The organism is Cognatundibacterium aquatile, assembly GCF_014699135.1.
GTDB classification, from domain to species: Bacteria; Pseudomonadota; Gammaproteobacteria; order Burkholderiales; family Burkholderiaceae_D; genus Undibacterium; species Undibacterium aquatile.
The window spans coordinates 288-57,958 of the sequence record NZ_JACOFT010000005.1 but is presented as its reverse complement, the minus strand read 5'-3'; the positions used below and the strand labels follow the sequence as shown (position 1 = coordinate 57,958).

Here is a 57,671-nt window from a genome sequence, read left to right as displayed (position 1 = left end):
AGCGGCGGCAACAAGGTTTGCTCATTGAGCTCTTCCAGAATCGCCGGTATGCCTGCCGACAAATCGTTATTCAGAACGATGGTGCACGGATCAAAATTTTTCAGCACCAGACGGCGCCCATTTTCAGAGCGCTCCAGCGGCTCGAGTATCAGCTGGCTGCCATCCGGCAGATCAATCGGCGTCGGCTCGGTAATATCTGCAGATAAAGAACCGAGGCGCACGTTCAGACCAGTCTGACGGAATATCTGCATCAGGCGGGCGATGTTTTGCAGATAAAAGGTATTGCGTGTATGACTTTCCGGGATCAGCAACAGGTTTTTGGCATCGGGACAATATTTTTCTATCGCCGCCATTGCTGCCTGCACTGACAATGGCAGCATTTCTGTTGCCAGATTATTAAATCCACCCGGAAATAAATTGGTATCGACAGGGGCTAATTTGAATCCCGCATTGCGTAAATCGACGGAACAGTAAAATGGCGGCGTATGTTCCTGCCACTCCAGACGGAACCAACGTTCGATGGCGGGCGTTGCCTCCAGAATTTTCTTTTCGAGATCGTGCAGTGGCCCGTTGAGAGCCGTGACAAGATGCGGAACCATAGTGACCTTTTTGATAAGCTGCCTGAGTCGCCGGCAGCTTTCGCAAATATCTGGGGAGCGTGCCGGCTTTTTAAGACTCTCTTAGCTTGGGGTGAAACGCAGAGAATCAAGTCAAGCCAGGGAATATCCCTACGGAATTCAGGATGATTTTGTCAGCAGGCTGAAATGCTCGACGGTTGGTGGTGCCGCAAAAAACGGACCAACGATAGAGCGCCATTGCAAAAAGGCCGGAGATTCGCGGAAATCTATCGTGTGATTTTCCAGTGTTTCCCAAAAAATCATCAGGACATAGCGTTCAGGGGACTCTATCCCCTTATTCACTTTAAAACCGCTGAACCCTTTGGCCTGGGAAATGACTTCATCCAGCCCACGCTGAATAGCAGCATCAAATTGTTCTTGTTGTCCTGGGTGAATGCGGATGTCGGCAAGTTCGAGAATCATGTTTAGCTCTTTATTTACAATGAAATGTCTGAAGTGTCTGTTGCAGAATCCTATTATGGCACCAAACGGGGCAAAATCAGACTAAGCCGCGATCACTCAATTCCTTCTTCAGATACGCATAAAACACTGGCGCGGCGACAACACCCGGCACACCGAACAGGGTTTCCATTACCAAGATGGCAGTCAATAGCTCCCAGGCCCGCGCATTGACTTGCTCTCCTATGATGCGCGCATTCAGGAAATATTCCGCTTTGTGAATTACGATCATGAAGACCAATGAAGCCATAGCCATATTCAATGAGTGCGATAACGCAACAATCACGATCACGGAGTTAGAAATGATATTGCCAGCGACAGGAATCAGGCCAGCCAGAAAGGTAATTGCAATCATAGTTTTGGTCAGCGGCAGATGCACGCCGGCCAAAGGAAGAATGACGAGCAGATAAATCGCGGTTAATACCGTATTAATCAGCGAAATTTTGAATTGTGCGAAGACAATTTTATGAAATATCTGTGCAAAGGCGGCAATCCGTTGATGTAACGCGGCGGCAAACGGTTTGTGATTGCTGTCACCACTGGCATCGCGCAAGGCCACCATGCTGCCGATGATCATTCCGAGTAATAAATGCACGATCAGATGACCAGCTTCCGGCACCAGCAATTTTGCCTCCCCCGCGTGCTCACGCAACCAATGTGTAATCATCGTCTGCAGCGCATCAACGTCTTCGGGAATATTGGCGCTCATCCACAGCGGTACCTGACTGCGTGACGACTCCAGAATATCTGCCAGTCTTTGCAGCAAATTATGCAAATTCCCGGCATCACTGCGCAAAAACACATGACACCCCCAGGTTGCCAACAGCAAACTGACGATTAATATCGCGGACAATAATGCGACCGCAATCATGCGCGGCTGGCGATGACTGAACCTCTGCGCAATCATCGGCGTCAGCATGTGTACCAGTGAATACACCAGCAACCCGGAAAATAAAGCCAGTAACAAGCCCGCTTTCAACACTAAAAATAAACTGACTGCCACAACGATATACGATGCATAAACCGAAGCACTGAGTTTTGGCGTTACCATCATGCGAATTCCTTTTTATAAGAGATGACCCACTGCCGTCATCAAAACCACCAACCAATAAATGACGTCACTGCCACAATACGCGCATTAAAACATAGTGCAGGCGAACCCAGCGACGGTAAAAACAAGAATATTTAATCGACATTCCGGCAATATTTTTGCGGCCAGTATCGTTATGCGCGATCTGACAACCTGCGTTGGAATCTGTACGCAATGTTCAGAAACATGGCTGAAACATAGATTTACATCTTTCTTGTCGTCCTTATCGGAACCTGATGCGTTAAAAGAGGACTAAACTGAACTGATGATCACTTGCATCGAGGTATATATGACATTCACACTGAAACAACTCTCCACTGCCGCTGCTTTGCTGGCAATCACCAGCGCTGGTTCCATTGCGCAGGCAGCTGATTTTGAGGATTATGCACGCGTCGTTAACGTCACACCGCAAGTTGAACAAATCAACATGCCACGTCAGGATTGCCGGACTGAATACGAAACTTATCAACGTCCACAAGAACGCAGCAACTCTGGCGGCATTATCGGCGGTATTGCCGGCGGTCTGCTCGGTAGTCAGGTTGGTGGCGGCAACGGTAAGATCGCTGCTGCTGCAGCGGGGGCAATTACTGGCGCTCTGGTTGGCGACCGTATGGACAATGGCAACAATGGTCAGCAAGGTTACGAGAGCCGCCCGGTTCGTCAATGCAGAACCGTCGATAGCTGGCAAACTCGCACGAATGGTTATGCCGTCACTTATGAGTACAACGGTCGGACTTACACCTCAGTCATGCCATATGATCCTGGTTCACGTCTGCGCTTGCACGTTTCCCTGACACCTCGTCCTTAAATCGTCTGACAATCAGCAAAAATCGCTAAATACCGTTGCTTGAATACAAAATGCCGCTAAATGCGGCATTTTTTTCGTCAACATTTCCACATGGAAAGTAATTTCCGACGCATATCCGACCGAAATAGCATGGGTTTATAGTATGATCTCGCCCAAACTTAATGCATTCGCTCCGTCTACAGTCCATGAAAAACATGTTAAAAAAATACGGTCTGCTGGTATGGCTATCTCTATTTCTGATTGCCGGTTTTGTCTTCACCACCGTTGCCGGATATATCGTCTCGCGCGATACGATACAACAAGGAATTTCGGAACAAACACTGCCTATCACCGGAGACAATGTTTATTCTGAGATACAAAAAGACATACTGCGACCGGTTTTCGTTTCTTCGCAAATCGCACATGACACTTTTGTCCGCGACTGGATCATCAACGGTGAAGAAGAGCAGGAAAGAATCACGAAATATCTGAAAGAAATCAAACTCAAGAATAAAGCGATATCCAGTTTTCTGATTTCAGATAAATCCCGCAATTACTACCATGCTGACGGCTTATTAAAGCAAATCAAAGAAGGCGAACCGCGTGACACCTGGTTTTTTCGTGTAAAAAATCTCAAATCCGCCTACGAAACCAATGTCGATCTGGATCTCGCCAATCACGACGCAGTCACGATCTTCGTCAATTACCGGATTCTTGACTATCAAGGTCAATTCATCGGCGCTACCGGTATAGGGCTGACGCTGAATACACTGAAACATCTGATTGACAGCTATCAAAAACGCTTTGATCGCCAGATTTACTTCGCTGATCAGAAAGGTAAAGTCACTCTGACCGGAAGTAATTTCAGTAAACGAGGCGACAACATCCAGACGATCAGCGGTATCCAGAGTATCTCCGAGAAAATTCTGGCGAATCGCCAAAGTGAATCCATGCATCTGGAATATCAGGGAGACAATGGAACCGTACTGGTCAACTCGCGTTATATCCCGGAACTCGGCTGGCATTTGCTGGTGGAACAAGAGGCGAATTCTGGTATCAGGCCGATTCAGAATGTGTTCCTGCTGAATCTTGGTATCAGCGCCACCATCACCATTCTGATCATGGTCATGGTTCTGCTCACAGTGCGTCGCTACCAGAAACGTCTGGAAAAATCGGCGTCAACGGACTCTCTGACGAATCTGCTGAACCGTCATGCATTTGATTTCGTTTTTCAGCAAAGCCTGCTCGACGCCGAGCGCACACGCCAACCTATGTGTGCGATTTTGCTGGATATTGATTTTTTCAAAAAGGTGAATGATAAACACGGGCATCTGGTCGGTGATCACGTGCTCAAAGAAATCGCCGCGATCGCGAAACGTTCCTTACGCGAGAGCGATGTGCTCTGTCGCTGGGGCGGCGAGGAATTTCTTATTCTGCTGAAAAACTGCACACTCGAAAAAGCAACCTCAATCGCAGAAAACCTGCGCAGTACCATTGAGAACAATGATTTTTCACGCACCACCGACCTTACCCGCACACGACTCGGCGTCACTGTCAGTATGGGCGTTGCAGAATGCCGTAGCAATGAAACCGAGGATAGTGTATTTGAGCGTGCGGATCAGGCTTTGTATCAGGCAAAAGCCAACGGGCGTAACAGCGTCTATTTCTCTGAATGATGTTTGCGAGCCGCTAATTCGACAGTGGGAGTAACGAATGCCTGATATAAATCTCCCGCAGCCGGATCCCACTGCGCCACGATCGCCTGCTGCCTGCTGACCGTTGTCATATCACCGCGCGCGATCGGCCCGGTCAGTGCTGCGGCTGATCCCAGCGTGAAGACATTCTCCAGCGATTGTCTCGCCAACGGTGCAGCCATTGCCAGCGCCAGTTCAGATGGAATCCCCGCCGACTGATAAGCGCGCAAGGCAACGTCCATCAGACTCACCAGATAATTGCTGGCAAACACAGAACCTGCGTGATACAACAATTTGGATTCAGCGCTGATCTCAACCGTCTGCGCACCGATGGCCTGCATCGCTGGCAGCAACACAGCAAGCGCCCGGCGATCGCCTTCAAGACTGCATATGGTTCCAGAAAATTGCTCCGCCACTGCTTGCGGGTCTGCAAAACTACGCACCGGATGCACACTGGCAACCGCAGCACCTGATGCCGCCGCCGCTGCGAGTTCTGTGGATGCCTTCGAGCCGCTGCAATGAAACACGATGGTATGTTCATTGATCAGTCCTTGTTCGCACAAGGCAGTACAGACCTCAGAAATATGATCATCAACAACCGCCAGCATCCACACATCTGCTGCGATTAACTCCTGCCAGTTGGCAAGTGCAGCACCGGCACCGATAAACTCTCTGGCAGACTGGGCGCTGGCAGATGTCCGGTTCAATATCTGCGTGATGGAAAATACAGCGTGCTGCTGAAAGCAACGACCGAACACCTGACCGACTTTACCCGCACCAACTATCGCCAAGGTCTTCATGCGACCACCGGTTCAGGATAACGCCGCAAACCTTCCAGATTCAAAATCGTGATACCGCCATAATCAACGGACAGCAATTGCTTCTTTTCGAGCAGTTGCAAAGCCTGATTCGCTCGTTGCCGCGACACGCTGGAAATATAGCCAATCTCCTCCTGCGATATCTGCAATTGCATACTGCTACCGGGATTCAGATAGGGATTGAACATCGCTGCGAGACAACGTGCGACGCGGGTGTCCGGATCAAGCATGCGATCATATTCCACCAAAGAAATAAACAAGCCCAGCCGTTCGTTCAACTGATGCAAGAGAAAGCGATTGAATGGAATACTGTTATCCAGCAAAAAAGTGAAGGTGCTGCGCGGCATATACGCGACGCGAGTATCACGCAGTGCAACGACATCGTAACGGCGCGGTTCAGTTTTTAATAAGGAACCCTCGCCGAACCAGCCACCCGCCAGCATACAACTGAAGGTGACCGTTTTTCCTTCTGGCGAAATACTGCTCATTTTCAGAAAACCATCTAGCACTCCCATCCAATGATCGACAGGATCGCCTTTGCGGCAAACATAACCACCGGCCGGGATAAAGCGCTCAATGATCTCATCCTCGACTTTTTGCATGTGATCCGGCGCCAGCATGTGCGCCCACATTGTCTTTGCCAGGCCTTGTTTCAGTTCACTTTTTATATTCGCCATATTTGTGCAACGCACCACCGAAAGTTGGTTCATTCCGTCAGATTGTCAGTTAAACGACAGCCGCAGCGGGTACAAGTAACTAGTATCTGATCAACAAAAAAATTATTCAGAACTGACGCAGAATCGTCCAGCGCGTTGCCACACTGCACACTGACTTGCTGGAATAAATGACGTCAGTCCTGATGGAGACATTGTAAGCGAGCTGACATGCAATCGAGCCACTTAAACACCGTTGATTGCTATACGCAGACCGGTATCGACAATGCCAGACAGTTTCAATAGCCGCAGATAACACCTGCAGTAAGTCTGATGTAGGACGTAGTGCAGAAACTCATAAAAAAAGTAGCAATCATACTGGCTGCTTAAACGATCAAAGTATCGTACAGCTGACCAGACAGGCCAATACAAATAAGGCTGGTGGTGGAGACATGACAAAGACAGAGAACACAACGTTCCCGAGATTATTGCTGGAACATGGAAAAATGCGCCCGGAGCATCCGGCGTTCCGTGAAAAAGATCTGGGCATCTGGCAAACCTGGAACTGGCAACAGGTCAACGACGAAGTGCGCGCGCTCGCCTGCGGTCTGGCGGCACAAGGGTTTCAGCGCGGCATGAACCTCGCGATTATCGGTGATAACCGCCCGCGTCTTTACTGGGCGATGATGGCAGCACAGTGCCTCGGTGGTATTCCGGTGCCTTTGTATCAGGATGCGCCGGCAGCCGACATGGCGTATGTGCTGGAAAACGCAGAAATTGCTTTTGCCGTTGTCGAAGATCAGGAGCAGGTCGATAAATTACTCGACATCAAACAACAATATGCCGGCATACAGCACATCTGCTTTGAAGATGAACGCGGTATGCGGCATTACCACCAGCCCGAACTGAGTTCTTACGCCGCCTTGCAGGAAGCCGGGCGCATGTATGACCGTACCCACCCTGAATTTTTCATGCATCAGATCGAACTCGGTCAGCCAGAAGACACTGCCGTCATGCTGTACACCTCAGGCACCACCGGTAAGCCGAAAGGCGTATGCCAGAGTCATCGCTCATTCATGACCGCTGCTGTCGGCGGTGCAGGCTTTGATCACCTGAGTGCCGACGAAGATATACTTTCCTATCTGCCGATGGCATGGGTCGGCGATCACTTGTTTTCATTTGCGCAAGCGCTGGTCACCGGCTTTACTGTGAACTGCCCGGAATCCAGCGAAACCGTGCTGACCGATCTGCGTGAAGTCGGCCCTACGTATTATTTTGCACCGCCACGCGTGTTTGAAAACATGCTGACCACCGTCATGATACGCATGGAAGATGCGGGCGCTGTCAAACAACATCTGTTTCAGTATTACATGGAAATCGCCCGCCAATATGGCTCCGACATTCTCGACGGAAAACCGGTTTCTGCGTTAGCCAGACTCAATTACCGCATCGGCGAATTTCTGATTTACGGGCCGCTGAAAAATGTACTCGGCTTATCCCGCGTCAGGGTCGCTTATACCGCTGGTGCCGCCATTGGCCCTGATCTGTTCCGTTTCTATCGCTCTATCGGTGTCAATCTGAAGCAGTTGTATGGCTCCACCGAAACCTGCGCTTACGTTTGCCTGCAACCGGATGGCAACATCAAATTTGACAGCGTCGGTCAGGCTGCACCCGGCGTGGAAGTGACGCTGGCAGACAATGGGGAAGTGCTGGTGAAATCGAGTGCCATGCTGACCGGTTACTACAAACGGCCGGATGCCACCGCCGAAGTCATCGATGAACAGGGCTATTTCCATACCGGTGATGCCGGTATTTTTGACGCCGAAGGACATCTGAAAATCATCGACCGCGCAGCAGATGTCGGCAAGCTCACCAACGGCGATATCTTTGCGCCTAACTACATCGAAAATAAACTCAAGTTTTTCCCGTTCATCAAAGAAGTCGTTGCTTTCGGCCATGACAGGGACCATGTGTGCGCCTTCATTAACATTGATATGGAAGCCGTAGGTAACTGGTCAGAACGACGCGGCATCGCCTATTCCGGTTACACCGATCTGGCCGCAAAAGCTGAGACGTATCAGCTCATCATGTCGTGCATAGAAAAAGTGAATGCCGATCTGGCCAATGAAACGCTGATGGCGGGCACACAGATACATCGCTTCCTGATCCTGCACAAAGAGCTCGACCCTGACGACGACGAACTGACCCGCACACGCAAAGTCCGTCGCAAATTTATTGCAGAAAAATATGCGGTGCTGATAGAAGCTTTGTATTCAGCTAAGCGCTCGCAATACATAGAAACGCAAGTCAAATTTGAAGATGGCCGTCAGGGTACTGTCAGTGCGGATCTGCACATCAGTGATGTCAAGACATTTGCTGCCCAGCAGCATGCGGCATAAGGAACAGCAATGACCAATAACAGAAAAACCGGTGAAGTTATTCTTGATTTGCAAGGCATTTCCTTGTCGTTTGGTGGCGTCAAAGCGCTGACAAATATTTCGTTCAACGTCAAAGAGCATGAAATCCGCGCGATTATCGGCCCGAACGGTGCAGGTAAAAGCTCGATGCTGAATGTGATCAATGGCGTCTACCGGCCGCAGGAAGGGCAGATCACCTACCGTGGCCGCCAACGCAAGGATATGAATACCTATGCAGCCGCCAAAAGCGGCATCGCCCGCACGTTTCAGAACATCGCCTTATTTAAAGGCATGAGTGTGCTCGACAACATCATGACGGGGCGGAATCTGAAAATGAAATGTAATTTTCTGATGCAGGCGCTGTATCTCGGGCCTGCACGCAAAGAAGAAATTGCCCACCGTGAAAAAGTCGAAGAAATCATCGACTTTCTGGAAATTCAACACATCCGCAAAACACCAGTCGGACGCTTATCTTACGGTCTGCAAAAGCGGGTTGAACTCGGTCGCGCGCTTGCCGCTGAACCCGAGATTTTATTGCTGGATGAACCGATGGCAGGCATGAACGTCGAGGAAAAACAGGACATGAGCCGTTTCATCCTTGATGTGAATGATCAGCTCGGCACCACCATCGTTCTGATCGAACATGACATGGGCGTCGTGATGGATATTTCTGACCGGGTTGTCGTGCTGGATTACGGTAAAAAAATCGGCGATGGCACACCGGCAGAAGTGCTGGCAAATCAGGAAGTGATCAATGCCTATCTTGGCGTTGCACACTGACACCACCGTCTTGAGGAAAACAAAATGAATCTCAGTTTTTTCTTTGAAGTGCTCATCGGTGGCCTGTTGTCCGGTGTGATGTATGCACTGGTTGCGCTTGGTTTTGTGCTGATCTACAAAGCCTCCGGCGTCTTCAATTTCGCACAGGGGGCGATGGTGTTTTTTGCCGCCCTGACCTGCGTCGGCCTCAGTGAAAAATTTGATCTGTCGATGTGGGTCGCGATACCGCTGACGATGGCCGTGATGATCGTCTTAGGTCTGGCAATAGAAAGAATCGTCTTGCGGCCACTGGTGAATCAGCCGGAGATCACACTCTTCATGGCCACCATCGGTCTGACCTTTTTCATCGAAGGGCTGGCGCAATTACTGTGGGGTTCGCAACCGCACAAGCTGACATTGCCGATCGAAGATGTGCCTATCGAATTTCTGATGGAAAAATTCAATATTCTGGTGTCGCAGTTCGATGTGATTGCCGCACTGATCTGCGCCATTCTCGTCACTGGTCTGGCACTGCTGTTTTCCAAAACAAAAATCGGGCGCGCGCTGCGGGCGGTCGCTGACGATCATCAGGCCGCGCTGGCGGTCGGTATTCCGTTGCAACAAATCTGGGGCATCGTCTGGGCGGTTGCCGGTTTTGTCGCACTGGTGGCGGGTTTGCTTTGGGGTGCACGTAATGGTGTGCAGTTTGCATTGACGTTTGTCGCGCTGAAAGCTTTGCCAGTGCTGATTCTGGGCGGCTTCACCTCGGTTCCCGGCGCGATAGTCGGTGGTCTGATTATCGGTGCCTCAGAAAAGCTGGCGGAAGTATATATAGGCCCGTTGGTTGGCGGTGGTATCGAGGGCTGGTTCCCGTATGTACTGGCATTGTTGTTTTTGCTGGTGCGGCCGGAAGGTTTGTTTGGCGAAAAAATCATACGCAGGATTTAAACAATCTTGTTCTGAGCAAACCCCAATCATATTCTGCCTTACCAGACAAAAATGGCTGGTAAGGCGCATGAATACGAAGACTTACACTAAGACTTGTATTAAGACTTAAGGAAACACTATGTTCTATCGTGAAGCAGGACAATTTAAAACCAGCTATCAGGCAGACAACCAGATATTTCCATTACGTCAGGACAGAATCGGCGTTGCCCTGTTGCTATGCGCCGCTTTTTTTGTGGTGCCATTGCTCGCCTCTGATTATGCTTTTTCCGCGATCTTTATTCCGTTTCTGATTTTTTCACTGGCGGCATTAGGCCTGAATATTCTGACCGGATATGCCGGACAATTATCGCTGGGTTCAGCTGCGTTCATGGCAGTCGGTGCGTTTGCTTCCTACAATTTCATGTTGCGTGTGCCTGGCATTCCTATCTTGCTGGCATTTGTCCTCGGCGGCATATCAGCGGCGATGGTCGGTATCGCTTTCGGTTTACCATCTTTGCGCATACGTGGCTTTTATCTGGCTGCTGCCACGCTGGCGACGCAATTTTTTGTGGTCTGGTGTCTGACAAAAATTCAATGGTTCACGAATTACAGTTCTTCCGGTGTGATTACCGCGCAGGAAATTGTGATCATGGGCATGAGCTTCAACACACCAGTCAAAAAATATCTGCTGACATTGGGCATCGTCTGTGTGATGGCCTTACTGGCAAAAAATATGGTGCGCTCGAATGTCGGTCGTTCGTGGATGGCGGTGCGTGACATGGACGTGGCAGCGGAAGTCATCGGCTTCCGGCTGATGCGCACCAAGCTGCTGGCATTCGCTGTGTCGTCGTTTTACTGCGGCATCGCGGGTGCTTTATATGCCTATGCTTATCTGGGCACGGTGGAACCAGAAGCCTATAACCTCGATCTGTCGTTCCGCATCTTGTTCATGATCATTATCGGCGGCGTCGGCTCTATTCTCGGCTCGTTTCTTGGTTCGGCATTTATCGTTTTACTGCCGGTGTTTCTGAATCTGATCGCCCATTTTTTATCGCTACCGACCAACATCGCATCGAATCTCGAATTGATGGTATTCGGCGCGCTGATTATTTTTTTCCTGATTGTTGAACCACATGGCCTTGCACGTTTGTGGCAGATCACGAAAGAAAAACTGAGACTGTGGCCTTTCCCGCATTAAGTTTTTACCGTCGTCGTTTTTTATCAATACAGAGCGCCATGCTGAAGGCGTCGTTCTACCCATACAACCAACAGGAGACAACATGAAACTGATGAAATCAATACTACTGGCATCGGCAATGATAGGTGCAGTGAATGTCGCACAGGCAGATGACCAGTACATTCCACTGCTCTCATACCGCGTCGGCCCTTACGCGGCGGGTGGCTCCGGCTTTTACGGCGGTGTCATTGATTACTTCAATCTGGTCAATGCCAAAGGCGGACTCAATGGCGTCAAGATTACATGGGAAGAGTGCGAGACTGAATACAATGCCTCGCGTGGTGTTGAATGCTATGAACGACTGAAAAAAGCACAAGGTGGCGCTTCATTAGTCGAGCCGCTCTCCACCGGCATTGCTTACGGCATTCTGGATCGTGTTGCCGAAGATAAAATCCCGATGACGACACTGGGCTATGGTCGTTCCGATGCGGCCAACGGCAAAGTGTTTCCGTATATTTTCCCGCTGATCACCAGCTACTGGAATCAGGCTGCGGCAATGACGAAATATCTGGGCGATAAATCCGGCGGTCTGGATAAGCTCAAAGGGAAAAAAATCGTTCATCTGTATCACGATTCCGCTTTTGGTAAAGAGCCAATTCCTGTCCTCGAAGCCCAGGCCAAACAATATGGCTTTGAGCTGATCAAAATCCCGGTCGCGCATCCGGGCAACGAGCAGCAATCGCAATGGTTGCAAATCCGTCAGGCCAATCCTGATTATGTGATTCTGTGGGGCTGGGGCGTGATGAATGCGGTCGCGATTAAAACGGCGCAACGCAATGGTTATTCGCGTGAAAAAATGCTGGGCGTCTGGTGGGCGGGCTCTGAGGAAGATGCGGTGCCTGCAGGTGATGCAGCAAAAGGTTATACCTCAATGACCTTTAACACGCCGGGCAATTACCCTGTACTCGATGAATTGCGCAATAAAGTCTATGCGGCGGGCAAAGGTAATCTCAGCGACAAATCCCGTATCGGTTCTGTCTATCACATGCGCGGTGTGACGGCAGCCATCCTGTGGTCAGAAGCGATTCTGAAAGCCCAGGAAAAATACGGTAAAGGCAAGCAGATGACTTCCGAGCAGATTCGCTGGGGCTTTGAAAATCTGAATGTGGATGAAGCACGTCAGAAAGCTCTTGGTGCACTTGGCATGTTCCCACCGGTGAAAACCTCGTGTGAAGACCATGAAGGTTCAGGTGCCGTCAAAGTGCAGCAATGGACTGGCGACAAGTGGAAAGCCATCACGCCGAACTGGGTCGTCGGTGATAAAGCGCTGACCCGCGCGATGCTGGAAGAATCTTCGAACAAATATGCCGCAGAGAAAAAAATCACACCGGCTTGTCTGAAGTAATTTTTCCTGAATCAGGAGATATCCGGCAACGGATATCTCTGTTACGCCGACCGTCAATACAGGCATATTATGAGCATACATTCCAATTCGTCTGAGAGCGCCATCAACAATCCCGCCTATCTCAGCGTCAACAATATCGAAGTGATCTACGATCACGTGATTCTGGTATTGAAAGGCATTTCCCTGCAAGTACCGCAAGGAAAAATTGTCGCGCTGCTGGGTGCGAATGGCGCTGGAAAATCGACCACGCTGAAAGCCATTTCCACTCTGCTGAAAAATGAACGTGGCGACATCACCAAGGGCGACATTACGTTTCAGGGACAACGTGTCGATCATCTGACGCCGAACGAACTGGTGAAACGCGGCCTGTCGCAAGTGATGGAAGGACGCCATTGTTTCGGCCATTTAAGCGTGGAAGAAAATCTGCTGACAGGCGCCTACACGCGCGCGCTCAGCCGGACTGAGCTGAAAGCAGAACTGGAAAAGGTCTATCACTACTTCCCGCGCCTGCGTGAACGCCGCCATTCGCAAGCCGGCTACACCTCGGGTGGCGAACAGCAGATGTGCGCGATAGGCCGGGCGCTGATGGCCAAGCCCAGCATGATTTTGCTGGATGAACCGTCGATGGGTATCGCGCCACAACTGGTGGAAGAAATTTTTGAGATCGTCAAAAGCCTGAATCAGCAGGAACAGGTTTCCTTCTTACTGGCCGAACAAAACACCAATATCGCGCTGCGCTACGCTGACTTCGGTTACATCCTCGAAAACGGCCGCGTCGTGATGGAAGGTGATGCCAGTGATCTCGCGAGTAATGAAGACGTCAAAGAATTTTATCTCGGTGTGTCCGGTGCCGGTCGCAAGAGTTTCCGCGACATGAAATTTTATCGTCGTCGCAAGCGCTGGCTGGCATAGCCGTACACAGCAACATATCGTAAAACATCGCAAAACATCGGCCTCCCCTTTCCTATTACGAAGAGAACGTCATGATTGAATATCTGGACGCGCTGGAAACCCGTACCCCGCACAGCCGCGAGCAGGCGCTGATGCAGCGGCTGCCATCACTGATTGCACAGGCAAAGACTGCCGCAGGATGGGCAACGATACTGAAAGATGTGTCGGCAAATGACATCAACTCGCGGCAGGCACTCGCGCAGTTACCGGTGACGCGCAAATCAGATCTCAAAACCTTGCAGCAACAACAGTTGCCATTCGGTGGATTAACGACCACCGCACCGCGCGGACTAGCCAGGATTTTTATGTCCCCCGGACCGATTTTTGACCCTGAAGGAAAATCGCCGGACTGGTGGCGCTTTGCGCGACCTATGTATGCGGCGGGCTTGCGCAGCGGTGATCTGATACAGAATTGTTTTTCCTATCATTTCACCCCGGCGGCATTTATGGTCGAAAGCGCTGCGGCCAAGCTCGGCTGCACCGTGATTCCGGCGGGTATAGGGCAAACGGAAATGCAGGTGCAGGCAATAGCAGAGCTGCGTCCGGATGCGTATATCGGCACCCCAAGTTTTTTAAAAATCATTCTGGAAAAAGCCGCCGATAGCGGTGCCGATATTTCGAGTATCAAAAAAGCGCTGGTCGGCGCAGAAGCCTTGCCGCCATCCCTGCGCCAGTGGCTGCAAGATCATGGCGTGCCGCATGTATTACAGATGTATGCCAGCGCCGATATCGGCAATATCGCCTATGAAACCATGACCGACGGTGTGCTTAATCCCGGTATGGTGCTGGATGAAGAGATCATTCTCGAAATCGTGCGTCCTGGCACTGGTGATCCGGTGGCAGAAGGGGAAGTCGGTGAAATTGTCGTAACTTCGTTCAACCCGGATTACCCGCTGATACGTTTTGCGACCGGCGATATGTCCGCGATCCTGCCCGGCATTTCACCCTGCGGCCGCACCAATCAACGCATCAAAGGCTGGATGGGGCGCGCCGATCAGACCACCAAGGTCAAAGGTATGTTCGTTCACCCTTCGCAGATTGCTGAAGTCAGAAAGCGCCATCCGCAAGTGCAAAAAGCGCGTTTGGTCGTCAGCGGCGAAATGGCGAATGACGTCATGACCTTGCATTGCGAAACGGCAGACCGCAGTGATGCACTGCAAGCCAGTATCATCGCCAGTTTGCGCGATGTGACCAAATTGCGTGGCGAGGTGCTGTTTGTAGCGGCCGGCAGTTTGCCAAATGATGGCAAAGTGATCGACGACACACGCCGCTATGAATGAGGTGCTCTGAACTGCTCATTACGCAGAATTTAAGACACACGACACTGATTGTTCACCTGTTGAGGGCGCTGAACAGCGCCCTTTTTTTCGCTCCCGCGCAGAAAAGTTCAAAATATCCTATAGTGCACGGAAAAGCGCATCCGCACGGAACGCTTTTTTGCCCGTTTTTAATATTCCCTACCCTCATCTGGCCGGAGACCCATTCCATGACGACGCTCGATATCAATAGCAAACAACATCAGGTGGACGTTGATCCATCCACGCCCGTACTGTGGGCATTACGTGACGCACTGGGTCTGACCGGTACAAAATTCGGTTGCGGTCAGGCGCTGTGCGGTGCCTGCACTGTTCACGTCAACGGTCAGGCGACACGCTCGTGTGTGACGCCAGTATCGGCAGTAGCCGGACAAAAAATCACCACGATTGAAGCCATAGGCAACGACAAAGTCGGTAAAGCGGTGCAGGCAGCATGGATCAAACATGATGTCGCCCAATGCGGCTACTGCCAGAGCGGCCAGATCATGAGCGCCACGGCTTTGCTCAAAACTAATAAAAAACCTGCCGATGCCGACATCGATGCGGCCATGGCAGGCAATATCTGCCGCTGCGGCACGTATGTGCGTATTCGCGCTGCGATTCACGATGCTGCCAGCATGCTGGCTTAATCAGGAGAACCAACATGCATTTTGAATCTCATCATCTGGACATGCCGAAACACCTACTGGCACTTACAGAAAAAAATCTGCCACAAACAGAACACTTACCGCGTCGTACTTTCCTGAAAATTGCCGGTGCTTCCGGCTTTGCACTGGGTTGCTACCCTTTGCTGGCAAGCGCGGCTGGCAGCAAGACAGATGCGGCGGCACAGGCCGCCAGCGCATTAAAGCCGACGCAACAACCCGGTGCTTTCGTCAGCATAGACAAAAATGGCATCGTCACCGTCACCATTAACCGTCTCGATTTCGGTCAGGGCGTGCAAACCGGCCTGCCATTGATACTCGCTGAAGAACTTGATGCCGACTGGTCGAAAGTCCGCAGCGTACACGGCACCAATAACCCTGCTTATGCAGACCCGGCCTATGGTATTCACCTGACTGGCGGCTCTAACTCCATCAAGCACTCATACACCCAATATCGCGAACTCGGTGCCCGCACCAAAGCCATGCTGGTGAATGCCGCGGCAGCACAATGGAAAGTCGATGCCGCTGGTTTAGTCACTGAAAACGGCTTCGTCGTCGGGCCTGGCGGTAAAAAGCTCGGTTACGGCGAACTCGCAGAAGCAGCAATGCAACAAGCTGTGCCGGAAACCGTGGTGCTCAAAGATCCGAAACAATTCAAACTGATCGGCAAACCGATCGGGCGTCTGGATGCAAAAGCCAAATCCACCGGCACACAAGACTACGGCATCGACGCGCATCTTCCCGGCATGCTGACTGCCGTGATCGCCCGCCCACCAGTATTCGGCGCGAAAATAAAATCCGTCGATGACAGTGCCGCCAAAGCGATCAAAGGCGTGCAGGCAGTACTGCGCATTCCTGGCGACCGTGGTGGCGAATCCGTTGCCGTCATTGCGAATGGCTACTGGCCAGCAAAACAAGGCCGCGATGCGCTGAAAATAGATTGGGATACCAGTGCCGTTGAAAAAGTCGACAGCGTGGCGCAATTAGCGAGCTACAAAGCGCTGGCAAAACAAGCCGGCAATCAGAAATACAAAGACGATATTTCTGCGCTGGCAACCGCGCCGCATCAGATCAAAGCCGAGTTCGTATTCCCGTATCTGGCACACACGCCGATGGAACCGCTGAATTGCACCGTCGCGATTAAAGGCGATAGCGCCGAAGTATGGACAGGCACGCAGATGCCGGGTTTCGATGGCTTGGCTGCTGCAAAAATACTCGGTATTGCCCCTGAAAAAGTGCTGGTACACACACTGATGGCAGGTGGTGGCTTCGGTCGCCGTGGCGTCACCACCAGTGATTACGTCAGCGAAGCCTGTCAGGTTGCCAAGGCCGCACAGAGCGCAGGTCTGACAGCGCCGGTACGCACTTTATGGAGCCGCGAAGATGACGTTAAAGGCGGCTACTACCGTCCTATGCATCTGCACACCGCGCATCTGGGCTTTGATGCGAGCGGCAATATTCTCGGCTGGGATCATGTGATTGTCGGGCAATCGATCGTTGCCGGTACCTTATTTGAATCTATGATGATCAAAGACGGTATCGACGGCACTGCGGTTGAAGGCATGAAAGAACCGTACACCATGCCGATGCGCCTGACCGTGCATCATCCTAAACAAAATGTGCCGGTATTGTGGTGGCGCAGCGTCGGTTCAACCCACACCGCCTTTGTGATGGAGACGCTGATCGACGAAATCGCTGCCACCACAAAACAAGACCCGGTCGCGTATCGCCTGAAACTCATGGCGGGCAAACATCCGCGTCATGAGGCAGCGCTGCAGATGGCGGTGGAAAAATCCGGCTATGGCAAAAAGAAACTGCCCGCAGGTCAGGCGTGGGGCGTTGCCGTGCATGAGTCTTTTGAATCTGTGGTGGCCTATGTCGTTACTGCCACCATCAAAAACGGCGTGCCGAAACTGCTGACCGCCACCGCTGGCGTGCATTGCAATCTGGCAGTCAACCCTAAGAGCGTGGAAGCACAGGTACAAGGTGGCGCCTTGATGGGTTTATCGATGTGCCTGCCGGGTGCGGCGATCACACTCAAAGACGGCGTGGTCGAACAAAGCAATTTCGGCGACTACGTTGTGCCACGCATTACCGACATGCCAAAAGTTGCGGTGCATATCGTGCCAAGCGCCGACGCACCAAAAGGTATGGGTGAACCTGGCTTGCCAGCACTCGCCCCGGCATTTGCGAATGCACTCGCGCGTCTGAACGGCAAGCGCTTACGCGAACTGCCATTTAAAATGGCATAAATCATCCGGCAAAAAAAATAAACCGGGCTGATAGTACTCTGTATCAGCTCTTCTTTCTGCCACAAAAAGGCGCATCGGCTAACTCAGCGATGCGCCTTTTTTTTATTTATTCACATCACTTTCGGCGAATATTCCACGATGGAAAAAATCTCACGCAGGTCGCTATTAAATTTGATTTTGGATCAGGTTTTTCCGTTTTTCGCTGCCAGTAGCGGAATGAGTATGGGATTCCAATGATGACCAAAGCATCACGTAGAAAAAATTTCAATCCTGAGACACTTTTTCTTTGCGAAAACGCGACGTTAACATGCAAAAACAGAGCGACAGCCGTAGCACCTGAAGTAAGATCATTCATGCACTGTGGGTAATCGTGACAAGCTGATTACGAACAGGCATCTGAGCTGCTGGAGTCTGGCAACGTGCTCAGTATTTTTAAAAAAATAAATCTTAAATATCTAAACCGGAGACAAGTTTATGCGTGCAATATTGAAATTTTTTACTTTTGCTTTTTTCTCTTTGTTCATCAGCCAGTCGGTGATGGCGGCGGAACATGGGACGCAGCAGGAAGCGGAAGCCTTGGTTAAAAAAGCGATAGCCTATCTGAAGGCGAATGGCCAGGAAAAAGCGCTGGCCGAATTCAATAATCCTAAAGGCAGTTTCGTCGACCGGGATTTGTATATCTGGGTCACTGAACTGAATGGCAAAGCACTGGCACACGGTGCGAATGCACGTCTGGTCGGCAAAGATTTACGCAGTCTGCGCGATGTCGATAACAAGGCATTTGTTGAAGAAGTATTGGCCGGCGTCGCAACCAAAGGAAAAGGCTGGGTGGATTACAAGTGGCCAAATCCAACCACCAAGGCCATCGAGCAGAAATCCACTTATTATGAAAAAGCAGGCGATCTGGTTTTCGCTTGCGGTGTTTATAAATAATCTGTCGCGACCGCAATATCATCCCGTGTGACGCAGCATATCTGAGATAAAAATGGCGCATGAACCAGTTCAGTCATGCGCCATTTTTCCGTGTTTTTTAAGCATTTCCTGGCACTCAGTTCAGAAACCAGATCAGCAGCAAGCGCCAGCTTAATCCCAGGCGTCAGGATCGATCACGCCGATTGCGCGAAATGCCGGTTTGCAGAATAAATATCCTTGCATTAACTCGATACCGGCATCGCGCAGGAAGTCGCGTTCCGCTTTGGTTTCTATGCCTTCGGCCAGTACGCGCACATTCAAACCGGCACAGATCGCCACAATGCCGTGCACGATCACTTGTTTAGGTTTGCTGGTGTCGATATTGCGGATCAGATCCATATCGATTTTGACAATGTCCGGCTGATATTCTGACAGCAGATTCAAACCTGCATAACCAGCACCGAAATCATCGATGGCGGTACGGAAACCGACGCGACTGTATTCGCGGAAAATGTTGACCAGATGTGGCCGGTCGTCGACCCGCTCGCCTTCGGTCACTTCAAAAATAATACGCTCGATAGGAAACTGATAGCGCTGCGCCGCTTCAAACGTGCTGCGTATGCAAGCGGCTGGCTGATAGACCGCGTTTGGCAGAAAATTGATCGACAAATATTCCTGCAAACCGAGTTCTGCTGCGCCCCGGATCGCTTCTACCCGGCACGCCTGATCGAATGAATAACGATTTTCATCCGTCACTTTAGACAACACCGAAAAAGCCGACTCACCATTCGGCCCGCGCACCAGCGCTTCATGCGCGTAGATAGTACGACTGCGCAGATCAACGATGGGCTGGTAAGCAAACGCAATATCAAAATCCAGCTGCTGACCTTCTTTACATTTCTGGCAAGCAGGCGACGGTGTATTGCTCTGAGCGAGAGGATGCAAATTCATATCGAACCTATTTTTTCTGGAGAAAACAGCGCCGCTTCAGACCCGCTATTTGTGACCTGACATCAGGCTCATCTGATTTTATGTAGAACATGGTACCCCGATTCGGTACGATCGTCATGTCTTACTATGGGATGCGCGCATCACCGGAAGCGCTAAGTTGGTCGTCAGCGGCAACCTCTGTACAAGCCATGTCCGCATAAGAAATAAGTGCTGCGGGCTGAATCTGCACAGAGGAATCAGAAATGGTATCTGGCAGGTGCGCATAGCCAGGAGCCGTGGACGCGTGCTGGGGCCTAAAATATACTCCCCCCAGTATATTTTGAAGCCCTTTATTCTCAAGGAGATTAGGGGGGGTTGTATAAAATAAGGGGGGAGTATGCTGAATTCTCAGCGAGATTCTTTAATCAGGCGGCCTGCCGTTTTTTGCAGAGGGCGGGCATTCATCGGATACAGGCGACCGAAAATCGCGATCTGTTCAGAGGAAATTTCCACGGTTTCTTTCATCACCATCCATAACACTTCTTCGCTGCAGGGTGGCGTGGTGAGCGAACCCATATAAGTGTAGTAATCGCGTTTCTCTGGCAAGAGCTGGTTGATATCAATCGCTGTCGGTGCGGCCAGGGCCAGATTTTTTTCCAGCGGCAAATTGTTCCAGATCTGCTGCACGATATTCTGCGCTTTGCCGCGTTCTAACAATACGGCGACCACCGCCAGTTTGCCGTCGGCATCTTTGTGCACCAGATGCACGACCATATCAAAACTCCGGCCATTGACGCGCTCTTCGGATGGTTTGTGGAAATGGAACTGCAGCAGTTCGTAATTACGGCCCATGATGCTGATGTAATTACCCGCCGCAACATTGACCTGTATCGTATGGCCGTTATCAATCACATTGAAACCGGATGGCTTGTAATCAAAGTTGATCGGTTCGAGATCGACGCGGATACCATCGCGGATATCGATCGGTGACTGACGATCACCGATATCACATTTCGCGTTTGCCGAGTTGAGCTTGCCCCAGTTGGTCGGCCCGCCTTCGCCGTCGTAACTCCAATGCACGGCACCATGTCCACCCATCGCCGCGATAATCGCCGAAGAACCGTGTTCGCTTCCTTCTTTCGGTTTGGCTGGTGTTACTTTTCTGACCGGCGCCACATACGCTGGAGAACGAGCAACGGCGCGGGTTGAGGCGCGTGCCACATCGTCTTTTTCTTTACGCAACAGGGCGAGACGTTCTGCAATTTTGACCGCCAGCTCATCGGCAGCCATGGCATCTTTGGCAGCGTCTTTGCTTTCCTTCGACTCTTTTTCTTTGGAAGATTTGCGCGTCTCTTTTTCTTTTTCCTTCGGCGCGGACGCCTCTTCTTTGGCAGAAGCAGATGCCTGTTTAATCGGCTTGGACGGAGGTGATGATGCGTCATTCGCCTGAGCGGAGATCGCAAGTATCAGGGAAATCAGGAGAGCAGAGCAGCGGCGCATAATTAGACGGATTCAGGTCGGGATAGTCTGTTTACGGCCTGCGCTGTTTAAACTTGAATTCCGCTTGAATTCCATCAGGCAATTTAACAATCCTCCACAGACTGGCCGACGACAGACATGCTGCGCTTGCCAGTCCGTCAGTCTGTGGCAGGGTTGCTGCTTACAGCGCCAGCAGGCGCGCCTTTGCTGCCTGGTATTCAGCACTGAAGCGCTGTACGACTTCGGCGACACTCGGCGCATCATCCATCAGACCGACGCCTTGCCCGGCACCCCAGATGTCGCGCCAGGCTTTCGCACCGCTGTTGCCACCGGAACCGAAATTCATTTTGGATTTGTCCGAAACCGGCAGGTTGTCGGGATCAAGCCCGGCGGCGATGATCGATTTTCTGAGGTAGTTGCCATGCACGCCAGTAAACAGATTGGTGTAGACGATATCGGCAGCACTCGATTCTATGATGGCCTGGCGATAAGCCTCATCCACATTCGATTCCGGCGTTGCCAGCCAGCGTGAACCAATGTACGCAAAATCGGCACCCATTGCCTGTGCCGCCAGAATCGCGTCGCCGGTCGCAATTGAACCGGACAGCGCAATCGGCCCTTTGAAAAATTTGCGGACTTCACCGACCAGCGCAAATGGCGATAAGCCACCGGCATGACCACCAGCGCCAGCGGCGACCAGAATCAGGCCATCGACACCGGCTTCCAGCGCTTTCTGTGCATGGCGGATAGAAATCACATCATGCAGGACGATGCCGCCATAGCTGTGTATCGCATCCAGCATTTCTGGCGGCGGCGCACGCAACGACGAGATAATGATGGGAACCTGATGCTTGACGCACACCTCGACATCATGCGCGAGCCTGTCATTCGACTGATGCACGATCTGATTCACGGCAATCGGGCCAACTTTCGCATCAGGGTTGGCGGCTTTGTAGGCGGCTAATTCATTTTGCAGATCGGTCAGCCAGGTATCGAGCAATTCCGCCGGACGGGCATTCAACGCAGGAAACGAGCCGACGATACCCGCTTTACATTGTGCAGCAACCAGCTTCGGGCCGCTGGCGATAAACATAGGCGAGGCGATAACAGGTAAAGCCAGATTTTGTAAGGCTTTCGGCAGATGAGAGGTACTGGTCATACTGATGGTCTCCGGTGAACAGATCGTAGTAGATATTTTTGCTGCTTTTTTTGGTAATTTTTTACATGCCTGATATGATGTTATCAGAAAAAACGTTGTTATTCACAAGCATCAGCGTGAACCAACTCAGAAGCAAGCCCATTCGCCATAAAGTGATACCGATGAAACCGAAAGTTGTTGATTTCCGCCAGAGTCAGGAAGCGCTGCGCAGCTCGCTGCGCGAAGGAATGCTGGATGCCGCCAGCCATTTTCTGCAAACCGAAGGCGCTGCCGCGCTGACGGTGCGTAAAGTGGCGGAAGCAGTGAATTGCTCGACGACCTTGCTGTATTCGATTTTCGGTGGCAAAGACGGTTTATCCAATGCGCTGTATCTGGAAGGATTTGAGCGCTTCAAAAGTGAATTTCTGAGCTACGAAGCCACTTTAGCTGACGAGCAAAAAGCCCGCGGCATCCAGCGCTTATGGCTGTATGCAAATAACTATCACGCGTTTGCGCGGCGTTATCCGAGTTATTACATGGTGATGTTTGGCGACGCGATTGCCGGTTTTGTGCCGCCGCCGGAATCGCGCCAGGCGGCATGGGAATCGTTCACACCACTGATAGCCGAATTTGAACACTGCATGCAAACCGGCAGTCTGCCCGCCTCCAGCCCGAGTGCCGCCGCACGTCTGTTATGGGCTGCCATGCATGGCGTCATCAGCCTGGAGCTGAAAGGTTTTTATCTGAAACAGGAACATGCTGATGAGCTGTTCCAATCTGCTGTACGCGCCGTTTTGATCTCACTTCAACATCCACCTGGCTAAACAAGGAAACACGATGACTTACCAATGTTTTGACTTCAGCATCGATCAGAAAATCGCCCATCTGCGCTTTAATCGTCCCGACAGCCTCAACACCATGCAACCGGTTTTTTTCCGCGAGCTGGTCGAGATACTGCAAAAATTACAGCGTGAAGCATCGGCGCGGGTGCTGATCATTTCATCCACGGGTAAGCATTTCACCGCAGGCATGGCGCTGGACGTGTTTTCCGGCAACGGCATCACGCTGGACGATAACAATGCAATCGGCCGCGCCAATATTGCGCTGGTGCTGCAGGATATGCATCAGTCGTTCAATCTGATCGAGCAATTACGTATGCCGGTGATCAGCGCAATTCAGGGCGGCTGCATCGGTGGTGGTGTCGATCTGATCTGCACCAGCGATATCCGCCTCGCCAGCAAAGACGCGTTCTTCTGCATACAGGAAATCAATATCGGCATGACGGCCGATCTGGGTACACTGCAACGCCTGCCAAAACTGATCCCGGAAGGCATCGTGCATGAAATGGCGTACACCGGACGCCGTTTACCAGCCCAGCGTGCGCAAGCGGTGGGACTCGTGAATGAGGTGTTTGATACGCAGGAAGCGATGCTGGAAGGTGCGCTGCAAATGGCGAAAGAAATCGCTGAAAAACCGCCAGTAGCGATCTGGGGCAGCAAGCAGGCAATACATTATGCCCGCGATCATTCTACCCACGATGCCTTGCAACAAATGGGCTGGCTGCAATCAGGTATCTGGCAAAGTGCGAATCTGATGGAAGCGTTTATGGCAAAACAACAGGGGCGCGCGACGCAATTCGGTGATCTGGCACCGCTGCATCCATTCACAGAAGCGAACTATCAGTTGAAATAAGTCAGCTTCAGATCTTAGCGATTATTCAGTAACAGCCCGTCTTCCAGGCGGGCGACGCCTGCGCGTACCAACTCGGCGGCGATCTGTTGCAGCAATTCCTGCGCTGGCATGGCTAGCTGACGGGCGGCAGAACGCATCAAACGGCTGCTGTTGAATTGCAGCAGCGCCTGATCGAGATGCAACTGCTGCGTGTCGAGCAGAATAAACGCGAGCAAGACTTTCAGCGCATTGCGGGCATTACGTTGGGGGTCGGCACTCAGATAATCCAGCCGCTGACGTGCACGTTGCAATGCGCCCTGCACATCGGAGAATGGAGCGCCATGACCCGGTATTACCAGCCGCACGTCGAGTTCGCTGATGGTTTGCAAAATGGCCGCTTGTTCGGCAAAGCCGGATTCACCTTCGAGCTCAGGAAAAATCACACCAAAGCCGTTTTCCCACAAGGCATCGGCTGAAATCAGTATGCCTTCTTGCGGGCAATACAGAATCATCGAATGCGGATCATGCCCGGGTGCCGCCAGCACCTGCCAGTCGAGTCCGCCCAGCCGTAGCTGATCGCCATCCGCGATACTGCCATCGAAACGAAAAGGCGCGCACTGCTGGCCGGTTGCAGCGTAGGTGAGTGCCTCCTCATCCCACGCCGCCACGGCAGGCATGTCGGCAACGGGAATCAGAGTGCTGCAGTCGTAAGTCTGCTGCAGCAAGGCATTGCCGCCGCAATGATCTGAATGTAAATGAGTATTGACCAGCAAATCGAGCGCACGACCTTGCAAGGCATGTTGTAACAGCGCCAGCGTTTGCGGCGCATGGGTCACATAACCGCTGTCCACCAACGCCGCTGTATCGTCATCCACAAACAGGATATTGTTCGACGACAACCAGCCGCGCTCGAACACACGCATGCTGGCAGGAAGTTGAATAAGCGTGTCTGGCATAGGATTTTTCCCGCTGGCTGGCTTAAAACATCCGTTCTTTTACCTGACGCCAGATCTGCAATTTGACTGGGTTACTGGCCGTGCTCCAGCCCGTCAATTCGTCTATGGTGCGAAAACAACCGGCACACCAGGCTTTTTTTTCATCCATGCGACAAACGCCGACGCAGGGTGAGGGAACGGCCTGCTCAGGGCTGGCGGAATCAGGATCGTAATCGTACAGAATACTCATGTTTGCAAGGCAATATCGGCAACTGGCGCAGCGGTCATGGCGACCAGTTGTTGTGGGGTCAGGCTGAATACAGCGTGCGGATGACCGGCCGCCGCCCAGACTTTAGGGTATTGCAATAAATCCTGATCGATCAGCATCACACTTTTTTGCAGATGACCGACGGGGCACACGCCACCAATCGCATAACCAATCTTTTCGCGGACAAAACGGGCGTCGGCTTTCGCCAGCGGCCCGACGCTTGCCGCCACTTTTTTCTCGTCAACCCGATTGCTGCCGCTGGCAACCACCATCACCGCAGCATCATCGGCAACACGGCGAAAAACGATGGATTTGGCAATCTCGGCAACGCTGCAGCCTAATCCGGCGGCCGCTTCGGCGGACGTTCTGCCACTTTCAGGCAGCATCACGACCGGCTGATCGTGGCCTAATTCGCGTAACAAACTGGCGACCCGCTGCGCGGTATCCGGAAGAGCATTCTCTGTACTCATAGTCATCTGCTTAGACAAAATTCTGTTATTGGCACGCAGTGTTTATAACACAGCCGCATCTCTGCTGCCGGACATCCGCTGGCGAAACGTAGCAAGGACCTGACGAGGAAGCTGACGATCAGCCGCCCCAGCTCTCGAGTAAAGGACGGTGTTCAGGCGGATAATCGGTGCATTTCAGACCCGCGCGATAGGCGTCACCGCTGAGTATCGTATATACACAACTGGCTTTAACAACAACCTGCGTACGTGCCGATGCGTCCTTGACACTGGGGATCTCCATCATCATCTGATAAGACTGTTTTTCTTTCAGCATCACGCTGGTTTGCAGTTGTATGCCGGTCGCAGAAAAATTGACGACTTTGGCAGGAACGATATGACCGGGAACAACTTGTATTGCAGCCCGCCACGACACAGGAAGGCGCGGAGTATTTCTGGATTCATTCATAAAGAAACAATGCAACTGATGCAATAAAAATTACTACATGGAAACTTAATGAATTGTAACAATGAATCAGAAAAATACTGGTGACAACCTTGCCAGGCGCGAGGGTATTAGCGGGCGTCGAGATACTGCATCGCCGCCTGCGCTGCATGGCGGCCGCTGGCAAAGCAGGCGGTCAGCAGATAACCACCGGTAGGTGCTTCCCAATCCAGCATTTCACCGGCACAGAAGACTCCAGGACAAGCACGTAGCATGGCGCTGGCATCAAGTGCTTCAAAACGGATGCCACCGGCAGTGCTGATCGCTTCATCAATCGGACGTGGTGAAATAAGGCGCAGTGGCAGCTGTTTAATGGCGCTGGCAAGAACGTCTGCCTGTTGCATTTGCTCTTTGCTCAACACTTCATGCAGTAAGGCGATTTTCAATGCATCGAGCCCGAGCTTGCTCTGCAAATGACTTGATAAAGAACGTGAACCGCGCCCTGCGCTGACTTCACTCAGCACACGATCAGCACTTTTATCGGGCAGCAGATCGAGTTCCAGCACCGCATGTCCGCGACGATTGATCTGCTCGCGCAAGGCTGCAGACAAGGCGTAAATCAGGCTGCCTTCAACACCGCCGGCCGTGATCACGAATTGCCCTTTGCGCATGCTGGAGCGCACATCCGCATCCTGAGCACGGGCGGCCACCGTCAGCAAAGGCTGACCGGCAAATTTATTTTTCAGAAAATCTGTCCACGGCACATCAAAGCCGCAATTGGCAGGCTGCAAAGCTGCGATATCAACGCCACGTTGCTGCAACAACGGTACCCAGGCGCCATCAGACCCCAACCGCGCCCAGCTGGCACCGCCCAGCGCCAGTATCACTGCATCGGCGCTGATATTCAAATCACCCTCAGGCATCTGAAAACGCAACGTCTGCGGTGCCTCGCTCCAGCCTGTCCAGCGATGCCGCATGTGAAAGCGCACGCCCTGTTCACGTAGGCGATGCAACCATGCGCGCAGCAAAGGTGCGGCTTTCATATCCACCGGAAACACCCGGCCGGAACTACCGACAAAAGTCTCTACGCCCAGCCCCTGCGCCCAGGCGCGCAATGCCTGTGCGTCAAACGCTTGCAAGAGCGGCTGCAAATCGGCGGCACGGCTACCGTAACGCTGGATGAACGCAGAAAATTCTTCTGAATGGGTCAGGTTCATGCCGCCCTTACCTGCCAGCAAAAATTTGCGTCCAACGGTAGGCATTGCGTCATACAAATCCACTTGCACACCGCACTGCGACAGCGTTTCTGCCGCCATCAGACCCGCAGGGCCGCCACCGATTACGATTACATGAGGTTTACTCGCAGATGTGGCTGAAGTGGTGGAATGAGGAGCGGATCGGATTGACATGAATAGCTGAACAGGACATGCGCGGTGCTGGAAACGCAGACACCGCGCGAGGCATAAAAAGTAGATAGCGGCGACATTTTACGCTGGATACGCCAGCCACAGCGCAGACGGAAAAACTATTACTACACTATTACTGCGCTGACGATGTTGGCGGTATTGTTGACTGTATGGCGGGCTGAACCGCAGCAGCGTACAAAGGAAAGACCAGCGTCACACCTAAGCCTCGTTCATCCAGCCCCTCAGCCAGTGTCAGCGTCGCGTGATGATTGTCGGCGATGCTTTTGACGATCGATAATCCCAGACCGCTGCCCGGAATCGTCGCGTCGGACAAGCGCACGAAACGCTGAAATACACGCTCACGCATCTCCTCTGGGATACCGGCGCCGTTATCGGCAATACGCAGATACACGCCATTTTCGGTCTGACCGCAAGAGACTTGCACACGCCCACCCACTGGCGTGTAGCGCAGCGCATTGTCCATCAGATTGCGGAATAAAATCAGTATGCTTTCCGCATGTATCAAGGCAATCCCAGAATGCAGCTCTGCGCTGAAGCTGATTTGCGCTTTTTCTGCCTGCGTCTGCCAACCTGCCATTTGCGGTTGCAGTAAATTCGCCAGATCGGTTTCTTGGAATACCAGGTTTTTGTCGTAGGGTGGCTCCAGCTTTGCCAGCGTCATCAATTGCCCGACCAGCCGGGTCGCACGATCAACGCTGGTGCCTAAGCCCGCCGCGGCCTCTGCTCGCTCATCATCGTTACGTGCGCGCTGTATGACTTGCAGATTGGTTTTAATAGCCGCCAGCGGTGTGCGCAACTCATGTGCGGCATCGGCAGTAAATCGTTGTTCCCGTTCCAGCGTCTGGCTGACGCGTTCAAACAATCGGTTAATCGCATGCAGCAAAGGATGAATTTCTGTCGGCGCACCACGCAGGTTCAACTGATGCAAATCACCCGGCATACGCTGAGAAACTTCGTTTGCCACCGTTTGCAGACTACGGAAAACGCGGTTCACACTCCACCACAAGCCGACGACGAGTAAAGGCACCACCAACAAAGCGAACAACATTAATTTATACGCAAAACGGCTGCTGATTTCCTTGCGGTGACTACTCGGTTCGGCGACTTGTATCTGCATATTCTGACGCGCGTTCCAGCTGCTGTATGTGCGCCATTCCTGCCCTTCCATACGTATCCAGCCAAACTGATTATCGCTTTCCAGCGATAAGGACGTGAACGCCGTTTCCGGCGCACCAGCGCTGCGATAGATCAGGCGATGCTGCCCGTCCCAGATCTGAAACAACAGATATTTGCTGTGTTTGCCGTCATGTATTTCGGTCAGAGTAGGCGCTGCCATTTCCACATGTTCTTCGAGTTCATGATCGGCCAGCGCCAGCAGTAAATGTCCGGTTTCGGATAAAGACTGGTCAAACAGTTCGCGGCTTTCGGCATCGGCATCCAGATACACAACCACGGCACTGAAACACCAGATACTGACTGTCAGCGTCAGTACCAGCGCCAATAAAGTGCGGCGCAGCGACCAGCGCGCGGGCATGCTCATATTCATTGCGCCTCCTCTGGCGCAGTTGCACCGGGCTTATCAATGACGTAGCCCACGGCATGTATCGTGCGGATCAGGTGTTTGCCAAGTTTTTTGCGCAGATGATGAATGTGTACCTGAATTGCATTACTTTCGATTTCCTCACCCCAGCTATACAGCGTTTCTTCCAGTTGTTCGCGGGTAAGCACACGGCCAAGATGCTCAAACAACATCAGCAGCACCCGGAATTCCTTGGCGGTCAGAACGACAGGAAGCGCCTTCACCGTGACCGAGCGGGCGGCAATATCCATCACAATGTCACCATGATGAATCACTTCGCGCGTACGCCCGCCGCTACGGCGTGATGCAGAACGGATACGTGCCGCGAGTTCATCGAGATCGAAAGGTTTTATAATAAAGTCATCAGCTCCGGCATCAAGCCCTGCGACGCGATCTGCAATCTGTTCGCGTGCCGTGACGATCAGTATCGCTCCGGCAAATCCTGATGCCCGCAGCCGCGTCAGCACCACCATGCCGTCCACCTGAGGCAAGCCGAGATCGAGCAGAATACAAGCATAGTCATGTGTTTTTACCGCAGATAAGGCGCTATCCGCTGTCTGCACCCAGTCAACGGCATAACCGGACTGATCCAGCCCGATTTGTGTCGCCCGACCTAATTGGGGATCATCTTCAACTAATAATATGCGCATTGCATACCTCCTGTGGCCTCCTGTAACTGTCGAATGCATTGTAACGGCGAGTTGTTAAGGAGTTCTTAAGATATTCATTCCAGAATACGTCTATTCAAGCCAAGGGTACATCATGATGATCACGAAAAAACGACAACTGCAACACCGTAGCGGCGTCCGCAAACAACTGATTTTCTGTACATTTTCAGCGTTATTGAGCTGTGGTGCGGCAGTCGCAGAAACCAATAACCAGATCAAACTGACAAACGAGCAGATACTGCGCGCGGGAATCAAAACCGAAGCAGCGATTGCAGCAGATACCGCCAAAAGCGACGGCAAAGCAAGTGCGGCCGAAGGTCAGCATTTATCCGGTACGGTCGTGGCACCACCCAATGCAGTCAGCATGATCAGTAGCATGGTCAGCGGCGTTGTGCAGGAAGTGCAGCATCAGTCTATGCAGCCGATACGCAGCGGTAATCCGATTGTGACTATCTTCAGCCAGCAACTGATGGAGATGCAGCGTGAATACGTACAACTCGCCACTCAATCCAGACTGGCGAAAGAAAAACGCGAACGGGATGAAGGCTTATTCAACGAAGGCATCATCGCCCAAAGCCGTCTGCAAGACAGTCGTGCCGCGGCGATACAGGCCGATGTCGCTGCCAGAGAACGCTATCAGGCGCTGCGCAGCGCCGGCATGGGCGAGACCCAGATTCGTCAGTTACTCAGTAATCAGAATCTGACGTCGGTGCTCAGAATCAGCGCCAACAGTAACGGCATACTGACTGAAATCAATGTCAAACCCGGGCAACGTATAGAGGCGGGAACACCGATCGCAAGCATCAGCAAAGACGGCGCGTTCTGGGTCGAATTACAGGCATCGGCACAGCAGGCATCCAGCATCCGTATCGGCGATCTGATGCAGGTGAATAACTGCGCCAGTGCCAAAGTCACCGCCATCTCGTCCCAGATTCAGAGCGGTAACCAGACCACACTGATACGCACACAAGTCATCGATGGCAATCCATGTCTGAAACTTAATCAATTCGTTGATGCGCGTCACCAGAGCGGCGTGATACCGCCCAATAGCATAGGTGTTCCTGCCAAAGCCCTGATCCAGAGTAAAAACGAACACTATGTCTTCGTCAAAAATGCACAGGGATTTGAAGCAGTCAAAGTCAAGCTGTTAAGCACAGTCGGGCAACATGCCTGGGTCAGCAGTAATCCGAAATTGCAAGTCGGCAGCCAGATTGCCACGCAGGGCATTATTCAGCTGAAAGGCGCACGAGCCGGACTTGGCGCTGAAGAAGGCGGAGCGCAATAATGTTATCCCGACTGATTGCATTTTCACTCGCTCAGCGTCTGCTGATCATCGTTGCCAGCATACTGATGATCGCTGCCGGTTATCAGGCCTTTAAGGGCTTGCCTATCGACGCCTTTCCGGATGTGTCGACGACGCAGGTCAAACTGATCATGAAAGCGCCGGGCATGACTCCGGAAGAAATCGAAGCACGTATCGTTGCGCCGATTGAGCAGGAACTGTTAGGCATTCCTAAACAGGCGATACTGCGTTCGCAATCCAAATATGCGATTGCCGATATCACACTCGATTTTCAGGATGGTACCGATGTGTTCTGGGCCCGCCAGCAAGTCAGTGAACGCCTCAGCAACGTGATGAAAGATCTGCCCGCATCTGTCAGCGGCGGTCTGGCACCGATCACCACGCCACTCGGTGAAATTTTCATGTTCACCATTGAAGGCCCGTTGTCGCTGATGGAAAAACGCAGTTTGCTGGAATGGACGATACGTCCGCAATTGCGCAATATCGCCGGTGTCGCGGATGTCAATTCACTAGGCGGCATGGTGAAAAGTTTTGAAATCGTTCCTGATACTGATGCATTGATTGCGCGTGGCATCTCGCTCGCCCAGCTGCAAGCGGCATTGGAGGCGAATAATCGTAACGACGGCGCGGGTCGCTTGTCTTCGGGTGAAGAATCCTTGCTGGTTCGCAGTGATGGCAACATCCGTACACTCGACGATGTGCGGGCGATTGCCATCGCTCAAAGAGATGGTGTATCGATCAAAGTCGGCGATGTGGCGAAAGTCAGAATCGGTCAGCTGACCCGCTACGGTACCGTCACGAAAGACGGTAAAGGCGAAGCGGTCGAGGCACTGGTACTGGCAATGCGTGGTGCGAATGCGCAGCAAGTTGTCGATAACATTCGCGAACGCCTGATCACGATCAATCAGACGCTGCCGGCAGGCACAAGCATCAAGCCTTTTTATGACCGCGGCAATCTGGTCGAACGTGCGGTTTCCACCGTCACCAAAGCACTCGCGGAAGCAACCATCCTGGTCGTGGTGTTGCTGTACCTGTTCCTTGGTAATGTACGCTCGGCGCTGGTCGTGGCCTGCATCCTGCCTTTATCGGCGCTCGGTACTTTCCTGCTGATGCAAAGTTTCGGGTTGACCGCCAATCTGATGTCACTCGGCGGGCTGGCAATTGCAATTGGTATGCTGGTCGATGCTGCCGTTGTCGTGGTCGAAAATATTGAAGCGCATAGTGGTGACCACGGTCAGCCTAAACTTGGCCGCCTGCATGTGATTTATCGCGCAGTGAAGGAAGTCGCGGTACCAGTAACCGCCGGTATGCTGGTGATTATGATTGTGTTTTTACCGCTGTTGTCGCTGCAAGGACTGGAAGGAAAATTATTCATACCAGTCGCACTGACGATTATTTTTGCACTGGCATCGTCATTAATTTTGTCGCTGACGGTGATTCCCGTGCTGTCATCTTTCCTGCTGAAAGACGGCCATAGCGGCACACCTAAACTGGTGCTGAAGCTGGAAGCGATGTACCGCGCCACCCTGACGAAGGCGTTGGCCAACGGACGCAAAGTCGCATTTGCCTCCGTCGCCGCCCTGCTGCTGACCGCCTGTCTGTTTCCGTTCATCGGTAAGTCATTCATGCCGACTCTGGACGAAGGCGACATCATCATGCAGATAGAAAAATTGCCGTCGATCAATCTGCAGGAATCCGCCCGCATCGACATGGCGGTGCAACAGCGCATTCTGGAAAAAGTGCCGGAAGTGACCAGTATCGTCGCCCGCGCGGGTTCCGATGAACTCGGTCTGGACCCGATGGGGCTCAATGAAACCGATACCTTTCTGGTACTGAAGCCACGCGCCAGCTGGAAGGTCAAAAGCAAAGACGAACTCATTGATCAGTTACGTAAAGTGACGATGGAATTTTCCGGGGTGAATTTCAGTTTCACGCAGCCGATCGAAATGCGTACATCCGAGATGTTGTCAGGTGTGCGCGGTGATCTGGCGATTAAAATTTACGGCCCGAACACTCAGATTCTGGGTGGGCTGGCAGAACAGATCGTGAAAGTCGTCTCTGGCGTCAGTGGCAGTCAGGATGTACTCAGCGTCAAGAACGAGGGCGTGCAATACCTGCAAGTCGATATCAACCGCGAAGCCGCAGGCAGATTAGGCCTCAGCGTCGAGCAGATACAAAATGACTTGCGTACGCTGGTGGAAGGCAAGATCAGCGGCGTCGTGATACAGGAAGGGCAACGTCTGCCTTTACTGATACGCGGCAGCGATCAGATGCAGATATCACCTTCATTGTTCCAGCAATTGCGTCTGCCAGTGACCGATAACCTGTCTATTCCTTTGTCGCAAGTCGCCAGTCTGCGCACAGTCGAAGGACCGGTCAAAGTCGAACGCGAAAATTCCTCGCGCCTGACAGTCGTCAGAGCCAATGTACGTGATCGCGATCTGGTCAGCTTCGTTGATGAAGCGAAAGCAAAAGTGGCGCAGCAGGTCAAGCTGCCAGCGGGCTATCGTCTGAGCTGGGGCGGACAATTTGAAAATCAGCAAAGGGCAGCCGCACGGCTGGCGGTGGTAGTGCCGGTCGCACTGGCACTGATTTTCCTGCTGCTGTTCACGACCCTGCACAGCATACGTCAGGCTTTACTGGTGTTCGTGAATATTCCGTTTGCATTGCTGGGTGGCGTGATCGCTCTGGCAGTCACTGGCGAATATCTGTCGGTACCTGCGTCGGTCGGCTTTATTGCGCTGATGGGGATTGCGGTACTCAATGGTCTGGTCATGATCAGCTATTTCAATCAACTGGTGGCGCGCGGTATTGCCCTCAAAGAAGTGGTTTCTGAAGGTGCATTACGGCGCTTCCGCCCGGTCATGATGACCGCCAGCATCACGGGTTTCGGTCTGATTCCCTTGCTGATGGCGACCGGCCCCGGTTCTGAAATCCAGAAACCGCTGGCGATCGTGGTGATCGGTGGTCTGGTGTCAGCGACGCTGCTGACCCTGATCCTGTTACCGATACTATTTCAGCGCTTCGGCATTCCCACCGACAAACGTGCGAAACAAAACTGAACGGATATGGCATGACTCAATCTGAAAAAAACATGGATGCCCTGCTGAATCTGGCGATCCCAGTGACACTCGAAGACGAGGTTGCTGACTTCTTATTACTCCGCCCGGCGCTGGCGAGCGGCTTCACTATCGTCGCAGCACAAGGCATGGGACAAGGCGCCAATCTGCTGAGTTCTATGGAACAGGTGCAGGGGCGCTGCAAACGCAAGCTGTTCCTGGTCGTCGGCGAGCAGGAAAAACTGCGCCAGCTGTTAAAAGAATTGTCGCTGGAAATCAAAAGCCAGGACATTAGCTATTGGATTACCCCCGTTTTGCAATTCGGGAGACTGTCATGAACAACATCTTACCTACCGCCATGCGTCTGGCTCTGATCAGTATCGCCAGTTATTCAGCAATCGCTGGAGCGACCAATGTGTTGCCTCCGGCAACGCCAGCAGATATCGCTGCCATTCTGCCGCCGGAGCAAGTGGTAAGAAAAACGCTGGAAAATCTGCCGCAACTGCGTTCCGGCACACTGAATAAAGAACTCGCACAGGCCAGCAAGCAACGTCTGGAAGCCGGTAGCCATGAATGGGTTATGCGGGTCTCGCAAGCACGTCGCACCGAACAAAATGGCGACAGCTTACGCGATCAGGAAATCGCCATAGAACGGCCATTGCGCTGGTTTGGCAAAGCCAGTAAAGATGCCGCCATCGGTGACAAAACCGTCGATATGGCACAACTGTCGTATGCCGATAGCTGGCATGAAGCTGGTCGCAGCTTACTCAACGACTGGTTCGACACCTTGCGCGCGGTCGCCTATCGCCAACGCCTGCAAGAACAAGTTGATATCACGGTACAACTGCGCAGCATGGCGGAAAAACGCGTGAAAGCGGGTGACGCTGCCAGGCTGGAACTGATGCTGGCAGATACCGAAGCGAAACGGGTGGAAGCCCAATTGCAGCAAGCGCAACTGCGTGAAGAACAGCAGAAACAGGCCTTGGCAACCTTGTATTCAGGGCTGCAGATCAGCGAGCTGCCACAGCTGCCGGTGCCCTTGAAAACAGAACAAAGCCATAGCTATTGGGTCGATCAGATCATGGACGATAATCATGAGCTGGAACTGGCCGAAGCAGAAGCGGCGCTGTCAAAATTACAGGCGTCGAGAATTGCTGCCGAAACGATGCCCGACCCAACCGTAGGCATACGCGCAGCACGCGAGCGCAGCGGGCAGGAACGCATCTACGGCATCAGCATCTCTATTCCCTTATCAGGTACGGCTCGCAAAGCGGATGCCAGTGCAGCGGCACTGAAATCGAAAATGGCGGAAGAAAAATATCAGTTCACACGGCTCAAAGTAACGCGTGAAGCGCAGCGCGTGGTATCGGAAAGTCAAAAGCAGTATACGATCTGGCAAACCATGCACGCAGTACAGCAGCAAAGCCAGGCGCAGGCAACAACGGCGCTGGCCGCCTATAAGCTGGGCGAGGTCTCGCTCAGCGATACACTGCAAATCCGTCGCAATGCAATTGATGCGACACTCGCCGCTGAAGCCGCGCAAATCGATGCTTTGTTTGCCCACGCCCGCCTGGAGCTGGATGCGCACAAACTATGGGTGATTGATTGATGTAAAAAAATCGATGAATAATAAAAAAGGCAGCGTGAGCTGCCTTTTTTATTGATGGTGTAATGATACGCCTCTGTGCTTGCGAGCTATTTCGCCCACATATGCTGATAATGACTGCGATAGTCGTTGGCGGGATCAAAGGTATTTTTCTCGCCACCGTCATAGGCGATATTTTGCGATGTCACCAGATGTACCGGCGTCACAAACGCACTGGCCGGCTGATCTGAGAATGCACGGTTAAGTTCATCCACCAGTTGCCACGCATGCATAGTCAGAGGCTCAGGAACCGTGCCACTTTGTATTCCTTTGCTACGGATACGACGGTAAGCAGTCGCAGAGCCGTCACCGGCGGAAATTCCCGAGAGTTTGTTGGACGCCACCAATGGCGCGATACTTGAGGCATCCAGCAAATCAAAATAAAAGTCATTCACGGCCATCACATGCGTCCATTTCGCACCGTGACGTTTGACTACGTTCTCCACCACACCTTTCATTTTCAGATAAGCGTCACTGAGCGGCACGTCTTCGACACTGAGGATACGGCAGCCGTCGCATTGCTTGATCGCTTCTATCATTGCCGCCGACTTGGCTGCCATATAGGGATTGCTGGAATCGGTGAAAACGACGATACCAGCTTTGCTGTTCGAATCGACGACCGTAAATAAGGCCGCTACTTGCGCGGCTTCTTTCGGATTCGAAGTGATATTTGTGAACAAACCATCAGTCGGGCCACTCTTGACAGACGCATGCCAGCCAACGACAGGTACTTTCGCTTTTGCCGCTGCCGCGATTCCTTTGGCCTGCGTCGCGACATCGACACCCGCCAGAATAATGCCATCCGCCTTCATATCGATTGCCTGAGAAATGATGGCTGCGCCCTGATTACAGCGGCCACGGCAATCAATCGACAATGTCTCCCAGGCACCCGCCGCACTGGCTTCACGGACGCCGTGAAAGACACCTGCAATCGCTGCATCACTCATATCACCGGCAATAAAAATAATTTTCTTTTTTTTGTGCATTTTCGGGCCATCCACCGGCCCTTCCCAGCGGTTTTTTAAAGCGGCGGCGCGAGCCACTTTAGCATTGGCACGGCTCATGAATTGCACGGGGTTTTCTTGGGCTGTCGCGCCAGTGATGAAACTAAACACAACAAATAACACGGTCAGGCATTTACTTAGCTTAGCAGTCATGGTTCTTGGTTGGTCAGGTTAAAAACGAAACTGCGCAAGGATTGCGCAGATGGGCGTTTCATCTTTTCCAGATGACAACAACAGGTGTCATGCGAAATTCACCAGCACGACTGTCTCTGATACAAGGAAACAGTCTGTTTACGCTGGGCTCCGCTGTTACTTGTTGCTGCATCAATCAAATTGAAACAAATATTTACATTTCCGAAACGATTATTGCAGAAATTTTTTCGAGATAAATAGAGTTTCAATACCAAGTCTGACGAAATACAATTTAATTTTTTATACAGGCAACTAAACAATATTTTGAATTACATAAAATTCAATGCACCATTCAAAATTTTGTTTCGCACTAAAACAAGGCAAATTTTGAGTTCAATTTGCAACACTTTTCAGAAGTTTTCTCCTTTTATCGCCAGATAATGTCGCCGGAACCCAGACGTTCGGCATTCCTCCGCAGCGGATTTCCCTTTACCGACAGATCGCCGCTTCCCATCAGCCGCGCATTCACCTCTTCCGTCGCAAAAATCTTGCTGTCTGCCGAACCCCGGGATTCGATGAACACCTGCTTCGCTTTCAACGCTTCCGCATGTAAGTCTCCGGAACCCGATAATTTGACAGTCAGTGCAGCACTCTGACCTTTTAACATCGCATCACCTGACCCCTGCATGCTTAACGTGACTTGCTCACTATTCGCCAGCGATAAATTTAAGTCACCACTCCCGTTCATCGCGCCCTGTATCTGAGTGAAATCGCCGTCAAATATCAGATCGCCGGAACCACGCATGCTGAACTCCAGCCTCTTTCCTTTAAAGCCTTTGACATTCACGTCACCGCTGCCAGACAACTGTAGTTTTTCAAGCACAGGTAAATTCAGTTCCACTCTGACAGATTCGGATTTTCCTAAAGTGATAAAGATACCGCGTGTCGTAATGTATAAAGTATTACCGTCAACTCTGGTGGTCACCCGTGAAGCGAGCTTGGGATCGCCTCTCACCGACAGGGATGGAACGACAGACGAGCGCAACAGTAAATCAATCGGCCCACTTAATACTACTTGTGTGACCTGTGCTGTCACCGGGCGGGTATCGTTGCTGTCACCGGAAAAAAAATTACCGGCAGCAGCTTCTGTCAACGTGGTAGCGGCATGCGCTTGCATAAAAAAAGCCGAAGCAGCGGTCAGGATGATTGCCAGCACCAGCATGCCTGCTCCTGTGCGAAGTATGTATTTCATTTCCTAATCCTTTCAGTCGTTCTGGTTAATCGCTGTTAGTAACAGTAACGGTGGAATGATATTCATCAGTTTTCGCTTTGACTCAGGTCGCTGGGGTGAGTCTGAGTTGCGAAAAATTCCAGCGCAGATACTGTCTGAATCCACGGAAACTAAGCCCGGTCAGAAACATACTCAACATCAGCAAAGCCACCGATCCTATGATCATGCCAATGCCTTTGAATACATCGTAGAGATCAACTTGTTTGCCGAGATTAATCTGGATATCGACCGGCTCCGCGATCCGGAGTCGTTTTGTCTGCTGCTCATCTTCCGCAACAGATTCACCGTTGACCTGAATCCCGGACGCTGAAATATCCACCCGGGCTTGCTTATCTATCTGACGATCTGCAGTCGCAGGCGAGTGATCAACAACAAGCTGATACGGCGTGTCATGGATATGCAATTCATCAACGCCTGTAATACCGCCGGCGGTCAGTAAAATGCCAGCGAAATACAAAGACAATGCCGTAATAAAAGCACTGCTTAACATGGCGAAACAGAACAGCGCAGGAATCAGCATCAGCAGATTGAAAATCATCAGTCCAAACAAAGCAACAATTAAGCGTGCGAGGTTACCGACGCTGACTTTGTTTTTAAACTGACGAAGATGTATTGCTGCTTTTTGCTGGATGGCAACCAACGCTGGTGTCGGTAACTGGGCAATGACTTCCTGCTCACTTTTTCCTGCAACCATGCCATCAATAAACTTTCCCTCATACGTCCACAACAGTTCTTCCTGAATATCTCCCGGCAAATCTTGCAGAGCCAGCTTGAGTGCATTCATATAATCGGTTTTAGTCATGCTATGTTCCCTCCCTGATTCTGTTTCCGGATACGATGGAAACAGAATACGGATTTATTCAACACGAAGCGATGGCCATGCGACAGCGTGTCAAAACCCAGGAATGAAATGCAGAAACGGCAGACAGGAGGGGAGAAAATATTCATGCCGATGGGAAAACATACAGCGAAAAAATGTCTTGCGCATCAACATCAAAGGCAGTCTGGACATACGATAAAACGCTGCGGATGCACCGCTTTCCAGACCAAAGCATCTCAGATATACTGAATTCGGGACTCCTACAATCGCCAGTCACAATAAGAGAATAATGTCATGCATGAAAGCATACCGCAAAGTTCCCTTTCGGACTCTGCGTCACCCACCACCATTCTGATCGTCGACGATACTCCACAAAACATCAAAGTGCTGGGCGAACTCCTGAAACAGGACTACCACATCCGTGCCGCCAACTCCGGTGAACGGGCTTTGCATGCAGCCGACTCTGACCCTCGCCCTGATCTCATTCTGCTGGACGTGATGATGCCCGGAATGAATGGCTACGAAGTATTGCGCCATCTGCGCGCTAACGGAAATACAAAAAATATACCCGTCATCTTCATCACCGCCATGGCGACTGCGGAAAACGAAGAATTTGGCCTCGAACTCGGTGCGGTTGATTACATTACCAAGCCGTTCAATCCTTCTATTGTGTTGGCGCGCGTTCATACGCAACTGGAACTTAAGCGCGCACGCGATCGCCTTGCCAATGAAAACGACTGGCTAGAACGCGAGGTGGCACGCCGTATGCGCGAAAACCTGCTGATACAGGATTTGAGTGTGCGGGCACTCGCCTGTCTTGCTGAAGCACGTGATAACGAGACTGGGCAGCACATCGTGCGGACCCAGATATACGTGGATTTGCTGGCACGAAATCTGGCTGAGCACGAACGTTTCCGCGATGCGCTGGCAGGCCCCAGACTTAACATGATTGTCAAAGCAGCGCCGCTGCACGATCTAGGCAAGGTTGGCATACCGGATGCAATCCTCCTCAAACCGGGTCGTCTCACCGTGGAGGAATTCGAGATCATGAAAACACATACGACGATCGGTGCCGATGCGATTACCAAGGCAATGGAGCAGGCATTAGCTGGTGCGGACGACGCTATCGAAGAAATTGCAGGTAGTGCGTTTGCGTTTCTCAAGGTAGCTCGCGAAATTTCTCTGAGTCATCAGGAAAAATGGGATGGCAGCGGCTATCCCGCCGGTCTTGCCGGTGACGCGATTCCGGTGTCGGCACGCCTGATGGCGCTGGCAGATGTCTTTGATGCACTGATGACACGCCGTGTTTACAAACCACCAATGACGCTCGACGAGACAACAAAAATCATCCTGGATGGCCGGGGCAAGCACTTTGATCCAGCGGTCGTTGATGCTTTTGTCGCTTGCCGCGAGCGCTTTGCCGAGATTGCTGCGCGATACGCTGACCCTGTCACAGAGCACAGCTGAGTCAGAAAGACTTCAACGAAAATTTATCCGACAACACCGGCCATCACTCAGATTAGTCGCGGCGGTCGGTCATAGGGCAACACCACAGAGTTTGTCGGGATTGCGGTAAGTGCTGAAACATTTCATCAATGACGTCAGGATTACAAATGAAGCTTTTACGTAGCCCGATGCTACCTTACATAATGGGCTTTTTTTTGCCGGTAGCACTGTTTGTGCTGTTGGCAGGCACGCTTAATCTGCTGTCCTTCCGCGAACTAAACAAGGAACATCAGACCTCGATTGCCGAAACAGCCGAGGATCAAAGAAAACTGAAGCTCAACAGAAATATCAACAATGGCATCACAGCGATTCAGGTTCAGCTCGCCACGCTGATAGAGCAAGCCCGTTTGCAAAAGATTGATGAGGCGGTTGCCAACCGTATACATCAGCAACTGGCAAACCAGTTGACCGAAATGGAACAACAGCTGGTAGCAGCAAAAGAAGCGGTGGATGAGAAGAACCTAAGGGATTTGCAGAAAAATTTTCAGGATTATCGCGATGCCGTCCTTGTGGCGACAAAGTTGGCCGTAACCGATACGTCCAGTGCGATGAGCCATACGTATCAGGCAACCCTCAGTCAGCAACATATCTCGCAACAAGTGCGCATCGTCGCGGCCAACCTCAACGATCAGATGGCACAGCGCAGTGCAACACGGGAAAAAAACTTTCAGACACATGCGATCCAGAACGTTGTGATCGGCGGCTTGTTGATACTGATGCTGATCGTGATATGGCTACGCCTGATCATGCGTCTGACTGGTCGCTTGTCGATGCTGACGTCTGCTCTGGATGGTTTATCAGAAGGTGTTCTGACCCCGAAATCGCTGCCAGACGTACAAGTCATCGCAGAAAAAAGAGGCAATCTGCTGGGTGATCTGGCGCGTGCTGTGCTTGCCTTTCGAGAGACCAGTCTGGCACACCGCCAGGCGCAGTATGATCTTGGTGAGCGCATGAAAGAGCTTTCATGTCTGTTCGATATCTTGCGTATCACTGTCCGCGACGACATCGCGATTGAGAGTATGTTTGATTTAGTCGCAGCGCGGCTGCCAGCGGCGATGCGCTTTCCTGATATGGCAACAGGATTCATCGATTGCGGTGACAAGCATTACGGTAAGCAAGCCTCAGGGAAGCGCCTGAGTGCCTCTTTCATCGGAATCCAGGGGCAAAATGCGCGGGTCTCCGTCGTCTATACCGCAGCGCTGCCTGTCGATGCGGGAGCGCCGTTCATTCCCGAAGAACAGAGCCTGCTGGAAGCCATCGCGCCCCACATGGCCGCTGCCGTCGAGCGGCACCGTATCGCAGCCAAGGAAGCGGACCGGCAGGCGCTGATTGACACTGTCATTGCTGAAGCGCCGGATGCCATTGAACTCGTGGACATGGAAACCCTGCGCTTTATCGAAGCAAATGCAACGAGCTGCAAACTGCTGGGTTATACGCACGAAGAAATGCTCAGCATGCGCGTGACGGATACGCAGGCAACGATGGACACTGAAGAAAAATTCGCCGAACTCAGGCAAAACGTCGCAGACCACGGTCGAGTGGAGTTCGAAAATCGTCACCGGCGCAAAGATGGCACGGTCATCGAGGTTCGTGTCAACGTCAAGGCAATTCGGCAAAAAGAGCGCGACTATCTGGTGGCGATCTGGCGCGATATTACTGCTGAGAAGGCAGTCGCGGCAGAAATACGAAAACTGTCGCTGGTCATTGAACAAAGCCCCAACTCCATCATCATCACCGATCTGGATTGCCGCATCGAGTATGTGAATGATGCATTCACCCGCAATACCGGTTACACACGCGAAGATGTGATCGGAAAAAATCCCCGCTTGCTTAAGTCAGGCAAAACAACGGCGACAGTCTATGATTCCATGTGGCAGGCGCTGACAAACGGCACGACATGGCATGGCGAATTCATCAACCTCGATCGCGCGGGGCGGGAACAGATAGAAGCGGCGATTATTGTGCCGCTACGCCAGCCGGATGACAGTATTTCCCATTATGTTGCGATCAAAGAGGATATTACCGTCAGGAAGCAACAGGAAAATCAATTGCGTAAATTGATTCTTGCGGTCGAGCAAAGCCCGGACAGTATCGTCATTACCGATATCAATGCCAGAATCGAATATGTCAATGATGCTTTTCAGCGCAACACCGGATACACAAAAGAAGAAGCCATCGGCATCAATCCACGCGTCCTCAAATCCGGGCGTACACCACAGTCAACCTACGACGACATGTGGACGACGCTTTCGCGCGGTGAAATCTGGCGCGGCGAGCTCGTCAACCGGCGCAAAGATCAAAGCGAATATGTGGAGTTCGCCAACATTGCACCAATACGTCAACCCGATGGCGAAATAACGCACTATCTTGCAATCAAGGAAGACATCACCGAGAAAAAGGCGATGCTTGATGAACTTGAACGTCATCGTGAACACCTTGAGCAACTGATAGAGATACGAACCGCCGAATTGAATACCACGATACACGAGCGGGACGCGCTGTTTGATGCGGCGAGTACCGGAATTGTCTTGCTCAAAAACAGAATCATCATGCGCTGCAACCGGCGCATGGATGAAATGTTGAGATATGCCTTCGGCGAACAAATCGGACAATCAACCCGCATCTGGTTCCATGATGACAATGCCTACATTAACGCAGGCAATCAGATTTATCCGAACATCCTGCATGGAAAAATCGATGTCCGCGAGATGAATCTGTTACGCAAAGATGGCAGCTCGCTTTGGTGCCGTACCTTCAGCCGGGCCATTGATCCGGCGGATCCGACGCGCGGCAACGTTGTGGTCTTCGAGGACGTTACCGCCGAACGTGCCGCCACAGAACAAATGCGCGCAGCCAAAACCCTGGCTGAAAACGCAGTGCGCATGAAATCAGATTTTCTCGCCAACATGAGTCATGAAATCCGCACACCAATGAATGCGATTATCGGGATGTCACATCTGGCAATGAAGACTGAATTGACACCACGCCAGCGCGATTACATGAAAAAGATACAGTGGTCGAGCCAGCATCTGCTCGGCATCATCAACGACATTCTGGATCTGTCGAAGATAGAGGCTGGCAAGATGACCGTCGAATCCATCGATTTCGAGCTGGATCAGGTATTAGAAAATGTGATCGGGTTAATTTCCGAAAAAGCAGCCGCCAAAAACCTCGAACTGATTTTGGAAATTGATGCAGACGTTCCTCACAGCCTGATCGGAGATCCATTGCGTATCGGTCAGGTGCTGATTAACTATGCCAATAATGCGGTCAAGTTTACTGAGCAGGGCAATATCGCTATCCGGGTGGCCGTTGCGCGTGCTTCGTCCCGTGAGCTCATTCTCAATTTTTCAGTCAGCGACACAGGCATCGGTCTGGATGAAGAACAACGTAATCGCTTATTTCAAAGTTTTGAGCAAGCCGACTCCTCCACAACCCGCAAGTATGGCGGCACTGGCTTGGGTCTTGCCATCTCACGCCAACTAGTCAGCCTGATGGGCGGCGAGGTTGGCGTCGACAGCAAACTGGGAACAGGCTCCACGTTCTGGTTCACCGTACCGCTTGGTCATCGCGAGGGGAAGCAACAACAATTACTGCCAACACCGGATCTGCGTGGCCGCCGCGTATTGGTGATTGATGACAACGATCACGCCCGCGAAGTGATTGGCGACATGTTAAGCAACATGTCGTTTGTTGTTTCACTCGCGCCTTCAGGGTTAGCCGGTATCGCCGAAATTGTACGCGCCGCAAACGCAGGCGAGCCCTATGAAATTGTGTTTCTTGACTGGCAGATGCCCGGTCTGGACGGGATTGCCACCGCCAGGAAAATCAGCGGCAGCATGCCGATAAATGCGCCGCACATGGTGATGATCACAGCCTATGGTCGCGACGAAGTTATGAAGGCTGCGGACGATGCAAGAATCGATGATGTTCTGATCAAGCCTGTGACTTCGTCACTCTTGTTCGACACCGCAATGCGCATCCTCGGCACCACCCAGACCAGCCAGTTGCGCTCGGCAGAACATCCGGCGCCAGGAACCGATCTGGCAGCGATTACCGGTGCCCGCATCTTACTGGTTGAGGACAATGAACTGAATCAGGAAGTCGCGATGGAACTGCTTCATCAGGCTGGGTTTCTGGTCGACATTGCTGATAACGGCGCGATTGCGATGAATATGCTGAACAATCAGGACAAGGACTACGATATGGTGCTGATGGATATGCAAATGCCGGTCATGGATGGCGTCACCGCAACCCGCGAAATTCGCAAGCAGGAAAAGTGGTCGGCGTTGCCGATAATAGCGATGACAGCCAATGCGATGGCGAGCGACCGTGACCGTTGCATCGACGCCGGTATGAATGATTACCTCGTCAAACCTATCGATCCTGATCAGTTATGGATGACCCTGTGGCGCTGGATTAAACCGCTGCGGGAAGTGACTCTCGCCACCGTCAAACCTGCACATAAGCAATCTGACGTTGTCACGATTGCGCCTGTTGCCGGGCTTGATGTGAAGGCTGGCTTACATCACGCGCTGGGAAAAGAAGCGCTGTACACGTCTTTACTACGCAAGTTCAGTGACGGCCAGAAAGATTTTCCAGAGCGGCTGACAGAGGCAATGACACAAGGCGATCTGGTGTTGGCGGAACGTCTGGCACACACATTCAAAGGTTTATGCGGACAAATTGGTGCCGGAGAATTGCGCACGATGGCCGAGTCACTTGAACAGTCCATCAGGAATAGAGAGCCGAAGGAGAAAATTCAAGCAACACTAAAACTCGTTCCAGGCACGCTGGCAGAACTCGTTAGCGCAATCGATAAGCGCTTCCCGGTAGTCGAGTCAGTACAGACAGCGGTGGCTGTTGACCTGGGCGAATTGCGTGAAATAAGCATTCGTCTCGCCGCAGAACTTGCGGCGGATGATTTTGCCAGCAGCGATACCTTTGATCAGCACGAAGCACTGATGCGGGCGGCTCTCGGTGAACGTTTTATTACACTTGCATCCGCCATACATGATTTTAATTTTGCCGCTGCTGCAGATCAGTTGCGGGAAGCAATGGCGATACATGGAATCGACATCTAGGCTGTCAGGCCGATGTTAAAGGAGGAAAATGGCTAGTTTCTGAACAACCCGCGCCTGCAAAAAATGGGGCGCTGCGCTCATTAATGAAGGATGCGACAGGCATCAAATGTACGTAACCATGTCAATTGCAGTATCCGCGCCTCGTTGCTGGCACGATGACGCGCCAGATTGAGTTCGTCCTCAACCTGTATTTTTGTTGCCTGCCACATGGATTCCTGCTGCGGTGAAATGATTTCGCGCAGATCGGCTAATCTGAAATTCGGTGAACACGCCGCCGCCTCAAACAAACGTGCCATCAAGATGTAATCATGCACCCAGCCATCGGTGTACACGGTATATCCATCGAGTTGGCTATTAAGCTGTTCGGCAACCATCCGCACGGGATTACCATTCGCCACCAGAATTTCACGCGGAATCTGGTGTAAACCAGCAGCAATCTCGTCCCACAGATTCCAGTCATGTTCTGGCCGGATCAGGCTGCACCAGCCTTCGCCGTGACGCTGAGAAAAACCGACTTCAACCGGATAACTGCCTCTGCCAAAACCCGAGGCTTCAAACGCGATCACAATAGGCACGGTCATCATGGCGGACTCCGACTGAAAAATTACGACGAGGACAGCACTGTATTCTGTACTATCGCCACAGATCTGCAAGTTTTTTAAGCACTTCCTTGCGTCGGTCGTTCACGAATTCAGTCTGGCAACGGCGTGCACAACTCAACCATGATGCCATCGGGGCAGCGTAGGTAAGAAACCGTCTGTCCCCACGGTTTCTGTGAAGGCGGTGAAAGTTCTCTGGCACCGCTCTGCAAAGCGTGCGCATGTGCCTGCGCCACATCATCAGTGACAAAAGCGACTTCAAAACCAAGTGGTTGCGCAGATTGATGGGCTTCAACATGACCACCGGGATAATTAAAAGTCCCCATTTCATGTACCGCAAATGCCAGCTTGGTTGCACCGGTATCGAGTTCGCCATACATGCCTGAATCATCTAAAAAGCGACGACGACAGCCGAAAGCCTTTTCAAAAAAACTGAGCGAAGCGGCAACGTCAGGTACGTAAATAATCGTGTAAGCAAATTGCATCAACTGACTCCCCATGAATAATGATTAAGGCGGCCGGGAACTAAAAACAGACTCAACAAGAGATTCCACCCGGGAAAATATGCCTGCAATAAATCCACCGTACAATTTCTCAGCGTCATCATTACAATATAACCAAAATTACAATGTTTTGCTTTTTTATTTTCAGATTCATCAATCGCTGAAAAGCAAACACTGATGCGGGTCACGATGCCAAATGCAAATTTCGGCTATGCTTGCTCGGAAATTAATGCAGATGATGCAAAACACCGTAATTTAGAAGGAATTCTCGTGAGCAACTTGTTAAACCGACGACTGGCACTACTGGATAACGACACGTACCGCCCTCTTCTCGGACAGGGCTTGCGTGGTATAGAACGCGAAACCCTGCGCGTTGATGCAGAAGGACACCTGTCGCCGAAGCCACACCCGGCCGCATTGGGTGCAACGCTGACCCACCCGCAGATCACAACCGACTATGCCGAGTCGCTGATGGAATTCATCACGCCGGCAGAACAGGATATCTCGCTGGCATTGGAAAAACTGGATCAGATTCACCGTTTCGCCTATACCGAACTGGGCAACGAAATGCTGTGGAGCCAGTCCATGCCCTGTCCGTTACCAGACGAAAAAGACATACAGATCGCTTGGTATGGCAACTCGCACATCGGCATGATCAAGCATGTGTATCGTCGTGGCCTGGCATTGCGTTACGGCAAAAGCATGCAATGCATTGCCGGTATTCATTACAACTATTCGATTTCTGAAAACATCTGGAAGGTATTACAAAAAGCGGAAAACACCAGCGGCGACGCCATGTACGTGCAGTCAGAAAATTACATTGCCATGATCCGCAATTTCAAACGTTACAGCTGGTTGCTGATGTATCTGTTCGGTGCCTCGCCAGCGTTGGCAACATCGTTTTTGCGTGGCCGTACGCATCAGTTACAAAGCCTGTCGGAAGATACGCTGTATCTGCCTTACGCGACCAGCCTGCGCATGAGCGATCTGGGTTATCAGAATAACGCACAGGACGGCCTGGTTCCGCCGTATAACAGCCTGATGGATTACATGCGCAGCCTGTCCATCGCTGTTCGCAAACCTTATCCTGCTTACGAAAAAATCGGCACCCAAATCAATGGCGAATGGGTACAGATCAATACCAACATTCTGCAAATTGAAAACGAGTTTTACGCAACCATACGCCCGAAACGCGTCATCCGTACCGGCGAGCGCCCTATCGAAGCGCTTTGCGCGCGCGGTGTGCAATATGTTGAAGTGCGTTGTATGGATGTGAATCCATTTGATCCGCTGGGGATTAATCTGGAAACCTCGCGTTTTCTGGATGCGTTTTTATTGTTCTGTGCGCTGGATGAAAGTCCGCAGACTAATCAGGCCGAAGGCGAGGAAAATACCCGTAATTTTGCGCTGACAGTCAAAGAAGGACGCCGCCCTGGTCTCATGCTGCGTCATGGCGGGCAAGAAATTTCCCTGCAAAACTGGGGGCTGGAATTATTGGAAAAAATTGCACCGGTAGCCGCACTGCTGGATGCACAACGCAGCGATCATGTGCATGCCGATTCTCTGCAGGTGCAGCGCGAAAAATTACAAAACCCCGATCTGACGCCATCGGCGCAGGTTTTAGCCGCGATACGTGCCGAAAATAATTCGTTTTATCAGTTTGCTCTGAAACAAAGCAAGGTACTGGCAGAACAATTCCGTGCCCGCCCGCCAAGCGCAGAAGAGCGCCGCTACTTCGAAGAACTGGCCAGAGCCTCGGTCGCCGAACAGGAAGAAATGGAACGATCGCAAACCGGCAGCTTTGATGAATTCATCACCGATTATCGTTCCCGCACGTCCAGTCAATTGTGCTGCGAAAGCTGATGTAACGACGATGCTGATTTGATGAGGCTTAAAAAAGCCGCCAGCAGATCAGACTGCTGGCGGCTTTTTTATTCAGTCAGAACAATTTATTCGTCCTCAAACAGATTGCCAATGCCACCAAGCACAGAGCCCTGTTCAGCGCCTTTACCACCGCCGATTTTAGACGCACCGACAATGCGGTTAGCCAGACGAGATAATGGCAGCGACTGCAACCAGACTTTGCCAGGACCGCGCAAGGTCGCGAAGAACATACCCTCACCACCGAACAAGGCAGTCTTCACGCCACCAACAAACTGAATATCGAAATCGATGTCTTGCGTAAAGGCGACCACGCAACCGCTATCAACGCGCAAGGTCTGGCCGGGTTGCAAAGTCTTTTCTATGATCGCACCACCGGCGTGAATAAATGCGAGGCCATCGCCTTCGAGCTTTTGCAGTACAAAACCTTCACCCCCAAAGAAACCTGCGCCCAGACGTTTCTGAAATGCGATGCCGAGCGCCACGCCTTTTGCCGCGCACAGGAAAGCATCTTTCTGACACAGCAAAGTGCCGCCCATTTGCGCCAGATCCATAGGAATGATTTTGCCGGGATATGCGGCACCAAAAGCCACTTTGCGTTTTTGTCTGCCGCCGTTCATGAACACCGTCGTGAACATTGATTCGCCGGTCACCAGACGCTTACCCGCGCCCAGCAGTTTGCCGAAAATGCCGCTTTGTGCTGCAGAGCCGTCACCGAAGATCGTCTCCATCTGCACATCGTCTTCCATGTAAAACATCGCACCGGCTTCACCGACTGCCGCTTCATTCGGGTCGAGTTCAATTTCGACAAACTGCATGTCGTCGCCGAAAATCTGATAATCAATAACGTCCATTGCCATGATGAATTTTCCTGATGAAAAAAGGTTGACCGGTGCAAAACACAGCGAGCGGCATTGTAGCCAGAACACCTTTACGAATGCTAGTTTTTCGCCCGGTAATATTTTTCTGAAAATACCGCGCTACAAAATACATCAGTTCGTCGCCCGGCAGCTATTTTTCTGAGCACCAACGGCCAGCGGCCGTCAGCGTCTGATCCATGCGCACTGCGCAAGGATATTCTTGCATTCTAGCCGCCACTCCCCTAGCATGGCACAGTCCATTTTCAAGCACACCTCCATGCCCGCCTTGCCTGAATTAAAAGAACTCGAACACATCATTGAACTCGGACATCCGCATCTGGAGGTTGACGTACTGTGCGAGATCGATGTCCAGCACAAGCGCTTTCCGGTGTACAAACTGGCACTGGGCAATCCCGACCCATCCTTGCCTGCGATAGGTTTTTTTGGCGGCATCCACGGGCTGGAACGTATAGGTTCGCAAGTGCTGCTATCTTTTCTGCGTGGATTACTGACCCGCCTGAAATGGGATAAAAGCCTGCAACACATGCTGCAGGATGTGCGGCTGGTTTTTATGCCGCTGGTGAATCCCGGCGGCATGTGGCAGGCAACACGCGCCAATCCGAATGGCGTTGATCTGATGCGCAATGCGCCGGTAGAAGCAACCGAAAAAGTGCCGTTCATGCTCGGCGGGCATCGCATCAGCAAACACTTGCCGTGGTACCGGGGACCCGCAGACGCTGACATGGAAGCTGAAAATATTGCGCTGGTACGCACGGTTCAGCAAGAATTATTATCGCGCCAGTTCAGCATCGCGATCGACTGCCATTCCGGCTTTGGCCTGCGCGACCGCGTCTGGTTTCCGCATGCGCACAGCGTGCATCCGATTCCGCATCTGGCCGATATTCTGTCGCTGGAAGAACTGTTTCAGCAAACTCATCCGAATCATCGCTACCTGTTTGAGCCGCAAAGCCTGCAATATCGCACGCATGGTGACATCTGGGATTATCTGTACCTGCAATCACAAGAACAACCTGGCAAAACCTTTTTACCGCTGACGCTGGAAATGGGCTCGTGGCTGTGGGTCAAAAAAAATCCGCGCCAGCTTTTCTCGCGCCACGGCATGTTCAATCCGGTGGCAGAACATCGCCTGCACCGTGTTTTACGGCGGCATACTTCGTGGCTGGATTTTTTAATGCGCGCCACCTGTGGTCATCAGGAATGGCTGGCGCAAGGCCCGACCCGCCTGCGCCTGCAGGAACGCGCCGTGCAACGCTGGTATCGCCCATGACCTGGGTACTGCTGCGCGGTCTGATGCGCGAACAACGGCATTGGGGCAACTTCACGCAACAGTTTGCACAAGCCCATCCGCACGAACGCATCATCACTCTTGATTTTGTCGGTAATGGCGCTTTATATCTGCAAGCCAGCGCCACCAGCATAGGCGCGATGGTTGAACAGGCACGCGAGCAAGTTCAACAACAGCAACAACAACAACAACAACAACAACAACAAACCGAAGGCAAGATCAAACTGCTCGCCATCTCGCTCGGCGGCATGGTCGCGGTGGCGTGGGCAGAACGCTATCCGCAAGAGCTGCAACGCATGGTGCTGATCAACACCAGCCTCGCACCGTACAACCCGTTTTATCAACGCCTGCGCCCGGCCAACTATCCCGCCATCATCGCGACGATGCTGACGGGAACACAGCGCCAGCGCGAAGAACTGATCCTGCGTCTGACCAGCCATCAGAGCGATGCCCCTCAAGCAGAACAACTGCTCAACGACTGGGTTCATTACGCGCAGCAATTCCCTATCCGCCGCCGCAACATCCTGCGCCAGCTATTCGCCGCGATGCGCTACCGCGCGCCCGCACAGGCACCGCAAGTGCCGCTGCTGATGCTGGCTGGTGCCAAGGATGTGCTGGTCAGCCCGCAATGCTCCGCCACTCTGGCTCACCGCTGGCAGGTCGAATTGCGCATCCATCCTGATGCCGGACACGACCTGCCACTCGACGATCCCGCCTGGGTCATACAGCAAACGCTGACTTGATCATTGCGTCAGCGCTGCAACAACACGACATACGCAGCGCGCCAATCTGTCGCCACGCATACATTTACTTACACTTTTATCAAGAGATAAAAAAGCGCGCATTGTTAAAATAGAACTTCAAAAATAGAGCTTCAACTCACATCAGAAGGAAATTTTATGCATCGCCCTTCAGCTTTTCGCTTCGCTTCCATCGCTTCCGTCATTTCTGCCTGCGCTGCTGCCACATTGTTCAGTGTCACGGCATCCGCACAGACCGCCGCACAACTCGTTCAGGCATCAAATGCTTATGCTGATATGTGCAAAAAATCGGTGAATATGCCGACAGGAGAAAGTGACCTCAAAGGCAACCCTAAGCTGGACGATTATTGCAAATGTTTTGCGGATAAATTCCTTGAACGCGCACTCAAATCGCAATCTGCCGCCAACCAGACACCATTACAGGAAACCCTGAATCAGGAAATGGAAATGCGCCAATCCTGCCGTGCAAAATACAATCTGCCTGCCGTAAAAAAATAAGCTGCATATACCCCCCAATCAAGATGCGCCTGCTGGCCACATTCCGCTCGCCAAGGCGCGTCAAATCAATGCCTTCCTTTTTTTATCGCTCCAGATTTGGGCTGTATGCGATTCCGGTGTGATAGAACTATCCAGCCAATTATTAAATTATTGACATTTTAAAAATCACTGCTAAATTGCCAACAGTCATTCAAAGTTCTGACTCCCTTGCCATCTAACTCAAGGAGCATCGCGTGAATACCCTGCCAGCAATCAAGTGCGCCCTGATCTTATTGAGCGTTTGTTGTCTTTCCGCGTGCAATCAGGAAAAAGCGCAGGCGTTGCAGCTTGCCGCGACCACGTTCAGCAATGAAGCAGACCGCGCCTGCAAGATGGGTGCCGATAGTTTGCAAGCGGCTGTGGCAATGCCAGCACTTACCCGTTCAGACATTGCCACATCACTGGCGCAGGCAAAGAAATTTGGCGCTACTGAGCTCGATTTAATCTATGCCGACAACAGCATCACCGACAGCGCAAACGCCCCGGCGCTGACTGCCCTGAATCAGGCATGCGAGGCACACCGGCAGCTCGCCGCCATGTACACCGATCTTCCGCGCGGCTATCTGCTGGCAACGGATGAGGTAAAAAAAGCGCAAAAACTCGTGGTCAATGTCACGGCGCGTTTTGCCAGACTGGGGCATATCTTTGCTGAATTGCCATCCACCGGCCGCGATAATATTTCCCGCATCCGCATTATCGAAGCCCGCAGCAAAGCCATGGCCGTCGCTGACGAAAAAGCCCGCGCCGCGTTGCTCGGCAGCGTTGCTGACGATATCCTGCTGAATCAAACCAACGAGGCACAGAGCCGCGACCTCATCCTCAGCCAGTTTGCAAAAGCGACTGTACTCGGAGAAAAACTGGCGCAAACCAGCGTCCATTACGATCAGATGACAGTGGCTGATTTGCTGGAATCACTCAGAGAATTTTCTGCCTTGTACGGCAACGTCACCAACCGCGCGGCCACAGCACAAAGTGCCATCAACAGCATCAACCGCGTAGAAGCAAACTTGAAAAATGACGCTGCGCTCAGTCCTTTGCTTGATGCTGTCGTCGGCCAGAAATAATGCGCTGTTAAAGGGAGAGAAACCATGCCTGTCAAAGACAATGACGCTGAAATGTTGCGCGTGATGGGCAACACCATCACCGATCTGCAAATCCAGTATCGCGCTGCCACACTGGATGATAAAGCCGTGCTGATCGCACCACTCAAAGAACTGCTGCAAGACTACGGGGACTATCAGGCACGTTTGCTGAAAGCAGGCACCATCACCAGCGATGCAGAACTGGCGCAAATGAAAGCCATACAAACCGCCATCAGCGACGATGCCGACCGTCAGGATTTACTGATCGCCATCGCAAAAATCGTCGCCCTGATTGCTGCTGCCTGAGCGCGGTATCGTTGCAGAAATAGCGCACTGCAAGTATCCTTCACAACGGCTGGACACGCCCGATGGCTGTTCTCCCTGCATTCAGGTTTCTGTTTTTTCAGATTCGCCCCCATCATCAGTCCATTTCTTTTTCTACCATCACACAGCGGAGTTGCTATGAAACGAGTCACAGGCATAGGCGGCATTTTCTTCAAAGCCAAAGATGCACCGGCATTGCAGGCGTGGTACAAGCAACATCTGGGAATCGATGTTCAGGTCTGGGGCGGCGCAGCTTTTGACTGGGCTGATGCCGATGGTAAGCCGGTTGCGGGCACCACTGCCTGGTGCATACACCCGCAAGACAGCGATCATTTCGCACCGGGTTCGGCCTCCTTCATGGTGAATTACCGGGTGGAAGACCTGCACGCATTAGTCAACGCGTTAAAGGACGAAGGCTGTCACGTGCTCGATCAGACAGATGAATCCGAATATGGAAAATTCGCCTGGGTGATTGATCCTGAGGGAAATAAAATCGAACTGTGGCAAGCACCGCAAGGCCAGTGAGCGCGCAAGTCTTTTGACATTCAAATTGCGGGATGTCTTCCCCGCTATCAACATAGATAAAACAAGCGTGCGGCGTTGTTGCACAAACGGCGGCGCGCTCATCTTCCAGTGCTGTCATCGGCGTGGGTCGCACCCGGCCACACACGATTCGTTCTTGCTGCGTTCCAGACAAACGGAACACCGTTGCCGCAAACCTGACCAGCAAGCGACCTCAAAACTATAAATATTGTTAAATCGTTAGAAATCAGCCAGATTTGTGTACTGCTTTCCCCCTTCCTGAAGCATCGCTCCAATTGTGAAGTAGATACATTGAGTTACAATCAGCCACATTATGTTGCATGAATAGGTAGCGCTGTGTCACAGCTTGAACAAAATATTTCCGCTTTATGTACGCCCGGCCTGGTTGCACATCTGAAGCGATGCTATCAGTGGACAAGTGAGGTCACAGCCAGTCTGGCATGGGCCTACAAAATGACGTCCGCCGCAGACACCGTCAGCCTTGAGCGAAAAAGTAAATTTGTAGCCCGCACGCTGCTCAATTTAAAACCCAGCCTGTCGTGGTATCAGTTTGTCAGAAGCAGTTATTTACGGCAGCTCGTTGATCGCGATGCCAACCTGCTTGATGTTATTCATCGCCCATTCTTTGACCGCAATCTCGGCGCAATGGAACGGGTTAACATGCTCGCCTGCCATTTCGAATTACTGCATAGTCTGTTGGGTGCAAAAAATACGGCAGATATTGTCAGTGGCCATCGTTTTTTACTGTCCCGGTTTGCCGGAAAAAACGAAGAAAATTTCACCATTCACCTGTTGCGGGATGACGCATTTAAACGCGAAGGCGGCCTCACACTTGCACTGAGCATGAATGACGAGACGCTGCTTTATGTCACGTTCACCCTGGTAAAAAACCGCTATGGCAATGCGATCAAGGTCGGCGGCATTCAATCAAACCGCGGCAATTGCCGTCAACTGGCACGCACAGCCACCAGTGCATTGCACGGAATTCAGCCACGCCTGTTATTAATCGACGTGTTACGCAACCTCGCCTCGCAAATCCATTGCACAACAATAGAATGCGTCAGTAAAGAAAACCACATACACCGCGCATGGCGTTATCGCCTGAAAAAATCTATTCATGCTGAGTATGACCAGCTATGGTTGCTGGCTGGCGGATATCAAAATCACAGAGGAAATTTCGAGATCCCGCATGCACCGGATGAGAAACCGCTTGAATCCCGACCATCCAACAAACGCAGCGAATATCGCCGCCGCGCAGCGCTGACCGATGCCATGCGCGCACAAATGCACACCGCCATCCACGATCGCAATCACCATCTCCAGCATAGCCACAACTAACGATCACGTTCAGCTCACGATCAGGCGCAACTGGATATCGCCAGAAGAAACCCACCACCGACCTCACGCGCATCGTCGCGCATCGGCATCACGCCGCAAACCGCACTCGCCTGCAGCGGCGTTTCCGCCATCCCCAAATTGCTGACATCGCTGGAACACTGAGACCAGCATTGCACTGTACATGCCTCTTTTTTATCTGCCAGAGCTCAAAATATACTGGATGGAGTATATTTAAAACCCCTTTGTTTTATTAAGAGATAAAGACGTTTTTGGCACATACTCCCCCTGTTTTTGACAAAAATGGCATGATTCAGAGAGTGATGTAACTCCATTTCCGCATACACCGGATATTGTCAGATTCTGATTTTTTCTTGGATGAAAACTGGTAGCTTTGACTGCTTTTTTACCGCCTGCCCGGTGCTGACACGATGCGCGTTGACTTGATTCGATCTGCACTTTTTGTCGATTCAGTTATACCTGCTACTGATCAGGTATCAGCAACAACAATCAAGCGCCATGCAGATTTCAAAAGAATGTAAACAAATTGCAATTATTTTGGCAGTCAGTTATCTTTCAAAAATGAAAATTAAATCACATTATGTGAATTGAGGAAGGAGACGAAATTGGCTTTATCAAATGCTTACACAGAAGCTTATGGCAAACTAGGTGATTTTTTTAGCAAGCTAAGAGATGGACAGGCTCCGCCTCAATTCACACAACAATTCTTAATTGACCTAGGATTTAAATCTAACAAGCAACGTGCATACATACCATTGCTAAAAGCTCTTGGTTTTTTAACGCCTGACGGCAAGCCTACAGCACGTTACAAAGATTACCGAGACCACTCCCAATCCAAACAAATTATGGGTGAAGCTTTAAAGGAAGCATATGCGGACATTTTCCTTATAAAAGAACATCCGACATCAGCGGATCATTCTGCGATTGAGGGCAAGTTTAAGAGCTATCACAACGCAAGTGATAATGTGGCCTTGAATATGAGGCGAACATTTTTTTCCCTCCTGGATTTGGCGGATTTAAAGGCAAAACAATCCTCAAAAAAAATAACTGAACCAACAGAAAGCCACGAACCAGCGAGTGTTGTAACAGAGGTTCCTACAAGTGCTCCGGCAGTGCACATCAAAACGCCAGGGTTGCATTACAACATTCAGGTACATTTGCCTGCAACAAAGGATATTGAAGTTTATAACGCAATATTTAAGTCGCTGAAGGAACATCTATTTTGAAGCACAAGGAGCTAAGAGACTTTCTGTTTAGGGGATTATTGTTTGAAGCTGAAGCATCTGTTTTTCAAAAAGCAGGAATAAAAATTGGGGCAGATCAAACAGAAACTGAAGAGCGTCTTTTGGCGGAGGCTCTAGCAGCATTCCCAGTTAACTTAAGGAACAATGCCCTTGAAATGGCTAGGTTATATGCTGTTCTATTCTCTTTCGAGAATCATGTACGAGAGTTTATAAGGCAAACATTATCTGAAAATGAAGGCGTGGATTGGATTGATAAACTGCCGCAAAAAGTAAAACAACATGCTGAAACTAGACAGCAAACAGCCCATCAGGATTCATGGCTAGAAGGTGAAAAAACTGATCTTCTTGGCTTTTTAGATTTTGGGCATCTTGCTCAGGTGATCTTAAACAAGTGGGAGCATTTTGAATCCATCATTCCTTCACAACACTGGCTCAAACAGAGAATGGATGAGCTTGAAAAATCGCGCAATTTCATTGCTCACAACAGAATGTTATTGCCTAGCGAATTTCAAAGAATGTACATGTACATAGCAGATTGGAACAGAGTTGTTGGCCTGTAATCACATGACAATCGCGTCAATCAGGACGCTCGCAAGCTCGCGCCGATTACGCGGGCGTTAAATATCACAGATCAAAAGATATGAATAAATTTAAATATTGCCTTCTAATGCTGTGCCTAATATCCTCATTTGCAAACTCTCATACAGGGGCAGCTTCCTGCCAAATTAGTGCTGATGGTAAAAATGTCGCATGCGGTGGAATGTCTACCTCCTGTCAAATTAGCGCAGATGGTAAAAATGTCGCATGTGGTGGAATGTCTACCTCCTGTCAAATTAGCTCAGATGGTAAAAATGTCGCATGTGGTGGAATGTCTACCTCCTGTCAAATTAGCTCAGATGGTAAAAATGTCGCATGTGGTGGAATGTCTACCTCCTGTCAAATTAGCTCAGATGGTAAAAATGTCGCA

General features: G+C 51.6%; 53 protein-coding genes (1 of these 53 only partly in view). 31 read left to right on the top strand and 22 right to left on the bottom strand.

All coding sequences use genetic code 11. From position 1 onward, the window contains the following. The 3 genes from gshA (H8K26_RS13550) to H8K26_RS13540 form a co-directional block, all read right to left on the bottom strand. Positions 1-599: the 5' portion of a glutamate--cysteine ligase gene (gene gshA, locus H8K26_RS13550; RefSeq protein WP_186884320.1), read on the bottom strand. It extends 700 nt beyond the left edge of the window; the window shows 599 of its 1,299 coding nt (coding positions 1-599); the start codon lies at positions 597-599; the stop codon falls past the left edge of the window. 138 nt (positions 600-737) lie between these two features. Further along, entirely contained in the window at positions 738-1,040 is a 303-nt protein-coding gene (locus H8K26_RS13545; protein WP_190480249.1) for an antibiotic biosynthesis monooxygenase family protein, read from the bottom strand. A gap of 76 nt (positions 1,041-1,116) precedes the next feature. Next, positions 1,117-2,130 carry an AI-2E family transporter gene (locus tag H8K26_RS13540; protein WP_186884318.1) on the bottom strand — a complete coding sequence of 338 codons (1,014 nt, stop codon included), beginning with the start codon at positions 2,128-2,130 and terminating at the stop codon, positions 1,117-1,119. 325 nt (positions 2,131-2,455) lie between these two features. On the opposite strand from H8K26_RS13540, the gene H8K26_RS13535 reads away from it, so the two are divergent. After that, entirely contained in the window at positions 2,456-2,974 is a 519-nt protein-coding gene (locus tag H8K26_RS13535; RefSeq protein WP_186884317.1) for a glycine zipper 2TM domain-containing protein, read from the top strand. Positions 2,975-3,168: 194 nt separating this feature from the next. Beyond that, a complete protein-coding gene (locus H8K26_RS13530) occupies positions 3,169-4,629 on the top strand; it encodes a sensor domain-containing diguanylate cyclase (protein WP_223827034.1) in 1,461 nt (486 codons plus the stop codon). Here H8K26_RS13530 and H8K26_RS13525 read toward each other — a convergent pair. Continuing rightward, entirely contained in the window at positions 4,614-5,447 is an 834-nt protein-coding gene (locus tag H8K26_RS13525) for a Rossmann-like and DUF2520 domain-containing protein (RefSeq protein WP_190480245.1), read from the bottom strand. The two genes, H8K26_RS13530 and H8K26_RS13525, sit on opposite strands and share 16 nt — an antisense overlap. Continuing rightward, positions 5,444-6,097, bottom strand: coding sequence for a Crp/Fnr family transcriptional regulator (locus tag H8K26_RS13520; RefSeq protein WP_390366957.1), 654 nt, complete (start codon positions 6,095-6,097; stop codon positions 5,444-5,446). Before H8K26_RS13520 ends, H8K26_RS13525 begins: the two co-directional genes overlap by 4 nt. A gap of 473 nt (positions 6,098-6,570) precedes the next feature. On the opposite strand from H8K26_RS13520, the gene H8K26_RS13515 reads away from it, so the two are divergent. The 10 genes from H8K26_RS13515 (at position 6,571) to H8K26_RS13470 (ending at position 18,899) form a co-directional block, all read left to right on the top strand. Further along, positions 6,571-8,517 carry an AMP-dependent synthetase/ligase gene (locus H8K26_RS13515; protein ID WP_190480243.1) on the top strand — a complete coding sequence of 649 codons (1,947 nt, stop codon included), beginning with the start codon at positions 6,571-6,573 and terminating at the stop codon, positions 8,515-8,517. Positions 8,518-8,526: 9 nt separating this feature from the next. Continuing rightward, a complete protein-coding gene (locus H8K26_RS13510; protein WP_190480242.1) occupies positions 8,527-9,315 on the top strand; it encodes an ABC transporter ATP-binding protein in 789 nt (262 codons plus the stop codon). A gap of 24 nt (positions 9,316-9,339) precedes the next feature. Beyond that, entirely contained in the window at positions 9,340-10,242 is a 903-nt protein-coding gene (locus tag H8K26_RS13505; protein ID WP_186884312.1) for a branched-chain amino acid ABC transporter permease, read from the top strand. A gap of 118 nt (positions 10,243-10,360) precedes the next feature. Continuing rightward, positions 10,361-11,419, top strand: a complete 1,059-nt coding sequence (locus tag H8K26_RS13500) for a branched-chain amino acid ABC transporter permease (RefSeq protein ID WP_190480240.1) — start codon at positions 10,361-10,363, stop codon at positions 11,417-11,419. 82 nt (positions 11,420-11,501) lie between these two features. Next, entirely contained in the window at positions 11,502-12,803 is a 1,302-nt protein-coding gene (locus H8K26_RS13495) for an ABC transporter substrate-binding protein (RefSeq protein WP_190480238.1), read from the top strand. Positions 12,804-12,872: 69 nt separating this feature from the next. Then, positions 12,873-13,715 carry an ABC transporter ATP-binding protein gene (locus H8K26_RS13490; protein ID WP_190480235.1) on the top strand — a complete coding sequence of 281 codons (843 nt, stop codon included), beginning with the start codon at positions 12,873-12,875 and terminating at the stop codon, positions 13,713-13,715. A 71-nt stretch (positions 13,716-13,786) separates the two neighbouring features. Further along, positions 13,787-15,034 (top strand): phenylacetate--CoA ligase family protein, encoded by a 1,248-nt coding sequence (locus H8K26_RS13485; RefSeq protein ID WP_190480233.1) that lies wholly within the window; start codon positions 13,787-13,789, stop codon positions 15,032-15,034. Between the two features lie 206 nt (positions 15,035-15,240). Then, on the top strand, positions 15,241-15,699 hold the full coding sequence (locus tag H8K26_RS13480; RefSeq protein WP_186884307.1) for a (2Fe-2S)-binding protein: 459 nt from the start codon (positions 15,241-15,243) through the stop codon (positions 15,697-15,699). Positions 15,700-15,713: 14 nt separating this feature from the next. Next, complete coding sequence (locus tag H8K26_RS13475; RefSeq protein ID WP_190480232.1) at positions 15,714-17,966, top strand: xanthine dehydrogenase family protein molybdopterin-binding subunit; 2,253 nt, start codon at positions 15,714-15,716, stop codon at positions 17,964-17,966. Between the two features lie 474 nt (positions 17,967-18,440). Next, complete coding sequence (locus H8K26_RS13470) at positions 18,441-18,899, top strand: cache domain-containing protein (protein WP_190480230.1); 459 nt, start codon at positions 18,441-18,443, stop codon at positions 18,897-18,899. Positions 18,900-19,049: 150 nt separating this feature from the next. Here the strand turns inward: H8K26_RS13470 and H8K26_RS13465 are convergent, their stop codons facing one another. The 3 genes from H8K26_RS13465 to H8K26_RS13455 form a co-directional block, all read right to left on the bottom strand. Next, positions 19,050-19,829 carry an EAL domain-containing protein gene (locus H8K26_RS13465; RefSeq protein WP_190480228.1) on the bottom strand — a complete coding sequence of 260 codons (780 nt, stop codon included), beginning with the start codon at positions 19,827-19,829 and terminating at the stop codon, positions 19,050-19,052. 387 nt (positions 19,830-20,216) lie between these two features. Continuing rightward, positions 20,217-21,308, bottom strand: coding sequence for a carbonic anhydrase (locus H8K26_RS13460; protein ID WP_190480226.1), 1,092 nt, complete (start codon positions 21,306-21,308; stop codon positions 20,217-20,219). Positions 21,309-21,468: 160 nt separating this feature from the next. Next, positions 21,469-22,446: an NAD(P)H-dependent flavin oxidoreductase gene (locus H8K26_RS13455; RefSeq protein ID WP_186897606.1), complete on the bottom strand. Its 978-nt coding sequence runs from the start codon at positions 22,444-22,446 to the stop codon at positions 21,469-21,471. Positions 22,447-22,607: 161 nt separating this feature from the next. On the opposite strand from H8K26_RS13455, the gene H8K26_RS13450 reads away from it, so the two are divergent. Together H8K26_RS13450 and H8K26_RS13445 are read left to right on the top strand one after the other, a co-directional pair. Further along, positions 22,608-23,249: a TetR/AcrR family transcriptional regulator gene (locus H8K26_RS13450; RefSeq protein ID WP_190480224.1), complete on the top strand. Its 642-nt coding sequence runs from the start codon at positions 22,608-22,610 to the stop codon at positions 23,247-23,249. Between the two features lie 13 nt (positions 23,250-23,262). Beyond that, positions 23,263-24,117 (top strand): enoyl-CoA hydratase-related protein, encoded by an 855-nt coding sequence (locus H8K26_RS13445; RefSeq protein ID WP_190480221.1) that lies wholly within the window; start codon positions 23,263-23,265, stop codon positions 24,115-24,117. 14 nt (positions 24,118-24,131) lie between these two features. Here H8K26_RS13445 and H8K26_RS13440 read toward each other — a convergent pair whose 3' ends face one another. The 7 genes from H8K26_RS13440 to H8K26_RS13410 form a co-directional block, all read right to left on the bottom strand. Beyond that, positions 24,132-25,052 (bottom strand): MBL fold metallo-hydrolase, encoded by a 921-nt coding sequence (locus H8K26_RS13440; protein WP_223827033.1) that lies wholly within the window; start codon positions 25,050-25,052, stop codon positions 24,132-24,134. 22 nt (positions 25,053-25,074) lie between these two features. Beyond that, entirely contained in the window at positions 25,075-25,281 is a 207-nt protein-coding gene (locus H8K26_RS13435; RefSeq protein ID WP_186884299.1) for a DUF1289 domain-containing protein, read from the bottom strand. Continuing rightward, positions 25,278-25,775, bottom strand: coding sequence for a YbaK/EbsC family protein (locus H8K26_RS13430; RefSeq protein WP_190480219.1), 498 nt, complete (start codon positions 25,773-25,775; stop codon positions 25,278-25,280). Before H8K26_RS13430 ends, H8K26_RS13435 begins: the two co-directional genes overlap by 4 nt. A 112-nt stretch (positions 25,776-25,887) precedes the next feature. Beyond that, positions 25,888-26,214: a PilZ domain-containing protein gene (locus H8K26_RS13425; RefSeq protein ID WP_186884297.1), complete on the bottom strand. Its 327-nt coding sequence runs from the start codon at positions 26,212-26,214 to the stop codon at positions 25,888-25,890. 107 nt (positions 26,215-26,321) lie between these two features. Then, on the bottom strand, positions 26,322-27,599 hold the full coding sequence (locus H8K26_RS13420; RefSeq protein WP_190480217.1) for a TIGR03862 family flavoprotein: 1,278 nt from the start codon (positions 27,597-27,599) through the stop codon (positions 26,322-26,324). A gap of 130 nt (positions 27,600-27,729) precedes the next feature. Continuing rightward, on the bottom strand, positions 27,730-29,163 hold the full coding sequence (locus tag H8K26_RS13415; RefSeq protein ID WP_190480215.1) for an ATP-binding protein: 1,434 nt from the start codon (positions 29,161-29,163) through the stop codon (positions 27,730-27,732). Next, positions 29,160-29,846 carry a response regulator gene (locus H8K26_RS13410; RefSeq protein WP_190480213.1) on the bottom strand — a complete coding sequence of 229 codons (687 nt, stop codon included), beginning with the start codon at positions 29,844-29,846 and terminating at the stop codon, positions 29,160-29,162. Before H8K26_RS13410 ends, H8K26_RS13415 begins: the two co-directional genes overlap by 4 nt. 112 nt (positions 29,847-29,958) lie before the next feature. On the opposite strand from H8K26_RS13410, the gene H8K26_RS13405 reads away from it, so the two are divergent. From H8K26_RS13405 to H8K26_RS13390, 4 genes are read left to right on the top strand one after another with little or no spacing between them, the layout of a single operon-like run. Then, complete coding sequence (locus H8K26_RS13405; RefSeq protein ID WP_190480211.1) at positions 29,959-31,149, top strand: efflux RND transporter periplasmic adaptor subunit; 1,191 nt, start codon at positions 29,959-29,961, stop codon at positions 31,147-31,149. Continuing rightward, positions 31,149-34,229, top strand: a complete 3,081-nt coding sequence (locus tag H8K26_RS13400; RefSeq protein ID WP_190480209.1) for an efflux RND transporter permease subunit — start codon at positions 31,149-31,151, stop codon at positions 34,227-34,229. Before H8K26_RS13405 ends, H8K26_RS13400 begins: the two co-directional genes overlap by 1 nt. Before the next feature lie 11 nt (positions 34,230-34,240). Further along, positions 34,241-34,564 carry a DUF3240 family protein gene (locus H8K26_RS13395; protein ID WP_186884291.1) on the top strand — a complete coding sequence of 108 codons (324 nt, stop codon included), beginning with the start codon at positions 34,241-34,243 and terminating at the stop codon, positions 34,562-34,564. Further along, positions 34,561-35,835, top strand: coding sequence for a TolC family protein (locus tag H8K26_RS13390; protein WP_186897595.1), 1,275 nt, complete (start codon positions 34,561-34,563; stop codon positions 35,833-35,835). The genes H8K26_RS13395 and H8K26_RS13390 overlap by 4 nt, the downstream gene beginning before the upstream one ends. 86 nt (positions 35,836-35,921) lie before the next feature. Here H8K26_RS13390 and H8K26_RS13385 read toward each other — a convergent pair whose 3' ends face one another. The 3 genes from H8K26_RS13385 to H8K26_RS13375 all read right to left on the bottom strand — a co-directional run bounded on the left by H8K26_RS13385 (position 35,922) and on the right by H8K26_RS13375 (position 39,100). Continuing rightward, the gene (locus H8K26_RS13385; RefSeq protein WP_190480207.1) at positions 35,922-37,028 is read right to left on the bottom strand and encodes a substrate-binding domain-containing protein; all 1,107 of its coding nucleotides are present in this window, start codon (positions 37,026-37,028) and stop codon (positions 35,922-35,924) included. Between the two features lie 406 nt (positions 37,029-37,434). Further along, positions 37,435-38,259, bottom strand: a complete 825-nt coding sequence (locus tag H8K26_RS13380) for a head GIN domain-containing protein (protein WP_190480205.1) — start codon at positions 38,257-38,259, stop codon at positions 37,435-37,437. An 82-nt stretch (positions 38,260-38,341) separates the two neighbouring features. After that, positions 38,342-39,100 carry a DUF1700 domain-containing protein gene (locus H8K26_RS13375; protein WP_190480203.1) on the bottom strand — a complete coding sequence of 253 codons (759 nt, stop codon included), beginning with the start codon at positions 39,098-39,100 and terminating at the stop codon, positions 38,342-38,344. Between the two features lie 312 nt (positions 39,101-39,412). On the opposite strand from H8K26_RS13375, the gene H8K26_RS13370 reads away from it, so the two are divergent. Together H8K26_RS13370 and H8K26_RS13365 are read left to right on the top strand one after the other, a co-directional pair. Continuing rightward, positions 39,413-40,585 (top strand): response regulator, encoded by a 1,173-nt coding sequence (locus H8K26_RS13370; protein WP_190480201.1) that lies wholly within the window; start codon positions 39,413-39,415, stop codon positions 40,583-40,585. Between the two features lie 146 nt (positions 40,586-40,731). After that, positions 40,732-45,708 carry a PAS domain-containing hybrid sensor histidine kinase/response regulator gene (locus H8K26_RS13365; RefSeq protein WP_190480199.1) on the top strand — a complete coding sequence of 1,659 codons (4,977 nt, stop codon included), beginning with the start codon at positions 40,732-40,734 and terminating at the stop codon, positions 45,706-45,708. Positions 45,709-45,788: 80 nt separating this feature from the next. Here H8K26_RS13365 and H8K26_RS13360 read toward each other — a convergent pair whose 3' ends face one another. After that, the gene (locus tag H8K26_RS13360; RefSeq protein WP_186897589.1) at positions 45,789-46,292 is read right to left on the bottom strand and encodes a hypothetical protein; all 504 of its coding nucleotides are present in this window, start codon (positions 46,290-46,292) and stop codon (positions 45,789-45,791) included. Positions 46,293-46,399: 107 nt separating this feature from the next. Next, a complete protein-coding gene (locus H8K26_RS13355) occupies positions 46,400-46,792 on the bottom strand; it encodes a VOC family protein (protein ID WP_190480197.1) in 393 nt (130 codons plus the stop codon). A gap of 288 nt (positions 46,793-47,080) precedes the next feature. Between H8K26_RS13355 and gshA (H8K26_RS13350) the strand changes: the two genes are divergently transcribed. After that, entirely contained in the window at positions 47,081-48,673 is a 1,593-nt protein-coding gene (gene gshA / locus H8K26_RS13350) for a glutamate--cysteine ligase (RefSeq protein ID WP_190480195.1), read from the top strand. An 86-nt stretch (positions 48,674-48,759) separates the two neighbouring features. On the opposite strand, the gene H8K26_RS13345 is transcribed toward gshA (H8K26_RS13350), so the two are convergent. After that, positions 48,760-49,551, bottom strand: a complete 792-nt coding sequence (locus H8K26_RS13345; RefSeq protein WP_190480193.1) for a TIGR00266 family protein — start codon at positions 49,549-49,551, stop codon at positions 48,760-48,762. 277 nt (positions 49,552-49,828) lie between these two features. On the opposite strand from H8K26_RS13345, the gene H8K26_RS13340 reads away from it, so the two are divergent. The 7 genes from H8K26_RS13340 (at position 49,829) to H8K26_RS13310 (ending at position 55,442) form a co-directional block, all read left to right on the top strand. Next, positions 49,829-50,839 carry a M14 family zinc carboxypeptidase gene (locus tag H8K26_RS13340; RefSeq protein ID WP_190480191.1) on the top strand — a complete coding sequence of 337 codons (1,011 nt, stop codon included), beginning with the start codon at positions 49,829-49,831 and terminating at the stop codon, positions 50,837-50,839. Continuing rightward, positions 50,836-51,600: an alpha/beta fold hydrolase gene (locus tag H8K26_RS13335; protein ID WP_190480189.1), complete on the top strand. Its 765-nt coding sequence runs from the start codon at positions 50,836-50,838 to the stop codon at positions 51,598-51,600. Before H8K26_RS13340 ends, H8K26_RS13335 begins: the two co-directional genes overlap by 4 nt. 156 nt (positions 51,601-51,756) lie before the next feature. Further along, positions 51,757-52,116: a hypothetical protein gene (locus tag H8K26_RS13330; RefSeq protein WP_190480187.1), complete on the top strand. Its 360-nt coding sequence runs from the start codon at positions 51,757-51,759 to the stop codon at positions 52,114-52,116. 233 nt (positions 52,117-52,349) lie between these two features. Further along, entirely contained in the window at positions 52,350-53,219 is an 870-nt protein-coding gene (locus H8K26_RS13325) for a hypothetical protein (RefSeq protein WP_190480185.1), read from the top strand. A gap of 24 nt (positions 53,220-53,243) precedes the next feature. Next, positions 53,244-53,543, top strand: coding sequence for a hypothetical protein (locus tag H8K26_RS13320; protein WP_190480183.1), 300 nt, complete (start codon positions 53,244-53,246; stop codon positions 53,541-53,543). 156 nt (positions 53,544-53,699) lie between these two features. Further along, positions 53,700-54,086, top strand: a complete 387-nt coding sequence (locus H8K26_RS13315; protein WP_190480181.1) for a VOC family protein — start codon at positions 53,700-53,702, stop codon at positions 54,084-54,086. Positions 54,087-54,440: 354 nt separating this feature from the next. Next, positions 54,441-55,442, top strand: a complete 1,002-nt coding sequence (locus tag H8K26_RS13310; RefSeq protein ID WP_190480179.1) for a VirK/YbjX family protein — start codon at positions 54,441-54,443, stop codon at positions 55,440-55,442. A 20-nt stretch (positions 55,443-55,462) separates the two neighbouring features. Here the strand turns inward: H8K26_RS13310 and H8K26_RS13305 are convergent, their stop codons facing one another. Continuing rightward, the gene (locus H8K26_RS13305) at positions 55,463-55,618 is read right to left on the bottom strand and encodes a hypothetical protein (protein WP_190480177.1); all 156 of its coding nucleotides are present in this window, start codon (positions 55,616-55,618) and stop codon (positions 55,463-55,465) included. 447 nt (positions 55,619-56,065) lie between these two features. Between H8K26_RS13305 and H8K26_RS13300 the strand changes: the two genes are divergently transcribed. From H8K26_RS13300 to H8K26_RS17795, 3 genes are all read left to right on the top strand, one after another. Continuing rightward, complete coding sequence (locus H8K26_RS13300) at positions 56,066-56,686, top strand: DUF5343 domain-containing protein (protein WP_186897580.1); 621 nt, start codon at positions 56,066-56,068, stop codon at positions 56,684-56,686. Then, positions 56,683-57,264: a Swt1 family HEPN domain-containing protein gene (locus tag H8K26_RS13295; RefSeq protein ID WP_223827032.1), complete on the top strand. Its 582-nt coding sequence runs from the start codon at positions 56,683-56,685 to the stop codon at positions 57,262-57,264. Before H8K26_RS13300 ends, H8K26_RS13295 begins: the two co-directional genes overlap by 4 nt. Positions 57,265-57,344: 80 nt before the next feature. Further along, positions 57,345-57,671: hypothetical protein (locus tag H8K26_RS17795; protein ID WP_223827031.1), on the top strand; the 327-nt coding region annotated here is incomplete at its 3' end.

Bases quoted from the DNA above. Each gene is read 5' to 3' on its own strand.
- H8K26_RS13475 (WP_190480232.1), top strand. From the start codon at position 15,714: ATGCATTTTGAATCTCATCATCTGGACATGCCGAAACACCTACTGGCA.
- H8K26_RS13465 (WP_190480228.1), bottom strand. From the start codon at position 19,829: ATGAATTTGCATCCTCTCGCTCAGAGCAATACACCGTCGCCTGCTTGC.
- H8K26_RS13455 (WP_186897606.1), bottom strand. From the start codon at position 22,446: ATGACCAGTACCTCTCATCTGCCGAAAGCCTTACAAAATCTGGCTTTA.
- H8K26_RS13480 (WP_186884307.1), top strand. From the start codon at position 15,241: ATGACGACGCTCGATATCAATAGCAAACAACATCAGGTGGACGTTGAT.
- H8K26_RS13365 (WP_190480199.1), top strand. From the start codon at position 40,732: ATGAAGCTTTTACGTAGCCCGATGCTACCTTACATAATGGGCTTTTTT.
- H8K26_RS13425 (WP_186884297.1), bottom strand. From the start codon at position 26,214: ATGAATGAATCCAGAAATACTCCGCGCCTTCCTGTGTCGTGGCGGGCT.
- H8K26_RS13545 (WP_190480249.1), bottom strand. From the start codon at position 1,040: ATGATTCTCGAACTTGCCGACATCCGCATTCACCCAGGACAACAAGAA.
- H8K26_RS13355 (WP_190480197.1), bottom strand. From the start codon at position 46,792: ATGCAATTTGCTTACACGATTATTTACGTACCTGACGTTGCCGCTTCG.
- H8K26_RS13450 (WP_190480224.1), top strand. From the start codon at position 22,608: ATGAAACCGAAAGTTGTTGATTTCCGCCAGAGTCAGGAAGCGCTGCGC.
- H8K26_RS13415 (WP_190480215.1), bottom strand. From the start codon at position 29,163: ATGAATATGAGCATGCCCGCGCGCTGGTCGCTGCGCCGCACTTTATTG.
- H8K26_RS13360 (WP_186897589.1), bottom strand. From the start codon at position 46,292: ATGATGACCGTGCCTATTGTGATCGCGTTTGAAGCCTCGGGTTTTGGC.
- H8K26_RS13435 (WP_186884299.1), bottom strand. From the start codon at position 25,281: ATGAGTATTCTGTACGATTACGATCCTGATTCCGCCAGCCCTGAGCAG.
- H8K26_RS13335 (WP_190480189.1), top strand. From the start codon at position 50,836: ATGACCTGGGTACTGCTGCGCGGTCTGATGCGCGAACAACGGCATTGG.
- H8K26_RS13485 (WP_190480233.1), top strand. From the start codon at position 13,787: ATGATTGAATATCTGGACGCGCTGGAAACCCGTACCCCGCACAGCCGC.
- H8K26_RS13490 (WP_190480235.1), top strand. From the start codon at position 12,873: ATGAGCATACATTCCAATTCGTCTGAGAGCGCCATCAACAATCCCGCC.
- H8K26_RS13540 (WP_186884318.1), bottom strand. From the start codon at position 2,130: ATGATGGTAACGCCAAAACTCAGTGCTTCGGTTTATGCATCGTATATC.
- H8K26_RS13500 (WP_190480240.1), top strand. From the start codon at position 10,361: ATGTTCTATCGTGAAGCAGGACAATTTAAAACCAGCTATCAGGCAGAC.
- H8K26_RS13510 (WP_190480242.1), top strand. From the start codon at position 8,527: ATGACCAATAACAGAAAAACCGGTGAAGTTATTCTTGATTTGCAAGGC.
- H8K26_RS13400 (WP_190480209.1), top strand. From the start codon at position 31,149: ATGTTATCCCGACTGATTGCATTTTCACTCGCTCAGCGTCTGCTGATC.
- H8K26_RS13340 (WP_190480191.1), top strand. From the start codon at position 49,829: ATGCCCGCCTTGCCTGAATTAAAAGAACTCGAACACATCATTGAACTC.
- H8K26_RS13385 (WP_190480207.1), bottom strand. From the start codon at position 37,028: ATGACTGCTAAGCTAAGTAAATGCCTGACCGTGTTATTTGTTGTGTTT.
- H8K26_RS13395 (WP_186884291.1), top strand. From the start codon at position 34,241: ATGACTCAATCTGAAAAAAACATGGATGCCCTGCTGAATCTGGCGATC.
- H8K26_RS13390 (WP_186897595.1), top strand. From the start codon at position 34,561: ATGAACAACATCTTACCTACCGCCATGCGTCTGGCTCTGATCAGTATC.
- H8K26_RS13410 (WP_190480213.1), bottom strand. From the start codon at position 29,846: ATGCGCATATTATTAGTTGAAGATGATCCCCAATTAGGTCGGGCGACA.
- H8K26_RS13375 (WP_190480203.1), bottom strand. From the start codon at position 39,100: ATGACTAAAACCGATTATATGAATGCACTCAAGCTGGCTCTGCAAGAT.
- H8K26_RS13440 (WP_223827033.1), bottom strand. From the start codon at position 25,052: ATGCCAGACACGCTTATTCAACTTCCTGCCAGCATGCGTGTGTTCGAG.
- H8K26_RS13495 (WP_190480238.1), top strand. From the start codon at position 11,502: ATGAAACTGATGAAATCAATACTACTGGCATCGGCAATGATAGGTGCA.
- H8K26_RS13505 (WP_186884312.1), top strand. From the start codon at position 9,340: ATGAATCTCAGTTTTTTCTTTGAAGTGCTCATCGGTGGCCTGTTGTCC.
- H8K26_RS13315 (WP_190480181.1), top strand. From the start codon at position 53,700: ATGAAACGAGTCACAGGCATAGGCGGCATTTTCTTCAAAGCCAAAGAT.
- H8K26_RS13330 (WP_190480187.1), top strand. From the start codon at position 51,757: ATGCATCGCCCTTCAGCTTTTCGCTTCGCTTCCATCGCTTCCGTCATT.
- H8K26_RS13515 (WP_190480243.1), top strand. From the start codon at position 6,571: ATGACAAAGACAGAGAACACAACGTTCCCGAGATTATTGCTGGAACAT.
- H8K26_RS13530 (WP_223827034.1), top strand. From the start codon at position 3,169: ATGTTAAAAAAATACGGTCTGCTGGTATGGCTATCTCTATTTCTGATT.
- H8K26_RS13380 (WP_190480205.1), bottom strand. From the start codon at position 38,259: ATGAAATACATACTTCGCACAGGAGCAGGCATGCTGGTGCTGGCAATC.
- H8K26_RS13470 (WP_190480230.1), top strand. From the start codon at position 18,441: ATGCGTGCAATATTGAAATTTTTTACTTTTGCTTTTTTCTCTTTGTTC.
- H8K26_RS13370 (WP_190480201.1), top strand. From the start codon at position 39,413: ATGCATGAAAGCATACCGCAAAGTTCCCTTTCGGACTCTGCGTCACCC.
- H8K26_RS13460 (WP_190480226.1), bottom strand. From the start codon at position 21,308: ATGCGCCGCTGCTCTGCTCTCCTGATTTCCCTGATACTTGCGATCTCC.
- H8K26_RS13535 (WP_186884317.1), top strand. From the start codon at position 2,456: ATGACATTCACACTGAAACAACTCTCCACTGCCGCTGCTTTGCTGGCA.
- H8K26_RS13420 (WP_190480217.1), bottom strand. From the start codon at position 27,599: ATGTCAATCCGATCCGCTCCTCATTCCACCACTTCAGCCACATCTGCG.
- H8K26_RS13430 (WP_190480219.1), bottom strand. From the start codon at position 25,775: ATGACTATGAGTACAGAGAATGCTCTTCCGGATACCGCGCAGCGGGTC.
- H8K26_RS13525 (WP_190480245.1), bottom strand. From the start codon at position 5,447: ATGAAGACCTTGGCGATAGTTGGTGCGGGTAAAGTCGGTCAGGTGTTC.
- H8K26_RS13345 (WP_190480193.1), bottom strand. From the start codon at position 49,551: ATGGCAATGGACGTTATTGATTATCAGATTTTCGGCGACGACATGCAG.
- H8K26_RS13445 (WP_190480221.1), top strand. From the start codon at position 23,263: ATGACTTACCAATGTTTTGACTTCAGCATCGATCAGAAAATCGCCCAT.
- H8K26_RS13320 (WP_190480183.1), top strand. From the start codon at position 53,244: ATGCCTGTCAAAGACAATGACGCTGAAATGTTGCGCGTGATGGGCAAC.
- H8K26_RS13405 (WP_190480211.1), top strand. From the start codon at position 29,959: ATGATGATCACGAAAAAACGACAACTGCAACACCGTAGCGGCGTCCGC.
- H8K26_RS13520 (WP_390366957.1), bottom strand. From the start codon at position 6,097: ATGTGGGCGCACATGCTGGCGCCGGATCACATGCAAAAAGTCGAGGAT.